General features: G+C 70.9%; 52 protein-coding genes and 1 pseudogene (1 of these 53 cut by a window edge). 17 read left to right on the plus strand and 36 right to left on the minus strand.

All coding sequences use genetic code 11. The features are described 5' to 3' along the window. The 3 genes from Q1K57_RS07365 to metG all read right to left on the minus strand — a co-directional run. Positions 1–696: carboxymuconolactone decarboxylase family protein (locus Q1K57_RS07365; protein ID WP_300080467.1), on the minus strand; the 696-nt coding region annotated here is incomplete at its 3' end. 36 nt (positions 697–732) lie between these two features. Continuing rightward, positions 733–1,395 carry an O-methyltransferase gene (locus tag Q1K57_RS07370; RefSeq protein WP_300080469.1) on the minus strand — a complete coding sequence of 221 codons (663 nt, stop codon included), beginning with the start codon at positions 1,393–1,395 and terminating at the stop codon, positions 733–735. 41 nt (positions 1,396–1,436) lie between these two features. Then, complete coding sequence (gene metG / locus Q1K57_RS07375; RefSeq protein WP_300080471.1) at positions 1,437–3,221, minus strand: methionine--tRNA ligase; 1,785 nt, start codon at positions 3,219–3,221, stop codon at positions 1,437–1,439. A gap of 179 nt (positions 3,222–3,400) precedes the next feature. Between metG and Q1K57_RS07380 the strand changes: the two genes are divergently transcribed. Together Q1K57_RS07380 and Q1K57_RS07385 are read left to right on the plus strand one after the other, a co-directional pair. Further along, positions 3,401–4,621, plus strand: coding sequence for an inorganic phosphate transporter (locus tag Q1K57_RS07380; RefSeq protein ID WP_300080473.1), 1,221 nt, complete (start codon positions 3,401–3,403; stop codon positions 4,619–4,621). After that, positions 4,618–4,836 (plus strand): hypothetical protein, encoded by a 219-nt coding sequence (locus Q1K57_RS07385; protein ID WP_300080475.1) that lies wholly within the window; start codon positions 4,618–4,620, stop codon positions 4,834–4,836. The genes Q1K57_RS07380 and Q1K57_RS07385 overlap by 4 nt, the downstream gene beginning before the upstream one ends. Here Q1K57_RS07385 and Q1K57_RS07390 read toward each other — a convergent pair. The 8 genes from Q1K57_RS07390 to Q1K57_RS07425 form a co-directional block, all read right to left on the minus strand. Next, the gene (locus Q1K57_RS07390; RefSeq protein WP_300080477.1) at positions 4,823–5,905 is read right to left on the minus strand and encodes an adenosine deaminase; all 1,083 of its coding nucleotides are present in this window, start codon (positions 5,903–5,905) and stop codon (positions 4,823–4,825) included. The two genes, Q1K57_RS07385 and Q1K57_RS07390, sit on opposite strands and share 14 nt — an antisense overlap. Positions 5,906–5,948: 43 nt before the next feature. Next, the gene (locus Q1K57_RS07395) at positions 5,949–6,344 is read right to left on the minus strand and encodes a cytidine deaminase (protein WP_300080479.1); all 396 of its coding nucleotides are present in this window, start codon (positions 6,342–6,344) and stop codon (positions 5,949–5,951) included. Continuing rightward, positions 6,341–7,642, minus strand: coding sequence for an ABC transporter permease (locus Q1K57_RS07400; protein ID WP_366525352.1), 1,302 nt, complete (start codon positions 7,640–7,642; stop codon positions 6,341–6,343). Before Q1K57_RS07400 ends, Q1K57_RS07395 begins: the two co-directional genes overlap by 4 nt. Further along, positions 7,639–8,802 carry an ABC transporter permease gene (locus Q1K57_RS07405; protein ID WP_300080481.1) on the minus strand — a complete coding sequence of 388 codons (1,164 nt, stop codon included), beginning with the start codon at positions 8,800–8,802 and terminating at the stop codon, positions 7,639–7,641. Before Q1K57_RS07405 ends, Q1K57_RS07400 begins: the two co-directional genes overlap by 4 nt. Beyond that, positions 8,795–10,354 carry an ABC transporter ATP-binding protein gene (locus Q1K57_RS07410; RefSeq protein ID WP_300080483.1) on the minus strand — a complete coding sequence of 520 codons (1,560 nt, stop codon included), beginning with the start codon at positions 10,352–10,354 and terminating at the stop codon, positions 8,795–8,797. Before Q1K57_RS07410 ends, Q1K57_RS07405 begins: the two co-directional genes overlap by 8 nt. A gap of 102 nt (positions 10,355–10,456) precedes the next feature. Next, positions 10,457–11,539: a BMP family ABC transporter substrate-binding protein gene (locus Q1K57_RS07415; protein ID WP_300080485.1), complete on the minus strand. Its 1,083-nt coding sequence runs from the start codon at positions 11,537–11,539 to the stop codon at positions 10,457–10,459. A gap of 167 nt (positions 11,540–11,706) precedes the next feature. Next, positions 11,707–12,915: a phosphotransferase gene (locus Q1K57_RS07420; RefSeq protein WP_300080487.1), complete on the minus strand. Its 1,209-nt coding sequence runs from the start codon at positions 12,913–12,915 to the stop codon at positions 11,707–11,709. A gap of 49 nt (positions 12,916–12,964) precedes the next feature. Next, entirely contained in the window at positions 12,965–14,302 is a 1,338-nt protein-coding gene (locus Q1K57_RS07425) for a hemolysin family protein (protein ID WP_300080489.1), read from the minus strand. 72 nt (positions 14,303–14,374) lie between these two features. Between Q1K57_RS07425 and Q1K57_RS07430 the strand changes: the two genes are divergently transcribed. After that, positions 14,375–15,322, plus strand: coding sequence for a glycosyltransferase (locus Q1K57_RS07430; protein WP_300080491.1), 948 nt, complete (start codon positions 14,375–14,377; stop codon positions 15,320–15,322). Continuing rightward, a complete protein-coding gene (locus Q1K57_RS07435; RefSeq protein ID WP_300080493.1) occupies positions 15,315–16,148 on the plus strand; it encodes a glycosyltransferase in 834 nt (277 codons plus the stop codon). The genes Q1K57_RS07430 and Q1K57_RS07435 overlap by 8 nt, the downstream gene beginning before the upstream one ends. A 213-nt stretch (positions 16,149–16,361) precedes the next feature. Here Q1K57_RS07435 and Q1K57_RS07440 read toward each other — a convergent pair whose 3' ends face one another. From Q1K57_RS07440 to glf, 4 genes are read right to left on the minus strand one after another with little or no spacing between them, the layout of a single operon-like run. Beyond that, positions 16,362–17,120 (minus strand): ABC transporter ATP-binding protein, encoded by a 759-nt coding sequence (locus Q1K57_RS07440; protein WP_300080495.1) that lies wholly within the window; start codon positions 17,118–17,120, stop codon positions 16,362–16,364. Then, positions 17,120–17,992, minus strand: coding sequence for an ABC transporter permease (locus Q1K57_RS07445; RefSeq protein WP_300080497.1), 873 nt, complete (start codon positions 17,990–17,992; stop codon positions 17,120–17,122). The genes Q1K57_RS07440 and Q1K57_RS07445 overlap by 1 nt, the downstream gene beginning before the upstream one ends. After that, positions 17,992–19,995 (minus strand): glycosyltransferase, encoded by a 2,004-nt coding sequence (locus Q1K57_RS07450; RefSeq protein WP_300080499.1) that lies wholly within the window; start codon positions 19,993–19,995, stop codon positions 17,992–17,994. The genes Q1K57_RS07445 and Q1K57_RS07450 overlap by 1 nt, the downstream gene beginning before the upstream one ends. After that, on the minus strand, positions 19,992–21,179 hold the full coding sequence (glf, locus tag Q1K57_RS07455) for a UDP-galactopyranose mutase (protein WP_300080501.1): 1,188 nt from the start codon (positions 21,177–21,179) through the stop codon (positions 19,992–19,994). Before glf ends, Q1K57_RS07450 begins: the two co-directional genes overlap by 4 nt. A 168-nt stretch (positions 21,180–21,347) precedes the next feature. Between glf and Q1K57_RS07460 the strand changes: the two genes are divergently transcribed. Together Q1K57_RS07460 and Q1K57_RS07465 are read left to right on the plus strand one after the other, a co-directional pair. Beyond that, on the plus strand, positions 21,348–23,564 hold the full coding sequence (locus tag Q1K57_RS07460) for a hypothetical protein (protein ID WP_300080503.1): 2,217 nt from the start codon (positions 21,348–21,350) through the stop codon (positions 23,562–23,564). Between the two features lie 5 nt (positions 23,565–23,569). Continuing rightward, positions 23,570–24,568, plus strand: coding sequence for a patatin-like phospholipase family protein (locus tag Q1K57_RS07465; RefSeq protein ID WP_300080505.1), 999 nt, complete (start codon positions 23,570–23,572; stop codon positions 24,566–24,568). Between the two features lie 12 nt (positions 24,569–24,580). Here the strand turns inward: Q1K57_RS07465 and Q1K57_RS07470 are convergent, their stop codons facing one another. Continuing rightward, the gene (locus tag Q1K57_RS07470; protein ID WP_300080507.1) at positions 24,581–25,387 is read right to left on the minus strand and encodes an SDR family oxidoreductase; all 807 of its coding nucleotides are present in this window, start codon (positions 25,385–25,387) and stop codon (positions 24,581–24,583) included. Beyond that, positions 25,380–26,582, minus strand: a complete 1,203-nt coding sequence (locus tag Q1K57_RS07475; protein WP_300080509.1) for an FAD-dependent monooxygenase — start codon at positions 26,580–26,582, stop codon at positions 25,380–25,382. Before Q1K57_RS07475 ends, Q1K57_RS07470 begins: the two co-directional genes overlap by 8 nt. Before the next feature lie 25 nt (positions 26,583–26,607). On the opposite strand from Q1K57_RS07475, the gene Q1K57_RS07480 reads away from it, so the two are divergent. After that, on the plus strand, positions 26,608–27,294 hold the full coding sequence (locus tag Q1K57_RS07480) for a TetR/AcrR family transcriptional regulator (RefSeq protein WP_300080511.1): 687 nt from the start codon (positions 26,608–26,610) through the stop codon (positions 27,292–27,294). Positions 27,295–27,337: 43 nt separating this feature from the next. On the opposite strand, the gene Q1K57_RS07485 is transcribed toward Q1K57_RS07480, so the two are convergent. Genes Q1K57_RS07485 through Q1K57_RS07495 form a run of 3 tightly spaced genes read right to left on the minus strand, consistent with a single transcriptional unit; the run spans position 27,338 to position 28,967 of the window. After that, a complete protein-coding gene (locus Q1K57_RS07485) occupies positions 27,338–28,105 on the minus strand; it encodes a CPBP family intramembrane glutamic endopeptidase (RefSeq protein WP_300080513.1) in 768 nt (255 codons plus the stop codon). Next, positions 28,102–28,395 (minus strand): transcriptional regulator, encoded by a 294-nt coding sequence (locus Q1K57_RS07490; protein ID WP_300080514.1) that lies wholly within the window; start codon positions 28,393–28,395, stop codon positions 28,102–28,104. The genes Q1K57_RS07485 and Q1K57_RS07490 overlap by 4 nt, the downstream gene beginning before the upstream one ends. Next, the gene (locus Q1K57_RS07495; protein WP_300080515.1) at positions 28,392–28,967 is read right to left on the minus strand and encodes a hypothetical protein; all 576 of its coding nucleotides are present in this window, start codon (positions 28,965–28,967) and stop codon (positions 28,392–28,394) included. Before Q1K57_RS07495 ends, Q1K57_RS07490 begins: the two co-directional genes overlap by 4 nt. Before the next feature lie 171 nt (positions 28,968–29,138). Here Q1K57_RS07495 and purU point away from each other — a divergent pair, with 171 nt between their 5' ends. Continuing rightward, positions 29,139–29,990 carry a formyltetrahydrofolate deformylase gene (gene purU / locus Q1K57_RS07500; protein ID WP_300080517.1) on the plus strand — a complete coding sequence of 284 codons (852 nt, stop codon included), beginning with the start codon at positions 29,139–29,141 and terminating at the stop codon, positions 29,988–29,990. Positions 29,991–30,006: 16 nt separating this feature from the next. Here purU and Q1K57_RS07505 read toward each other — a convergent pair whose 3' ends face one another. Further along, positions 30,007–30,648 carry a histidine phosphatase family protein gene (locus Q1K57_RS07505; RefSeq protein ID WP_300080519.1) on the minus strand — a complete coding sequence of 214 codons (642 nt, stop codon included), beginning with the start codon at positions 30,646–30,648 and terminating at the stop codon, positions 30,007–30,009. A gap of 98 nt (positions 30,649–30,746) precedes the next feature. Here Q1K57_RS07505 and Q1K57_RS07510 point away from each other — a divergent pair, with 98 nt between their 5' ends. Next, on the plus strand, positions 30,747–31,736 hold the full coding sequence (locus tag Q1K57_RS07510; RefSeq protein ID WP_300080521.1) for a malate dehydrogenase: 990 nt from the start codon (positions 30,747–30,749) through the stop codon (positions 31,734–31,736). A gap of 97 nt (positions 31,737–31,833) precedes the next feature. Here the strand turns inward: Q1K57_RS07510 and dhaM are convergent, their stop codons facing one another. From dhaM to dhaK, 3 genes are read right to left on the minus strand one after another with little or no spacing between them, the layout of a single operon-like run. After that, positions 31,834–32,562: a dihydroxyacetone kinase phosphoryl donor subunit DhaM gene (dhaM, locus tag Q1K57_RS07515; protein ID WP_300080523.1), complete on the minus strand. Its 729-nt coding sequence runs from the start codon at positions 32,560–32,562 to the stop codon at positions 31,834–31,836. Positions 32,563–32,572: 10 nt separating this feature from the next. Beyond that, positions 32,573–33,193 (minus strand): dihydroxyacetone kinase subunit DhaL, encoded by a 621-nt coding sequence (gene dhaL, locus Q1K57_RS07520; protein ID WP_300080525.1) that lies wholly within the window; start codon positions 33,191–33,193, stop codon positions 32,573–32,575. Continuing rightward, complete coding sequence (gene dhaK / locus Q1K57_RS07525) at positions 33,190–34,191, minus strand: dihydroxyacetone kinase subunit DhaK (RefSeq protein ID WP_300080527.1); 1,002 nt, start codon at positions 34,189–34,191, stop codon at positions 33,190–33,192. The genes dhaL and dhaK overlap by 4 nt, the downstream gene beginning before the upstream one ends. A 114-nt stretch (positions 34,192–34,305) precedes the next feature. Here dhaK and Q1K57_RS07530 point away from each other — a divergent pair, with 114 nt between their 5' ends. Beyond that, positions 34,306–36,027: an AMP-binding protein gene (locus tag Q1K57_RS07530; protein WP_300080529.1), complete on the plus strand. Its 1,722-nt coding sequence runs from the start codon at positions 34,306–34,308 to the stop codon at positions 36,025–36,027. Between the two features lie 92 nt (positions 36,028–36,119). Here the strand turns inward: Q1K57_RS07530 and Q1K57_RS07535 are convergent, their stop codons facing one another. Genes Q1K57_RS07535 through Q1K57_RS07555 form a run of 5 tightly spaced genes read right to left on the minus strand, consistent with a single transcriptional unit; the run spans position 36,120 to position 40,880 of the window. Then, positions 36,120–36,521: a DUF3017 domain-containing protein gene (locus Q1K57_RS07535; protein ID WP_300080531.1), complete on the minus strand. Its 402-nt coding sequence runs from the start codon at positions 36,519–36,521 to the stop codon at positions 36,120–36,122. Next, a complete protein-coding gene (locus tag Q1K57_RS07540; RefSeq protein WP_300080533.1) occupies positions 36,518–37,372 on the minus strand; it encodes a bifunctional methylenetetrahydrofolate dehydrogenase/methenyltetrahydrofolate cyclohydrolase in 855 nt (284 codons plus the stop codon). Before Q1K57_RS07540 ends, Q1K57_RS07535 begins: the two co-directional genes overlap by 4 nt. 21 nt (positions 37,373–37,393) lie before the next feature. After that, complete coding sequence (gene purH / locus Q1K57_RS07545) at positions 37,394–38,965, minus strand: bifunctional phosphoribosylaminoimidazolecarboxamide formyltransferase/IMP cyclohydrolase (protein WP_300080535.1); 1,572 nt, start codon at positions 38,963–38,965, stop codon at positions 37,394–37,396. A gap of 11 nt (positions 38,966–38,976) precedes the next feature. Then, entirely contained in the window at positions 38,977–39,552 is a 576-nt protein-coding gene (gene purN, locus Q1K57_RS07550) for a phosphoribosylglycinamide formyltransferase (protein WP_300080537.1), read from the minus strand. Between the two features lie 23 nt (positions 39,553–39,575). Next, entirely contained in the window at positions 39,576–40,880 is a 1,305-nt protein-coding gene (locus tag Q1K57_RS07555; protein ID WP_300080539.1) for a DUF6350 family protein, read from the minus strand. Between the two features lie 95 nt (positions 40,881–40,975). Here Q1K57_RS07555 and Q1K57_RS07560 point away from each other — a divergent pair, with 95 nt between their 5' ends. Further along, entirely contained in the window at positions 40,976–42,535 is a 1,560-nt protein-coding gene (locus Q1K57_RS07560; RefSeq protein ID WP_300080541.1) for a hypothetical protein, read from the plus strand. 155 nt (positions 42,536–42,690) lie between these two features. Here Q1K57_RS07560 and sucD read toward each other — a convergent pair whose 3' ends face one another. Together sucD and sucC are read right to left on the minus strand one after the other, a co-directional pair. Next, a complete protein-coding gene (sucD, locus tag Q1K57_RS07565; protein WP_300080543.1) occupies positions 42,691–43,572 on the minus strand; it encodes a succinate--CoA ligase subunit alpha in 882 nt (293 codons plus the stop codon). Positions 43,573–43,642: 70 nt separating this feature from the next. Further along, positions 43,643–44,809 (minus strand): annotated as a pseudogene (gene sucC / locus Q1K57_RS07570) (ADP-forming succinate--CoA ligase subunit beta); the annotation flags it as partial. A 236-nt stretch (positions 44,810–45,045) separates the two neighbouring features. On the opposite strand from sucC, the gene Q1K57_RS07575 reads away from it, so the two are divergent. Next, positions 45,046–45,936 (plus strand): M23 family metallopeptidase, encoded by an 891-nt coding sequence (locus Q1K57_RS07575; RefSeq protein ID WP_300080545.1) that lies wholly within the window; start codon positions 45,046–45,048, stop codon positions 45,934–45,936. 70 nt (positions 45,937–46,006) lie between these two features. Here Q1K57_RS07575 and Q1K57_RS07580 read toward each other — a convergent pair whose 3' ends face one another. Next, positions 46,007–48,475 carry a UvrD-helicase domain-containing protein gene (locus Q1K57_RS07580; protein ID WP_300080547.1) on the minus strand — a complete coding sequence of 823 codons (2,469 nt, stop codon included), beginning with the start codon at positions 48,473–48,475 and terminating at the stop codon, positions 46,007–46,009. Between the two features lie 67 nt (positions 48,476–48,542). Between Q1K57_RS07580 and Q1K57_RS07585 the strand changes: the two genes are divergently transcribed. Then, positions 48,543–49,775 carry a phospholipase D-like domain-containing protein gene (locus Q1K57_RS07585; protein ID WP_300080549.1) on the plus strand — a complete coding sequence of 411 codons (1,233 nt, stop codon included), beginning with the start codon at positions 48,543–48,545 and terminating at the stop codon, positions 49,773–49,775. An 88-nt stretch (positions 49,776–49,863) separates the two neighbouring features. After that, positions 49,864–50,127, plus strand: a complete 264-nt coding sequence (locus tag Q1K57_RS07590) for a GlsB/YeaQ/YmgE family stress response membrane protein (protein ID WP_300080551.1) — start codon at positions 49,864–49,866, stop codon at positions 50,125–50,127. 72 nt (positions 50,128–50,199) lie between these two features. On the opposite strand, the gene Q1K57_RS07595 is transcribed toward Q1K57_RS07590, so the two are convergent. Continuing rightward, complete coding sequence (locus tag Q1K57_RS07595) at positions 50,200–50,919, minus strand: response regulator transcription factor (RefSeq protein WP_300080552.1); 720 nt, start codon at positions 50,917–50,919, stop codon at positions 50,200–50,202. Further along, the gene (locus Q1K57_RS07600; RefSeq protein ID WP_300080554.1) at positions 50,916–52,175 is read right to left on the minus strand and encodes an ATP-binding protein; all 1,260 of its coding nucleotides are present in this window, start codon (positions 52,173–52,175) and stop codon (positions 50,916–50,918) included. The genes Q1K57_RS07595 and Q1K57_RS07600 overlap by 4 nt, the downstream gene beginning before the upstream one ends. A 93-nt stretch (positions 52,176–52,268) precedes the next feature. Here Q1K57_RS07600 and Q1K57_RS07605 point away from each other — a divergent pair, with 93 nt between their 5' ends. Genes Q1K57_RS07605 through Q1K57_RS07615 form a run of 3 tightly spaced genes read left to right on the plus strand, consistent with a single transcriptional unit; the run spans position 52,269 to position 53,939 of the window. After that, positions 52,269–53,483 (plus strand): PspC domain-containing protein, encoded by a 1,215-nt coding sequence (locus Q1K57_RS07605; protein ID WP_300080556.1) that lies wholly within the window; start codon positions 52,269–52,271, stop codon positions 53,481–53,483. Beyond that, the gene (locus tag Q1K57_RS07610) at positions 53,480–53,659 is read left to right on the plus strand and encodes a hypothetical protein (RefSeq protein ID WP_300080558.1); all 180 of its coding nucleotides are present in this window, start codon (positions 53,480–53,482) and stop codon (positions 53,657–53,659) included. Before Q1K57_RS07605 ends, Q1K57_RS07610 begins: the two co-directional genes overlap by 4 nt. Before the next feature lie 34 nt (positions 53,660–53,693). Next, positions 53,694–53,939 carry a PspC domain-containing protein gene (locus tag Q1K57_RS07615; protein ID WP_300080560.1) on the plus strand — a complete coding sequence of 82 codons (246 nt, stop codon included), beginning with the start codon at positions 53,694–53,696 and terminating at the stop codon, positions 53,937–53,939. Between the two features lie 70 nt (positions 53,940–54,009). Here the strand turns inward: Q1K57_RS07615 and Q1K57_RS07620 are convergent, their stop codons facing one another. Further along, positions 54,010–54,882 carry an oxygenase MpaB family protein gene (locus Q1K57_RS07620; RefSeq protein WP_300080561.1) on the minus strand — a complete coding sequence of 291 codons (873 nt, stop codon included), beginning with the start codon at positions 54,880–54,882 and terminating at the stop codon, positions 54,010–54,012. Next, a protein-coding gene (gene guaA, locus Q1K57_RS07625) for a glutamine-hydrolyzing GMP synthase (RefSeq protein ID WP_300080563.1) crosses the window boundary here: on the minus strand, positions 54,879–56,425 show its 3' portion. Its footprint extends 10 nt past the window's final position; 1,547 of the gene's 1,557 nt are visible here — the last part of the coding sequence; the start codon falls outside the window, past its right edge; the stop codon is at positions 54,879–54,881. The genes Q1K57_RS07620 and guaA overlap by 4 nt, the downstream gene beginning before the upstream one ends.

Here is a 56,425-nt window from a genome sequence, read left to right on the forward strand (position 1 = left end):
GTGCACGAGCGCGGCGAGGCACGTCTCGAGGCTGGTGCCGGCCTTGAGGTTGCCGAGGGTGTGCGAGCGGATCTGCGCCGGCGTGTCCCCGATGGCCGCGAGCACGACGAGGACGACCAGCTCGCGGGTGCGCAGGTCGAGGCCGGGGCGGCTGGCGATGTCGCCGAACCCCCACTCGGTGAGCAGACGCGGCACGGCGTCCCCGAACTCGCCCGGCAGCGTCGCCATGGCGGTGCGCATCGCGGTGCCGTAAAGGGGCTCCTGCACATCCAGCCCGCGGGCGAAGCGTTCCTCGTCGGGGGTGGTGCCCTCGCCGGGCAGCGGCAGCTCGACGTCGTTGGCGCGCAGCACCTCGTTGAGGGCGGCGACCGCATTGAGCGTGCGCGGGAACCCGATGAAGGGGGCGCACTGGTAGAGCGTCTCGCGCAGCTCGACCGGCGTGACGCCCACGTTCAGGGCCGCCTGCGCGTGGCCACGTAGCTGGGCGATGCACTGCAGTGTCGCGAGCACCGAGACGGTGAGGATCTCGCGGGTGCGCAGGTCGAGGTCGCCGATGCGGAACACGTCGCCGAAGATCACCTTGCGCAGGATGTCGCCCAGCTCGGGATCGTCGGCGTTCAGGGCCGGTTCGCCCGGGCCGAAGAGGGAGTGGTAGGTCTCGTCCGCGAGTTCCTTGCGGCTGCGCTTGTCGGTCATCGTCGTCCTCCTGTCCGACAGGCTACCCGAGCGGCCTCACGTGCGGAGCGCAAGGGCGAGGCCGTCCCAGCCCTTCACGCCGACCGTCTGCACAGCCGTCGCGTCGTAGCGCGGGTCGGACGCCAGCACGTCCAGTGCCTGCCGTACCCCCGCGATGTGCGGGTCGGACGCCGCCGCCTCCACCTCGATGATGCGGCCGCCGCGCACGACGTTGTCGATGACCACGAGGGCACCCGCCCTCGTCAGTGCGGCGGCCCGATCGAGGTAGGTGGGTAGGGACGCCTTGTCGGCGTCCACGAAGACGAGGTCGAACGGCTCGACGCCGCGCTCGGCGAGCTTCGCCGAGGTGTCGGCCGCCGAACCGCAGAGGATGTCGACCCACGCCGACACCCCAGCGGCCTCCAGGTTGCGCCGGGCGGCGAGGGCGTTGGCACGGTCGATCTCGAGGGAGACGACGCGCCCCGCCGGGCCCACCGCCCGCGCGAGCCAGATCGTGCTGTAGCCGGCGAGCGTGCCGAACTCCAGCACGCGGCGCGCCCCCATCGCCCGGGCCAGCAGGAACAGCAGCTTGCCCGCCAGCGGGCTCACCTCGATGCCGGGTCGGCTCACATCCTCGGCCGTTCGCGCCGCGACGAGCGCGGCGTCCTCGTCGACCAGCCGGCCCAGATGGGCGTCCACCGCCGCGAAACGCTCCTGCATGCCGCAGATCCTCGCACGGGGCCGGCGGGTGGGGGGCGTCTTCAGGCCACCGGCGCCCAGGCCGGGCCCGTTGCCCCGAGCGCCTCGTCGAGCTTGGCGAAGATGGGCGTCGGCTTGGCCAGGGGCGTCCCGACGGCGATGGGCGTCGACGCCCACCGCGCCTGCTCGGAGGCGTAGTCGCCCATGAGCACCGGGTAGTCCGGGGCCCCCTCCTCCGACACGGTGACGATCCGCGGCTGCGCCGCCCACACGCCCTCACCGCCCAGCGCCTCGAACACCTTCTGGGCCGCATGCGGCATGAACGGGGTGAGCAGCGCGTTGCAGTCGCTGACCGCCTGCAGCGCCACGTGCAGGATCGTGTCCCGCCGCGCCGGGTCGTCCTTCTTCTTCCACGGCTCCTCGTCGGACAGGTACTTGTTCGCGAGCGACACGACGCGCATGGCCTCGGTGATCGCCTGCTTGAAGCGGGCCCGCTCGAGCAGGCCGCCGACGGTCTCGAACGCCCCCGCCGAGGCCGCCAGCAGCGCCCGGTCGGCCTCGGTCAACGCGGACGCCGCCGGGATCGCCCCGACGTTCTTGTGCGCCATCGACACCGAGCGGTTCACCAGGTTGCCCCACTCGTTGGCGAGCTCGAAGTTAACCCGGCGGACGAACTCGTCCCAGGTGAAGTCGGTGTCCTGGTTCTCGGGGCCGGCGACCGCGATGTAGTAGCGCAGCGCGTCCGGGCCGAACTCGCGCAGGAAGTCGCCGACGTAGATCACGTGCCCGCGCGAACTGGCGAGCTTGGAGCCCGACATCGTGAGGAACTCCGAGCTCACGATCTCGGTCGGCAGGTCGAGGACGCCGAACGCGCTCGGCTCGCCGCCGCGGCTGCCCGCCCCGTTGGCGCCGATGAGCATCCCGGGCCAGATGACGGTGTGGAAGGTGATGTTGTCCTTGCCCATGAAGTAGTAGCTGCGGGCGGCATCGTCCTGCCACCACAGGCGCCAGTCCTCCGGACGCCCCACCCGGCGCGCCCATTCGATGGACGCCGACAGGTAGCCGGTCACGGCGTCGAACCACACGTAGATGCGCTTCATGTCGGCGTCCGCCCAGCCCGCCACGGGAATCGGGACGCCCCAGTCGAGGTCGCGGGTCACGGCGCGCGGCTTGAGCTCCTTGGCGAACTCCCGACTGAAGCGGATGACGTTCGGACGCCAGTCGTCGCGCGTCTGCAGCCACTCCTGCAACGCCTCGGCCAGCGCGGGCAGGTCGAGGAAGAAGTGCTCGGTCTCGACGAAGTCGGGCACCTCGCCGTTGATCCGGCTGCGCGGATTGATGAGATCGATCGCGTCGAGCTGCCGGCCGCAGTTGTCGCACTGGTCGCCCCGCGCACCGTCGAACCCGCAGTGCGGGCAGGTGCCCTCGATATAGCGGTCGGCCAGCGTGCGGCCCGTCGACGGCGACAGCGCCCCCATCTGCTTCTCGGCGACCACGTAGCCGTTGCGGTGCAGCGCGCTGAACAGCTCCTGCACGACCGCTCGGTGGTTGAGCGTCGTGGTGCGCGTGTAGAGGTCGTAGGAGAGTCCGAGGCCCTGGAGGTCCTCGACGATCACCTGGTGATACTTGTCGGCGGTCTCGCGGGCGGTCAACCCCTCGGCGTCGGCCTTCACCTGGATCGCGGTGCCGTGCTCATCGGTCCCCGACACCATGAGGACGTCGTTGCCCGCCATGCGCTGGTAGCGGGAGAAGACGTCCGCGGGCACGGCGAAGCCGGACACGTGCCCGATGTGGCGCGGGCCGTTGGCGTAGGGCCACGCCGCGCAGGTGAGGATCCGAGAAGTCATGCTCGCGATTCTATGGCAGGGGCGCCACGCCCCCGACCGAACGCCATCCTCGCCGCCGGGCGCCGCCCAGGGCTCTCGACGCGAACCGCCGGGGCTGTCGGCCGGGGCGTCCGGCAACAAACAGCCCAAGATGCCGCGAAGATGAACGGGCGGCGACCACAGGTTTACGCTGGTTTATCGTGACCGCCGAATTGGTCCTCCTGATCCTGGTCGTTGGAACCGCCCTCGCGTTCGACTTCACGAACGGCTTCCACGACACCGCGAACGCGATGGCCACGTCCATCGCCACCAAGGCACTCTCGCCGCGCACCGCCGTCCTCCTGTGCGCGGTGCTCAACCTCGTCGGTGCCTTCCTGAGCGTCGAGGTGGCCCTCACGGTCACCAACGCCATCATCACCATCCAGAACGCCGACGGCACGCCGCGTGCCGACCTGCTCACGAATGGCGGGCACGACCTGCTGCTCGTGGTCCTCGCCGGCCTCGCGGGCGCCATCTCGTGGAACCTGTTCACCTGGATGCGCGGGCTGCCGTCCAGTTCGTCGCACGCCATGTTCGGCGGCCTCATCGGCTCGACGATCGCCGGCCTCGGCTGGCAGTCGGTCAAGTGGATCGGCAGCGGCGCGAAGCTCGACGGCGTCGTCGGCAAGGTGATCCTGCCCGCCCTCGCCTCCCCCGCCATCGCGGCGTTGGTCGCCATGGCCGGCACGTGGCTGGTCTTCCGCATCGCCCGAGGCGTCGCGCGCACGACCATGGACACCGGCTTCCGCTGGGGCCAGATCGGAACCGCGTCACTCGTGTCGCTCGCCCACGGCGCCAACGACGCGCAGAAGACGATGGGTGTGATCACGCTCGCCCTCATCGCCGGTGGCCACTGGACCAACACCGCCGAGATCCCGCTCTGGGTCAAGGTCGCGTGCGCCCTCGCCATCGCGCTGGGCACGTGGATCGGCGGGTGGCGCATCATCCGGACCATGGGCAAGGGTCTGGTCGAGATCTCGCCGCCGCAGGGTATGGCCGCGGAGGCGGCGTCCGCGGCCGTGATCCTGTCGAGTAGCCAACTCGGCTTCGCCCTCTCCACCACGCACGTCGCCACCGGGTCCATCCTCGGTTCGGGTCTCGGACGCCGCGGCGCCGAGGTCCGCTGGGGCGTGGCCGGCCGCATGGCGATCGCCTGGGTCATCACGCTCCCCTGCGCCGCCGCGAGCGGCGCCCTGCTGTGGGGCCTGGCCACATGGGCCGGCCCGGTCTTCGGCCCGATCGCGATCGTGCTCGTCATGGCCGGCCTCGCCTTCTGGATGTGGCTGGACGCCCAGCGGCACCCCGTGGGCCACCACAACGTCAACGACGAATGGGACGAAACGGTGCACCTTCCCGCCGAAGACCACGCGGTGGCGTCATGAGCCAGGTCCTCGCCGCGCTCGACGCGATCTGGAAAGTTCTGCTCGTCGGCCTCGTGCTCGGCGCGGGGCTGCCCGCCCTGTTCAGCCTCGGGGTGCGCCAGCACGCACACGGACGCCGCGGGGCCGCCTACGTCGCGTACGCCGTCGTGGGGGCCGCGGTCGTGCTCGGCATCGCCGGCATCGTGGCCCACGGGCTCGGCGTCAAGCTGTTCTGAGGCCCGCCGCCGCGAAACCGGGATCGATGACTTCGGTCACGAGCCGTTCCCGCCCGTCGTGGGGCAGGAAGGCCGCGCGGGCGGCGTCCACCGTGAACCGGTGCAGGTCGGCCAGCCCGTAGCCGAAGGCGTCGACCAGCAGGCCGAGTTCGCGACTCAGCGACGTGCGGCTCATGAGCCGGTTGTCGCAGTTGACGGTCACCACGAACCCCAGGCGCGCGAGAAGCCCGAAGGGGTGTTCGCCGATGGTCGCGCACACGCCCGTCTGCAGGTTCGACGAGGGACTCAGCTCGAGCGGGATGCGCCGGTCGCGCACCCACGTCGCCACGGGTCCCAGCCGGAAGCCGTCGCCCTCGGCGGCGATGTCGTCGACGAGCCGCGCCCCGTGCCCCAAGCGCAGCGCCCCTTGATGGAGGGCACCCGCGATGGATGCCACCCCCGCCGCCTCACCGGCGTGGATGGTGACCGGCACCCAGTGGTCAGCCAGGTGGGCGAACGTGACGTGGTGATCGGTCGCGGGGTAGCCGTCCTCCGGACCCGCCAGGTCGAAGCCCGCCACGAGCTGGTCGGCCCCGCTGATCGCCAGTTCGGCGACCGCCGACGAGGCGGGCCGGTGGCGCAGCGACGACACCAGCTGCCGGGCGATCATCGGCCTCCCGGACGCCGCCGCCTCCGCCATGCCCTCCCGCAGTCCCTCCGCGACCGCCGCGACGGCCGCAGCCGGCGTGAGCCCCGCCGCCCGATGCTGCTCGGGCGCCCAGCGGGCCTCGCCGTACACGACTCCGTCGGCGGCAAGATCGAGCACCCACTCGCGGGCGACCCGCCGCAAGTGGTCGGGCGTCTGCATGCACGCGACCGTGTGCACGAATGTGGCGAGATAGCGCTCGAGCGAACCGGAGCTCGCGGCCCGGTGGAACCAGTCGGCGAGACCGGCGGCGTCCGTGGCGGGCAACCGATGCCCCACCTCGTCCGCCAACTCCAGCATCGTGGCGGGCCGCAGGCCGCCGTCGAGGTGGTCGTGCAGGGCGACCTTTGGCAGGGTGGCGATCAGGGCGGCGTCGGCGGTCATGACGTCCGATCCTGCCACGCCCGGCGGGAGGCACAAGCGAGCCTCAGCGGCGGACGAGGTCTTCGGGGCCGAACGCTTGCGGCAGCACGTCGGCCATGCCCCTGATTCCCTCGGGCGTCTCGACCAGCAGGCCGTCGCCGCCGTGTTCCCAGAGCAGTTGGCGGCAGCGACCGCACGGCATGATGACCGCCCCGTCACCGTTGCAGCAGGTGAAGGCGATGAGGCGTCCGCCACCGCCGAGCACGAGGTCGGAGACGAGGCCGCACTCGGCGCACAGCGTCACACCGTACCCGGCGTTCTCGACATTGCAGCCCGCCACGACGCGGCCGTCGGAGACCAACGCCGCCGCGCCCACGCGATAGTGGGAGTACGGCGCGTAGGCCCGCTCGGACGCCGCCCGCGCGGCTGACTGCAGGGCAGCCCAGTCGACCGCGTTCATCGCTCGTAGGGCTGACCGTCGGCCTTCGGCGCGCGCGAGCGGCCGATGAGGCCGGCGACCGCGATGATCGTGGCCACGTAGGGCAGCATGAGCAGGAACTGACTGGGCATGGGCGTCTGCAACACCTGCAGCTGCGAGCCGAGCTGAGAGACGAAGCCGAAGAACAGCGCCATGAGCGCCGCCCGGACCGGATGCCAGCGCCCCATGATCAGCGCGGCGAGCGCAATGAACCCATTGCCGACCGTGATGTCCTTGATGAAGCTGACGCTCGACCCGATCGTGAAGAACGCGCCGCCCAGCCCGGCGAAGAGACCGCCGAGCAGGACCGCCTGCCACCGGACCAGGCGCACGTTGATGCCCACCGTGTCGGCTGCCTCCGGGTGTTCGCCGACCGAACGGACGCGCAGGCCCCACCGGGTGCGGTAGAGCAGGAACCACACGACGGCCACACTCACGATCGCCAGGTACACGAGGATGGTCTGGTTGAACAGGACCGGCCCGAGCAGCGGAATGTCGGAGAGCAGCGGGATGGGGAGCCGCGAGATGGGCGGGACCCGGTTGAGTTCGCCCGAGTTCGGCTGCACGAGTTGGTCGAACATGAAGCCCGTGATGCCCGACGCGAACAGGTTGATCACGACGCCGAGCACCACCTGGTCGACCAGGTACTTGATCGAGAAGACCGCCAACATGGCGCCCATGAGCACGCCGGCGATCACGGCGGCCACCAGAGCGGCCGGCACCGAGCGCGTCACCGAACCCACGAGCGCGGCGGTGAACGCGGCGGTGAGGAACTGGCCCTCGATCGCCACATTGACCACGCCCGCGTTCTCGCCCAGCGCGCCGCACAGAGCACCGAACACGAGCGGAGTGGCGAGCGCGATGGTGCCCGACAGCTGGTTGCTCACCGGGAACGCCTGGCTGCTGCCAGCGACGGCCCACGTCACGAAGCCGAGGCCCACGGCGATGCCGGCCACCGCCGCGGCGGCGGCACGGGACCGGCCCCAGAGGCGTCCGGAGAGGAAGCCGGCACCGGCGAGCAGCGTGAGCACGGTGCAGAGCAGCACCGTCGGCATGCCGGGCGCGCTCAGGGTGGGCAGCTGAACCGCGGCGAAGGCGTCCGAGAGGGCGTAGCGGGCATCCCCCGACGTGGCGGTGACGCCCAGCCAGCCCATGAGGACGCCGAGGACGACGAGCAGGACGCCGGTCGACAACCGGGCGCGGCGTCCGGCGGCGGATTCGGTGTGGGCGAGCTCGATAGGGGCGTCGAGCGAGTCGGGGTGCTGGACGGTGGCGCTCATGCCGCCTCACCTCCCACGAGGGCGGGCTGCTTGGGAGCCTTCACCTTCGGCATCAGAGCGCTCACGATGGCGGGTGCTGCCACGAACAGCACGATGAGCGCCTGGAGCACGGTGGACAGGGTCAGTGGGGTGCCCGCAGCGCTCTGCATCGCCAGCCCGCCGGCGTGCAGGCCGCCGAACAGCAGGCCGGCCAGGATGGTGCCCACCGGGCGGCTGCGGCCGAGCAGGGCCACCGTGAGGGCGTCGAAGCCCACCGTGCCCACGAGGCCCGCCGACAGCGGCGTCGCAGAGCCGCCGGCCGCCGGCCCGAGCGCGAACAGGACGCCGGCAAGCCCGGCGAGGAGCCCGGAGATGGCCATGGCGACGATGGTCGTGTTGTCCACGCTCATGCCGGCCGTGCCCGCGGCGTGCGGGTTGGCGCCCACCGCGCGCATGGTGAAGCCGATGGTGGAGCGGTCCATCAACCACCACACGAGGGCGGCCGCGGCCAGCGCCACGAAGAAGCCCACGTGGAAGTTGCGGAAGAGCGCCGGGAACTGGGCGGTGGCGTCCACGATGGGTGCGATCGGGTCGGTGCGACCCGGCCGCTGGAAAGCGGGCGTGATGAGCAGCCAGGCCAGGATCGACGTGGCGATGAAGTTCATCATGATGGTCAAGATGACCTCGTGGGCGCCCGTCTTCGCCTTGAGGAAGCCCGCAAGGGCGCCCCAGACGGCGCCGAGCACGAGCCCGACGGCGACGGCGACGAGCAGGTGGACGACGGGCGGCAGGTGCCAGGTGAAACCCACGTACGCCGCGCCGATCGCCCCCCACACCGCTTGGCCCTGGGCGCCGATGTTGAACAGGCCCGCCCGGAAGGTGACGCCGACGCCGAGGCCGGCCACGATGAGCGGCCCCGCCTGCCACGCCGTGGACGCCAACGCGTTCGGCGACCCGACGGCGCCGACGAACAGGGCCGCGTAGGCGTTCGCGACCTTCGCCCAGGCGGCGCCGAGCGGCAGCTGCGGGGCGGTGAACAGGTAGGCGAACTGGCTGGCGACGGCCTCGTCGGAGACGATCATCAACACGGCTCCCGCGAGGAGCGCGAGCACCATGGAGCCTGCGGTCACCGCCCACCGCCGCCGGCGCTCGCGCCAGGCGGCGCGGCTGTCCTCACTCATGCGTGTTCTCCTGACCGTGTCGCGCCGTCGCGCCCGCGAGGGCCTCGTCGAAGGGAACGCCCGCCATCATGAGGCCCATCACTTCGCGGGACGTGTCCGGGCTCACGATGCCGACCACCTTGCCCCGGTACATGACCAGGACGCGGTCGGCGAGCGCCTCCACCTCGTCGAGCTCGGTCGAGACCAGCAGAACGGCCGTGCCCTTGTCGCGCTCGGCCACGATCCGCTGGTGGAGGAACTCGATGGCGCCCACGTCGACGCCGCGGGTCGGCTGGCTCGCCACGAGCACCGACAAGGGCCTGCTCAGCTCGCGGGCCAGCACCACCTTCTGTTTGTTGCCGCCCGACAGGGCGCTGATCGGGTCGTCCACCGACTGGGCCCGGATGTCGAACTCCTCGCGCAGCGCCTCCGCATTGCGTTCGATGGCGCCGAGGTCGAGGGCGAGCCCCTTCGCGAACGGCGCCTGCGAGGCGCGGTTGAGCACCAGGTTCTCGGCGATCGTGAACGGGGCGACGAAGCCGTCGTACTCCCGGTCCTCCGGCACGAACCCCATACCGGCGTCGATGGTCCGGCGCGGCGTCGTGTGGCTGATGTCGACCCCGTCGAGCGTGATCCGGCCGCCGATCGGCGGGATGTTGCCCATGAGAGCGTCCACCAGTTCCGATTGGCCGTTGCCCTGCACGCCGGCGATGCACAGGATTTCGCCACCGTGCACGTCGAAGTCGACCCCGTCGACGACGATGCCTCCCGCCGAGTTCGCGACCCGCAGCCCCTCGACGGTGAGCCGCGCCTCGCCGGGGGCGGCGGCGTCCTTGTCGATCTGGAGCGCGATGGCGCGACCCACCATGAGCTCGGCCAGTTCGCCCTCGGACGCCGTCGGCTCGGCCCGGCCGACGATCTTTCCGCGCCGCATCACCGTGATGCGGTCGGCCACGGCGCGGACCTCGCGCAACTTGTGGGTGATGAAGACGATGCCGCGGCCCTCGTCGCGCAGGCGGCTCATGACGGCCATGAGCTCGTCGATCTCCTGCGGGGTCAGCACGGCGGTGGGCTCATCGAAGACGAGATAGCGCGCGTCGTTGGCGAGCGCCTTGATGATTTCGACACGCTGCTGGACGCCGACCGGCAGGTCCTCGATGACGGCGTCCGGATCGAGCGGCATGTTGTAGCGCTCGGACAGGTCGCGCACCCGCTTCCGGGCGGCGTCCTTGGCGAGGACGAAGCCGCCCTCACGGCCGAGCATGAGGTTCTCGGCGACCGTGAACACTTCGACGAGCATGAAGTGCTGGTGCACCATCCCGATGCCGGCGTTCATGGCCTGGCGCGGGTTGCTGAACGAGCGCGGCTCGCCGTCGATCACGATGCGCCCCTCGTCGGGCGTGAGCAGCCCGTACAGGACGTTCATCAGGGTGGACTTGCCGGCGCCGTTCTCACCGAGCAGGCAGTGGATCTCGCCGGGGGCGACATCGAGGTCGACCGAGTCGACGGCGGTGAATGATCCGAAGCGCTTGGTGATGCCCTCCAGCCGCAAGCCGGTCGAGGTGTCGTTCACAGGGCGGATCCTTCCACGGAACGCTGCTTCGTGCGAGCACGCACGCGGGGAGGCGACCAAGTGGTCGCCTCCCCACGCTGGGTGACGCGCGTCAGGGATCGATCAGGCGTCGATCTTGATGGTGCCGCTGGCGATGTCCTTGGCGAGCTGCTCCACCTCGGACTTGGTCTCCGCCGAGACCTTGCTGTCGAAGTCGTGGAACGGAGCCAGGTAGACGCCCTCGTTCTCGAGCGTGCCGGAGAAGACCTCGTTGCTGAACGTGCCCTCGAGGGAGTCCTGGATGGCGTTGAACACCGCGACGTCCATGCCCTTGCCGACCGAGGTGGGGATGACCGCCGCGTACTGCGGCATGGACAGGTAGCCGTCGGAGTCGACCCACATCGACGAGATCTTGCCGCCGGACTCCTGCGCGACCTGCAGGCCGCCCTCACCGGCGGGGCCGGCGACGGGCAGCAGCACGTCGGCGCCCTGGGAGGTCAGCGTGAGGGCCACCTGCTTGGCACCCGCCACGTCGGAGAAGCCGCCCACGAAGGCGCCGTCCTTGGCATTGGTGTCCCAACCGACGACCTTGACGTCGGTGCCCTTGACCTCGTTGTAGTGCTGGACGCCGAGGGCGAAGCCCTGCATGAAGATCGTCACGGTCGGGATGTTCATGCCGCCGAACGTGCCGACCGTTCCCGTCTGGGACAGCGACGCCGCCACGTAGCCGGCCAGGTAAGCGGGCTGGGCGGTGTCGAAGGTGAGGCCCTTGACGTTCTCAGGCGGGTTGTCGTAGGCGTAGTCGACGATCGCGAAGTCGATGTCGGGGTTGGCCTGGGCGGCGGCGAGGGTGTCGTCACCGAGCATGAAGCCGACGGTCACGATGATGTTGCAGTTGGAATCCACCATCTGCTGGATGTTCGTGGCGAAGTCGGAGACGGTGTTGGACTGGAGGTCCTTCTCCTTGATGCCGAGCTGGTCGACGGCATCCTTGAGGCCCTTGTACGAGGTCTCGTTGAACGACTTGTCGTCGAAGCCGCCCTCGTCGGAGACCATGCAGGCCAAGAAGTCGGAGGCGCCCGCGGCGGGGGACGAGGTGCCGGCCGCCGAGGAAGTCGGCTCGGCGGTCGTGGCGGGCGGAGGGGTCGCACAGCCGGCGAGAATCAGGGAGGCGGCGAGTCCGCCGCCGATCAGGAACTTCTTCACGGGTTTGCCTCCTAGGCAACGCAACTTTGCGGCGACACGCGCCGGTTCGTCCGGCATCCTAACGCGGCGTCCCGGCGGAGACGCCATGCCGGGAACGGTGCCGAGGGCGTTGTGACAGCTTTGTGATCTGGCAGGCGGTTGGGTCTCGGAACGGTTACGCCGCACGGTCACAGAACTTGCCGGACGAGGGCCTCGGCCGAGTCCACCATGAGCAGCGTCTCGCGCTCCCAGTTGGGTTCCTGGCCGCGGTAGGGGCCGGTTGCGAGCGAGATGATGACGGCGGCGGCGCGCAGCCGCAACTCGACCGGATCGACCCGGGTGTCGAACACGGGCACCCACGCTTGGAGCAGTCCGTGCACGCGGGCCGCCTGGGCGGCATTCATGCGCTGAATGGTCGACAGGTGGGCGATCAGGCAGGCGAGGTCGTCGGCGCGGCGTCCGGGACCGATGGTGTCGACGTCGAGGATGCCGACCACCCTGCCCCCACCCACATGCACCTGGCCCTCGTGGAAGTCGCCGTGCGTCGCCTCATTGCCGAGGGGAAGCTGGTCGAGCCCGGCGTGGATGTGGGCGGCGATCTGCTCCAGTCGCGTTCGTTGGTCGGGCAGGGCCGCCGCGACCATGCGCGTGTAGTGGTCGACGGCGTCCGACCACGGGGGGCGTCGTTCCAGCTGCGCGACGGTGGCGGGCATGGCGTCGAGGACGCCGATGAGTTGCTCCGCGGTGCACGGGGCCGGCTCCGCGAAGATGGCCCGCGCCAGCGGCGTCCCTCTGAGCTCGTGGAGGACGAGCAGGAAGTCCGGCGTCGAGGCCGCGATGGGCGGGGCGGGGACGCCGGCGTCCAGCAGGAGACGGTGCCGGTTGCGGACGTCCTGGAACATCTTCTCGCGCAGCACCTTCACATAGAACGTCTCGCCGCCGCGGACGGAGGCGCGGAGCACGGCACGACGGCGCGGACGGTACGCGATCATCTCGAGGTCGAGGTCGGCGCCCGTGACCGCCCCGGGGACCGCCCGGTAGGCGTGCAGGACGGCCGCCAGCGACTCGGGATAGGCGGCACGAACCAGGCCGGGCAGGTCAGGATCGTTCGGGTACAGCCACACGGCCACCTCGCGCTCGCCATCGGCGAAGATCTCGGCACGGCTGTCCGTGGCCGACAGCCCGTGGGCGCGGGCGCTCACCCCCAACAGTTCGTCGCGGCGGCCGTAGGGCCAGTCGACCACCGCCGAATACGTGGCGGTCGTCGAGGACTGCGGGTTGGCGTCGATGTGATCGAGCAGCCACGACCGGAGGGTGCCGCCGGCGTGGTCCACGGCGGCCGCGAGGAGGTCGCCCACCGCGGCGGAACTCAACAACCCCGCGCCGTCGTCGCTCATCGCACCCCCTTGTCCGGCTGCGCAACACCGCGCCCTCGCGGGCGAAACGTTACTGGACGACGGCCGCCTCGCCTGCCGTTCCCACACGAGTGACGTGCAGACGTGACGCGCGGCGTCCGTCGAGACCCGTGACGGAGAACTCCACATCCTCGCAGAGCCCCTCGTCGGAGCCCACCAGGACGAGCCGGGCACGGAGGGTGTCGCCGAGCCCCGGGAGGTGGCCCAGACCGGCCATGACATAGCCGGCCACCGTGTCGTAGGGACCCTCGGGCAGGACGAGCTCGAAACGCTCGGCGAATTGCTCCAGCGTCGTGAGACCGTCGAGGTCACCGTCGGTGGCCGCCTGGTCGGCGTCCGGGCCGGCGAGGTCGAACTCGTCGGTGATGTCGCCGATGAGCTCCTCCACGAGGTCCTCGATCGTGACGATGCCTGCCGTGCCGCCGTACTCGTCCCGGACGATGACGACATGGTCGTTGGCGGCCTGCATGACCGACAGCGCGTGCAGGATGCGCACCGTCTGCGGCAGCGCCGCGATCGGTCGCACCAGCTGGCTGATCGGCGCGTTGCGGGCCACCGGGTCGAGATCGAACAGGTCGCGGACGTGGAGGAAGCCGAGCACGTCGTCCACGTCGTTGCCGACGACCGGGTAGCGGCTGTGAGAACCATCCGCCACGACGCGCATGGCCTTGTGAGCGGGCATGTCGCCGTCGAGGAAGTCGACCTCCGTGCGGGGCACCATCGCCTCGCGCAGCGTGACCTGACCGGCGGAGAAGACCTCGTCGACGATCTGACGTCCCTCGTCGCCCAGCGCAGCGGACGTGGACACCATGGCGCGGAGCTCCTCGTCGGTGACCTCCTCGCGGGACGCGCGTGGGTCGCCGCCCAGCAGCTTCACGACGACGTTCGTCGAGACCCCGAGGAACCAGATGACGGGCCGCGTGAGGGTCGCGATCACGTTCACGAGCGGCGCGAGCGCCATGGCGAACGCCTCGGCGCGCTGCATGGCAAGGCGCTTGGCAGCGAGCTCGCCGAGCACGATCGAGACGTAGGAGATGGCCAAGGTGATCAGGACGAGGGCCAGCGTCGGCGCCACCGCCTCCGGGACGCCCCAGCCGACCAGGACGGGAGCCAGGTCGCCCGCAAGCGTGGCGCCGCCGACCGCAGCCGACAGGAAGCCCGACAGCGTGACGCCGATCTGAACGGCCGAGAGGAACCGGTTCGGGTCGGACGCCAGCGCACTCACCGTCGCGCCGCGCTTGCCGCGGGTCGCGAGGGCGCGCGCCTGGCTCTCGCGCAGCGAGACCAGCGCCATCTCGGCGGCGGCGAACACGCCGCCGATCACGATGAACAGCAGGATCAGCAAGACATTGGCCACGATGGGATCCACGCCCGTCAGAGTATCGGGGCACCCGGACGACGTTCACGCTCGGGGCCGCCGCGTCCCGCTAGGCTCGCGGCCATGAGTGCCCGCGTCGTCGCCGTGGTCGTCGCGTGGAACCGCCGCGACCTGCTGGCCCGCACCCTCGACGGGCTCGACTCCCAGGAGCGCCCGGTCGACGCCGTGGTCGTCATCGACAATGCCTCCACCGACGACTCCGCGGCGCTGGCGTCCGGGCACGGGGTCACGACCGAGGTCGTGTCGCTGCCCGTCAACACGGGCGGCGCCGGGGGTTTCGCGGCCGGGATCGCGGTGGCCCTGCGCCGGCACGCCGCCGATCTCGTCTGGATCATGGACGACGACACGGTTCCCACTCCGGGGGCGCTGGCGGCCTTGCTCGAGGCACGCGACCGCTACCCGGGTCGGGTGAGCGTCGCCGCGTCGCGGGCCGACTGGCAGGACGGCCGGGAACACCCCATGAACACGCCTCGGGAGCGGTTCGGCCTGTCGCCGGACGAGCGGGACGCCGCCGCGTCCGTCGGCGCCAAGGCCATCAGGTCGGCGTCCTTCGTGAGCATCCTGATCGACGCGGACGCGGTCCGGAGGCACGGTCTGCCCGAAGCCGCGTACTTCCTGTGGAACGACGACTTCGAGTACACGGCGAGATTGCTGCGCGACGGCGTCGGACTGTACGTGCCGGCCAGCCGGGTGCTGCACCTGACCAGGGTCTTCGGGGCATCGGACGCCGATCCAGGACCCCGTTTCGTCAACGAGGTGCGCAACAAGGTGTGGCTCTTCACGCGATCGGACGCCCTCGGCGTGCGGGACCGCTGCTTGTACGCCGGATCCACGCTCCTGCGATGGACGCGGATGATGGCCCGTTCGCGGCAACGACGGTCACTGGCGGCCTACGGCTGGCGGGGACTTCGCGAAGGCGTGGGTCGCAAGCCGACGACGACCGCCGTCCTGGCGGGCACGCCGGTGGCCGGCGACGTGTCCGCGATCGAGGCGGGTGCCGGGCGTGGCTGACTTCAGCGTGCTGCTGCCCGTGTACGCCGGGGACCGGGCCGGGTGGGTGGAGCGGGCGATCCGCTCGGTGACGGTCGATCAGTCGCGGCGCCCCGCCGAGCTCGTCATCGTGCAGGACGGGCCGGTCGGGGCCGACCTGGCCGCCGTGGTGGCCCGCGCCGGTCTGGGCGAGCTGACCGACGGCGTCGGCGTCCGCGTGGTGGCCCTGCCGGCCAACGTGGGGCTTGCTCGGGCACTCAGCGCGGGTCTGGCGGCGTGCGCCCACGAGATCATCGCCCGCGCGGACGCCGATGACGTGTCGCTCCCCCACCGGTTCGCCGTGCAGGTGCCCCTCGTCGAGGACGGGCTCGACCTGGTGTCGAGCGCGATCGCCGAGTTCACCGACGACGAGACCGACCGCGGTCTCGTGCGCGCCTGGCCGACGGATGCGGCGTCCATCGCTGCCCTGGCGCGTTTCCAGGACCCGTTCAACCACCCCGCCGTCGTGTACCGGCGCTCGGCCGTGGCCGCCGCCGGGGGTTACGAGCACCTGGACAAGATGGAGGACTACTGGCTGTTCGCCCGCATGATCCACGCGGGCGCCCGCGTGGGGAACGTGGCCGAGCCGCTGGTCCTCTACCGGGTCGGCGCCGGCGCCTATGCGCGCCGCGGCGGCTGGACGCTGCTGCGTTCGGAGCTGGCGTTGCAGGCGGGCATGCTGCGGACAGGGTTTACGACGCCGGTCCAGTTCGTGCGCAACGTGGCCGTGCGAGGGGTGTGGCGGTTCATCCCGACGGCGGTGCGCAAGCCGATCTACGCCGCCTTCACCCGCCTGCGCTCCCGCTGACGCCCGGTCCGGATGCCCAGCCGCCGTGCGAACCACGCCGCTTCGGCGCATCCACGCCGCTTCGAAGCCTTCCGACGCCGGTTAGGTGCAGAAACGCCGCGCAGACCCGGCGTTTCTGCGCCCAAGCGGCGTCGCAGTGTGCGAGAGCGGGTCGAACGAGCGATCGGCGACGAAGTGTCGGCGGAGAAACCAGCGACGGTGGCGGATTGCCGCTCAGCGGTTGCGGTCGCGGAGGAAGGTGACGGCGTCGCGGCAGGGGCCGTCGAACACGACGCGGCCCTTCTCCATGACGATGCCGCGCTCGCAGATGTCCTGGACCAGATCGAGGTCGTGCGACACCACCACCAAGGTCTTGCCACGCGCGACGAGTTCCTGGATGCGGGCGATGCACTTGCGCTGGAAGGGCTCGTCCCCCACCGCGAGGATCTCGTCCACGAGGAACACGTCCGGATCCGTGTGCACCGCCACGGCGAACGCGAGCCGCAGGTACATGCCCGAGCTGTAGAACTTCACCTCGCTGTCGATGAAGTCGCCGATCTCGCTGAACGCCAGGATGTCGTCGAACTTCGCGTCGATCTCCTCCTGGGTCATGCCGAGGATGGCGCCGTTGAGGTAGACGTTGTCGCGACCGGGCAGGTCCACGTGGAAACCCGCGCCCACCTCGATCAGGCCGGCGACCCGGCCCCGGACCCGGACGGTGCCGCGGTCGGGACGCATGACCCCTGAGATCAGCTTCAACGTCGTCGACTTGCCCGACCCGTTCAGGCCCATCAGCGCGACCGTCTCACCGTTACGGATCTCCAGGTTCACGTCGTCGAGGGCTTTGAACTTGGCCGACAGGTCGCCTCGGCGGCCTTTCACCAGCCAGACCAGCGCCTCCTTGAGGCTGCGCGTGTGCCGCAGAACGAAGTCCTTGCCGACCCCGACCACCTCGACGACGACCTCCCGGCCGCCCACCCCGCTGTCCGTCATCAGAGCTCCTGCGCGAAGCTGCCCTCGTAGCGGCGGAAGACGGCGTCCCCGAGCCAGAGGAAGAAGATTGAGACGACCAGCGCCACCGGCGTCCACACCAGGAAGAGGTGGGGCGGGATCTCCCACGTGCCCCCGTTGGACACCGTGGGGTGCCAGAACCCGTAGTGGAACAGTTCGACGGCCACGCTGAGCGGATTGAGGAAGTAGACGTCGACGAGCCATGGGACGCCGCCCTCGGTCGCCGCGGCCCGCACCATCGTCCACACGTAGAGCACCGGGGACGCCCACGTCGCGACCATGGTGATCAGGTCCACGATGTTCTCCGCATCCCGGAAGAACACGTTCGCGGTGGCGAAGACCACCCCCAGACCCAGCGCAAACACCCCGATGATGACGAACCCGGCCACCACAGCCGCGAGCTCCCAGAGGTTCGGCAGCCATCCGGTGAACAGACAGGCGATCAGCAACACGACCATCTGGGGAACGAAGTGGATGAACGCCACCCACAGCGAGGACGCGGGGAACAGTTCGCGGGGCAAGTAGATCTTCTTGATCAGGTTGCCGTTGCCCACGACGGAACGAGCGGCGTTCCCGAACGCTTCGTTGAAGAAGTTCATGGCGATGATGCCGCTGAACAGGTAGACCGCGTAGTTCTCCATCCCCTTGTTGAGCCCCAGGAAGATGCCGAGGGCGACGTAGAACACCGCGAACTGGACAGCCGGCTTGATGTAGCTCCACAGAATGCCCAGCACCGATCCGCGGTAGCGGACCTGCACCTCCTTGCGGACGATGAGCTTCAGCAGGTAGCGGTTGGCGAAGACGTCGAGCAGCCCTCGACCCTTGCCCGGCGCCACCAAGTCGGCGGTCGACACTAGCGCGTGAGCTCCGAGTCGGTGTGCCGCGCGAACGTCTCGCCCCACGCCTCGAGGGACGTGATGCGCGGCGCCGCCGCACGGTAGGCGGCCCGCAGGCGCTTCCAGTCCGCGAGGATCTGGCCGTGTAGGCGGGTGGCCTCGACGAGTTTGGCCCGCAACTGCCGCGGGTCGCGCTTGTACCAGGACGCCGCCGTGCCCTCCGCGTTGCTGACAACCGCCGAGTCGTACTGGCTCATCCGCCACCACTTGTTGTCGAGGTGCGCGATGACGGCCTGCGGCCGCTCCTTGGACTCCTCCTTGACGGGTCGGGCGAGCTGGCGCAGCACCGTCTTGGCCGCCCACGGCACGAGGCCGGCGACGGACGGCTGTTGGAACCCTTGGCCGCGGCGCGGGGGCTTGGTGACCAGAGGGGCCGGGAAGTCGTCGACCCGGGGTGAGAACTGCGCATCGGAGAAGTCGCTCGTCATCGCCCGGATCTCCTTGATCCGCTGGGGCTGGATGGCGTGCAACTGATCGGGCCCGGCGAGCACATCGTGAAGCGCCATGATGCGCCCGGCCTCGGTGTAGTACTGCATGGAGATGAGGTGCTTCACATCCATGTAGTTGGACTCGCGCACCAGGCGTCCGCCCCGCTCGTACGGCGAGTGGATGAGGGCCGTGATGAGGCGGTTGCGCTCGTGGAAGTAGGCCTGCCAGCCGACCAGGTCGTCCTTGTCGCCCCACGAGATGTGCCACACGGCGGCACCCGGGAACGAAACGGTCGGATAACCGGCAGCCTTGGCGCGAAGGCCGTACTCGACGTCGTCCCACTTGATGAAGATGGGCAGCGCGAGCCCGATCTCGCGAATCACCTGGGTCGGGATCAGCTCCATCCACCAGCCGTTGTAGTCGACGTCGACGCGGCGATGCATCCAGGCCGTGTTCCGTAGGGTCGAGGCGGCGAGGTCATGACCGGTGACCTGTTCCTCGATCGGTTTGCCGGGCTGCCACCGCCACGGGTTCACGTTCTCGCCGAGGGTGTGGAGGGAGGTGCGGTTGTACAGGTCGAACATGTGCCCACCGACGAGCGTCGGCTTGGTGCAGTGCGTGGCGAAGGTGAGCAGGCGGACGACCGACTCGGGCTCGATCACGATGTCGTCGTCGCAGAGCAGCACGTAGTCGGAGCCGTTGTGCACGGCCTCGAACATCCCGCGGCTGAAACCGCCGGACCCGCCGAGGTTCGACTGGTTGATGATGCGCAGCTTGCCGGCCAGGGCGTCCGCCACCTCCTCGAAGTCATCCTCGTCCTGGACCTTCTTCGTGCCCTGGTCGACGATGAGGATCTCCTGCAGGTGCTCCAGCAGCTCCGGGTTGCTGCCCAGCATCCGCAGGTTGGTGAGGCAGAAGTCCGGCTTGTTCATCGTGGTGATCTGGAGGGTGGCGCTGCCGAGCTCACGGCCGTTGTGTTCGCCGAGCCAGTTGGCCCCGAGGAGTTTGAGCTTGGAGCCGCCGGCGACGAGATCGAACCAGTACCAGCCGCCGTCGCCGAACGGCGCCAGCGGGAGGTCCACGGTGAAGGTGTTCTCACCGGTCACCGATTCGCTGGTGACGCGCTGCAGGGCCCCGCGGGCGTTCGACTTCGACACGATGATGGTGCCGGGCCCGGTGGTCCGCACCTCGAGCCGCACCGAGGTCAGAGAAGTCCAGCGCCGCCAGTAGCTGGCCGGGAAGGCGTTGAAGTAGGTGCCGAAGCTGAGCCGGTCACCCGATCGGACGACGAGCGATGTCCGCGAGAGGAAGTCCTGCGCGTTCGCCTCCTCGGACGCCGCCATCACGACCTGCTGCTGCGCGGCGCGCCCGTTCATCGTGTCGTAGCGCGCCCCCATGGCGGCGCCCGCGTCCACGTACAGCGGCGTCGTGTCGAGTTGCGAGGCAACGGGCAGGATCACCCGTTGGAGCACCCGGAACTGCTTGTCGGCCGCCTCTTCGGCTGTGCCCTGACCGGTCAGCGTCTCGGTCACGCGTCCACCCCTCCGCTCTCCAGCTTGGCACCCTCGGCGAAGTGCGGCTTCAACTTGTTGTCGAACATGCTGAGCGCGGCGCCGATCGCCATGTGCATGTCGAAGTACTTGTAGGTGCCCAGCCGGCCACCGAACAGGACGTTCGGCTCGTCCTTGGCGAGGTCACGGTAGGCGAGCAGGCCGGCGCGGTCGGCGTCCGTGTTGATCGGGTAGTACGGTTCGTCGCCCACCTCGGCGAAGCGGCTGTACTCGCGCATGATGACCGTCGCGTCCTTGGTGTAGTCGCGCTCGGGGTGGAAGTGGCGGAACTCGTGGATGCGCGTGAACGGCACGTCGGGGTCGGGGTAGTTCATGACCGAGGTGCCCTGGAAGTCCTCGATGGGCAGCACTTCCTCCTCGAGGTCGATCGTGCGCCAGCCCAGTTCCCCGGCGGAGTAGTCGAAGTATCGGTCCACCGGGCCGGTGTAGACGATGGGCAGTTGGCCGGACGCCGCCGCCTTCCCGAACTCGTGGCCCGCATCGAAGAAGTCGGTGCCGAGCCGGACCTCGATCTTCGGATGGTCGACCATCCGCTCGAACCACTTCGTGTAGCCGTCGACCGGCAGGCCCTCGTGGGTGTCGTTGAAGTAGCGGTTGTCGTAGGTGTAGCGCACGGGCAGACGGCTGATGATGTCGGCCGACAGCTGCTCGGGGTCGGTCTGCCACTGCTTCGCCGTGTAGTGCATGATGAACGCCTCGTAGAGCGGGCGGCCGATGAGGGAGATGCCCTTCTCGACGAAGTTCGCCGGCACCTTGCCGCCCAACTCGGCGGCCTGCTCGGCGATGAGGGCGCGCGCCTCGCCGGGCGAATACGCGGCGTTGAAGAACTGGTTGATCGTGCCCAGGTTGACGGGCATCGGGTACACGATGCCGTTGTGACGCGTGTACACCTTGTGCACGTAGTTGGTGAACGCGGTGAACCGGTTGACGTACTCCCACACGCGCTCGTTGCTGGTGTGGAACAGGTGCGCGCCGTAGCGGTGCACCTCGATGCCGGTCGACGCCTCGGGCTCGGAGTAGGCGTTGCCGCCGATGTGGTTGCGGCGGTCGATCACAACCACGTTGAGCCCCAGGTCATTGGCGGCGCGTTCGGCGATCGTCAGGCCGAAGAGGCCCGATCCCACGACCAGCAGGTCTGCGTTCACGTGCGAAATCTCCCGTCTCGATTCGTGACCGGCCACTACCGGAGCAACGGCGCAACGGCGCGCCACCTAGGGTATCGGACGCCCGCCCTCCGGCAGGCAGGGCGCGCGATTGCCCCCGGACCGTGGCGTCGACCGACCCGGCCCCGCCCGCCTCGCTACCCTGTCGCCATGCCCGCCGCGAGGCCAGACGCCGACTCCGCCCCCCGTCCGCCCGATCGTGCGGGCCACCGCCTGGCCGGGGTCGCCTGGCCGCTCGGACTCGCCATCTCGGTGGCGCTCTGCGCGCTCATCCCCCTGCTCGGCAACCCCAACTTCTATTTCTATGCCGACACCCCCGAGGGGGCGTTCGGGCAGTGGTACGAGCTCGGCCAGCACGTGCGGGCCGGCAATCTCCCCCTCATGAACCCGGCGGTCTGGATGGCCGGCAACTACGTGGCCGAGGGGCAATGGGGGCTCTTCAATCCGTTCGTCCTCGCGGTCGCCCTGGCGGTGTCCGCCGCCCCGGACGCCGTCGCCATCAGCAGCGCGGTCAAGATCGTGACGCTGGTGATCGGTGCCCTCGGGGCGTACACGTTGGCACGCGAGGTGGGCGCCAGCAGGGCGTGGGCGTTCGTCGCCGGTGTCGGCGCCCCCTTCGCCGGCTTCACCTTGTTCATGGACGCCTCGAGTTGGGTGACCAACCAGTTCGTCTGGGCCTTCTGGCTGTGGTCCGCCGCGGCCATCCTGGCTCATGCACGCCGTGGGGTGGGGTTCTGGGCGCCCGCCGTGGCCACCTACCTGCTGGTCACCGTGGGGTACCTGCAGGGCACCGTCATGCTGATCCTCTTCTATGTCGTCTCCCTGGGCGAAGCCGGGGTACGCCGCCAGTGGGACCGTTTCGGACGCATCTTCCTGACCGGTGTGGCAGCCGGGCTCGTGGCCTTCGCCGTCTACCTGCCGGGCTTGCTCACATCCTCGGTGACCACGCGCACCTCGAGCGTGAAGAACGACGGGTTCATGGTGCTCACCATGACCGGCCTGGCCACAGCAGGGACGCCATCGTCCGCCGGGCCGTTGAGCGGATGGTGGGGCGAGTTCAGCGACATCCCCCTCCTCTACATCGCCTGGTTCCTGCCCCTCCTCGCCCTCACGGTCCCCTCGGACTGGCGGGGCCGCACGGGGGCGTCCACGGTGGCGATCTTCACGGCCGTCGCGACCCTGTGGGCCATGGGTCCCTCCGAGATGGGTCCGCTGCGTTTCCCCGTCCGCACCATGCCGTGGGTGGCGACGGGCGTGCTCGTCCTGGGGGCGGTGGCATGGACGGCCCGTAGCCAGCGCCGCGCACGCTCGATCCAGGGCTTGGTCGCCGCGTGGACCCTCGCCGGGATCGGCATGTGGCTCACCTATGCGACCACACCGGACCAGGGGCGCAGGATCGGCCTGTTCGGACTCGTCACGCTCGGCGGACTCGCCGTCGGCTGGTGGCTGCTGGGCGCGCCCGCCCGACGCGCCCGTGTGCTGGCGGCTCCCCTCGCGCTCGCGGTCGTGTCCGTGATCGTGCTGGGCATGCAGACGCGCGTCTACGCCCCCCAACTGCAATCGCGCGCCGACTACCCGGCCGCCACCCTCGCCTACCAACAGGCGATGCCGGACGCGCACGGGGACGGGATCGTCGTCGGCAACCCCCTCGAGCTCGGCGATGCCCTGTTCGACTCGACCGTCTTCGGGAACTCCTGGTATCTCGAGGACCAGGTCTCGGTGCAGAACGTCTACACCCCGGTCGGCTTCGCCACCTACTCGCAGGATCTCTGCCTACTCTACGACGGCCGCACCTGCCCGGAACTGGCGACCCGGCTGTTCGAGACCGATCCCACGACGGGCCTTCCCCTCGCGGACCTCCTCTCCCTCGACACCGTCCAGGTCCTGGCCACCGACGGCGTGACCCCCGCCCAGCTCCGGGCACTCCCCACCCCTGCCGGCTGGTCGGTCTCGTCCGCGACAGACGCGTCACTCACGTGGACGCGGGAACAACCCACCGCGCCTGCCGGCGCAGTGACCTGGTCGTCGCCAGGCGTCACGGTGGTCGAGGAGGATCACGGCGATCTGGACGTCGACCTGAGCGTGACCGCGCCGCAGGGGGGCACCGTCGTGCTGAGCCGCCTCGCGTGGCCGGGCTACGGCGTCCGCGGCGCGAGTCTGGGTGCACCGCTCCGGGGGTACCTGGTGACGCTCGAGGTGCCCGCCTCTCCGGACCCGCAATCCGTCACCCTGTCGTGGCGTCCGCCCGGCTGGAGCGCTGTGCTCGCGGCCTTCGCCGGATTCGCGCTCCTGACAGTGGGGGCGTCGCTCTGGCCGCTCCTGCCCCGTCACAAGATGGGGCCTCGTCGCGCCGCCCCCGTATCCTGACATCCATGCAGATCGCGCTGGCCCTGGGCTCCGGAGGCGCTCGCGGGTACGCGCACATCGGGGTCATCGACGAATTGACTGCGCGCGGACACGAAATCGTGGCCGTGTCCGGTTCGTCGATGGGCTCCATCGTGGGCGGACTCCATGCGGCCGGGAAGCTCGAACCCTACTGCACCTGGGTTGAGACCCTCACCCAGCGCGACGTGTGGATGCTCCTCGACCCCGCGTTCTCCGGTCCGGGTGTCTTCTGGGGGCGGCGCGTCATGGACCGGGTCGCCGAGCTCCTCGAGGGCGTCACGATCGAGGAGTTGCCCATCCCCTTCACGGCGGTCGCAACCGACCTGACCGCGTCCCGCGAGGTGTGGTTCCAGCGCGGATCGGTGGCCATGGCCATGCGCGCGTCCATCGGCATCCCGAGCGTGTTCACGCCCGTCATGCTGCACGGGCGCCTCCTGGCCGACGGCGGCATCCTCAATCCCGTGCCGGTCGACCCCCTCCTCGGAACACCGGCCGACCTGACCCTCGCCGTCAGCCTGTCGGGGCCGCACAACAGCCGGACGAGCCAGCAGCCGGTGAGCGAGACGGCGGACTCGGGCGTTCTGGGTGAGATCACCGGCCGTCTGCGCGGAGTCATGGAGTCCGAACAGGTGCGGGGCGTCCTCGACTGGTGGCAGTCGCGGTTCGCGTCCGAGCAGCCGGGTGAACCCCGGCTCGAGGCGTCCGACCCCGCCGGTCCGGGCGACCCGGACGCCACCGCCTCCCCCAGGAGCCTCGAGGAGTTCGACGCGCTCCCCCGCGGGCTGCGGACCTCCGACGTCGTCAGCAAGACGCTCGACACCACCCAAGCGCTCATCACGCGGTTCCGGATGGCCGCCAGCCCGCCCGACATCCTCGTCGAGGTGGCCCAGAACGCGGCCAGCACCTTCGACTTCCACCGCGCCTCGGAACTCATCGCGCTGGGGCGCGAGAAGGCCGCGGCGGCCCTCGACGAGGCGGGTCTCTGACGCCCGTCCGGCTCAGTGGGTGGCGAAACCCCCGGCGACGTCGAGCGTGATGCCCGTGATCCATGCCGCGGCGTCCGAGGCCAGGAACAACACGGCCGAGACCACGTCGTCCGGTTGCCCGATCCGGCCCAGCGGAATGACCGACGCCGCGCCGCGCCGTTGCTCCTCGGACGCCGTGGCCCACCGCTCGTTCTCCACGGTCGACGGGGCGACGCAGTTGACCCGGACGCCCCGGGGTGCCAACTCCACGCCCAGGTGCCGGGTCAACGAGACCACGCCCGCCTTGGCCGCCGCGTAGGCGGCGTTGGAGCGGCCTGCCTGCCGGCCGGCCGACGACGCCATGGTGACGACGACACCCCGGGTGGTGAGGAGATCCGGCAGGAAGGCCCGGATCGTGAGGAAGGTCGAGGTGAGATCTGACTCCAGCACCTGACGCCAGTGCGCCGGGGTCTCCTCCACGCTGGGCACCGGGAATCCGCTGCCACCGGCGAAGGCGCACAGCAGGGACACCGGCCCCATCTCCTCGCGCACGCGTGCGGCGGCGGCAGCCAGGGCGTCGGCGTCCGTGCAGTCGGTCGGGACGGCGAGCGACCTCTCCACCCCCGCGGCGACGTCGGCGAGCCGCTGGCCGTCGCGGGCCACGAGGGCGACCGACACTCCTTGGGCGGCCAGCGCCCGGGCCGTGGCCGCGCCGATGCCCCGCGAGGCACCGGTCACGACCGCGACCCGGCCGGCCAGGTCGGCGAACGAAGCGACCACCGTCTCCCCCGGCCCCGCGCCGCCGGTCCCGACTCCCCCACCGACGACGTGCTCAGACATGGCGCACCTCCGGCAGTTCGTAGGCGGACGCCTTCGCGAGCGCCCGTGCGACGAAGCCCAGCATGAGGTCGGTGAACGGCAGCGCGTTCAGCACTCGAAGCGCCGTCAGGGTCGACGTCACGGCCTTCTCCGAGCCCATGACCATGCGCTTGAGGTTGCTGGGCCCCAGCTTCTGGTTGCCGTCGACGAAGCCCCGCAGCGCGGCCTCGGCGCGGTGCAGCGCGTCCGGCACCGCGTCCGGCGTGGCGCGCAACTTTGCGACCGTCACGTAGGCCGTGACGAGCGCGAGCGTCGTCCCCTGCCCGGAGGCCGGCGAGGCGCACGCCGCGGCGTCCCCGATGAGCCCGACGCGGCCGGACGACCACCGATCCAGCTTCACCTGGGCGACGGCGTCCAAGTAGACGTCGTCGGCCGTCTCGAGGGCGGCGAGGATCTCGGGCAGGCGCCACCCGGCGTCGGCGTACCGCTCGCGCAGGAAGGCGACCTGCGCCGGGCGGTCGCGCGGCAGCGGCCCGTCGTGGGTGAACAGGAGCATCGCGCGCGCCCGAGGCTGGGTGGCCGTGGCGTACAGCAGCGCGGTGCGGCCGGCGGTGACGAACGTGGTCTCCTCGTTGGTCAGGCCCATCGAGGTCGGCATCGTCACCACCCCGATCGCGTGGCCCAGCGGGTGCACCGCGTCGGCGGAACCGATGCCCGCCAGGCCCCGGGTGGCCGAGTGCAGCCCGTCGGCGCCGAGCACGACCGCGTAGGTGTCCTCGGTGCCGTCCGAGAACCTCACCCGGACGCCGTCGGCTCCCTCGGTGAACCCGGTCGCCTGGGTGCCGAACCGGACGGGGCCGGCCGCCTCGGCGAGGAGACGGACGAGGTCACCGCGCTCGAGTTCCACGTCCTCGCCCAGGCGGCCGCCGAAGGTGTCCCCGCCCATGGCGGCGACGGTGCGTCCCTCCGCGGTGACGACCGAGCCCGCCCGCACATGGCAGGCCCGTTCGCGGGCGGCGTCCAAGAGACCGAGGCGCCTCAGCACCTCGACACCGGCGCCGCGGGCGTCCACCTTGTAGCCGCCGGTGCGCAGCTCGGGGGCGCGTTCGATGGCCTCGACCTGCCACCCGTGGCGGCGCAGCAGGGCGGCGGCGGTCAGGCCGGCGACGCCGGCGCCGACGACCAGGGCCGTCCGATTACTGTGAATCTCGTTCATGGAAAGAGAAGATATAGTGAATTCCATGCAGAGTAAAGAGGGTGCCGCTCCACCGCGCGGGCTCGGCGAGCTGTGGGGGATCTCCGGGCGCGGTGCACGTGGCCCCAAGGCGCGCCACAGCACCCGCGACGTGGGGGCGGCCGCCGTTCGGCTGGCCGACCGGTCCGGACTGGAATCGGTCACCCTAGGCGCCGTGGCCGCCGAACTCGGCCTCACGACGACCGCCCTGTACCGCTACGTCGACGCCAAGGAAGACCTCCTCGAGCTCATGCTCGATGCCGCCTTCGGGGCGCCCCCGACGCTCGGCGGCCCGACGTGGCAGGAGCGCGCCCGCGCCTGGGCGCTGGCGCTGGCCGACTGCTACCGGCGCCACCCGTGGCTAGGGCTCGTCCGCGTGACCGGCGTGCCGCGGCGGCCGAGCCTGTACGCCTGGACCGACGCCCTGGTCGGCTCCCTCGACGACGCGCCCGCCGGGCTCGACCGCATGCGCCTGGCCCTCCTCCTGGACGCCGTGGTGCGCGGCCTCGCCGTGGTCGGCGGAGGCGACGAACCGCCGCCCTTGTGGCTCGCCGAGGCGATCGGACGCCGCCACCCACGGCTGGCCGCCGAGCTCGCGCGCGACTGGTCCGACACCGAGGACGAACTCAGAGCCGCCGTCGACGTCGTGCTGCGCGGCGTGGCCGCACAGGAGCCGGCCCAGGCAGCGCCATGAGCCGCGACCTCGCGGCGCCACCGGATGCGGCGGGCGCAGTCGGTCAGGCCGCTTGACCCGTCACCAGCAGGACCATGGGCACCACCGAGAAGGACAGGTTCGTCACGACGTGGGCGATCACCAGCGGCCACAGCGTGCGGGGGTGCCGGCGCCGGATCAGCGCGGCCGTGAGGCCCCAGAGAAAGAAGGCGGCGAGGTAGGCGGGGATGCCCGCGAGGCTCTGGGCCACGAACAGGTGCTGGATCGCGAACCCGACGCTGGGCACCCAGACCGCCCACGCGCGGCGTCCGGACGCCTCGAACGCGCCTTGGGCGTAGCCGCGGTAGTACAACTCCTCGATCGGTGCGTTGACGAAGGGGAACACGAGCCCGACCGCGGCGACGGCCCACATCCAGGGCCCTCCCGGAAGCACGACGGGCGGGGTGAACACCTCGCCGATGCGCCCGAAGCCGCCCGCCGTCGCGGTCGCGACGAGGGTGAGCCCCACTGAGAACGGCACGAAGAGCACGACGGCCCAGAGCAGGCCCCAGGCGAGGTCGGCCGGACGCCAGCGCCCGAGCAGGTCGCCGAAACCTCGGCCCTCGGCACGCAACCGCCGGGCGAGGATCCACCAGCAGAGCAGGTTCACCGCGGTGAAGGTGGCCACGGAGACCTGCCCGACCGCCTGCCAGTTCCAGCCGGCGAGGGTGAGGATCGCTGCGGCGACGGCGGTCCCGGCGAGCAGGAGCGGCGTCCGGAGGAAGGAGGAGACGATGCCGTCGCGGACGCCGGAGGTGCGGAGGGCAGGGACGGTGGGAACGGTGAGTGTCATGAAAGGTCTCCTTCGAGGAGCCGCAGCAGTTCCGCGCGGTAGGCGGCGAACGCGCTGCGGCCGCTGGGGGTGAGGGCGATCGTGGTCGAGGAGGCCCGACCGCGACCGGAGGTGCGGACGACGACGTAGCCGGCGTCCTCGAGCTTGCGGACGTGGGTGGTGAGGTTGCCGGCCGTGAGTTCGGTGATGGACTGGAGGGCGGGGAAGCGCAGAGCGTCCCCCTTTGCGAGCGTCGCCAGCGTGGTGACGATGGCCAGGCGCGCGGGGGCGTGGATGACGGGGTCGATCATGGCTGCCGCCCCACCAGGAACCCGCCCACGAGCAGGGCGACCGCGAGCAGGAACGCGCCGACCGACGGGCCCGGCACGAGGAACCACGCGAGGGCCACGCCGGCGGCGACGGCGGCGACGACCCGGACGCCCGGCCAGGGCTGGGCGATGGTGACGGCGGCCGAGGCGGCCGCGCCCACGGCCAGGCCGAGGCGTACGGCGTCCGATGGGCCGACGCCGTGCGCGGCGGCCCAGACCCCGGCGGCGCCTCCGAGGAGCATGGTCAGGCCGATCGCGCCGCCGGCCCGGGCACCGGCGCGCGCCGAGACGCCCTCGACCGCCAGGCCGGTGCGCCGGGCGGTGTGCAGGCCGGTCACCGCCCCCGCCCCGCCGAACGCGAGGACGGCGCCGAGCGCGGCGACCCACCCGGGCGAGCCGGCGGTCCATGCCTGGAGCACGGCACCGACCACGAGCCACGCCGCCGCCCAGACCCAGCAGAGCAGGCGGAGGTTCGGCATGAGCGCGGCGGCCGCCGCCACCTCGGTGCGGCGCAGCTGGGCCGCGGCTTCCGCCGGGTCGAACGTGTCGGGCATGGGGTCCTCACAAACTTTGCGATGCAAATTTCGCTGAGCTTTAGTTTGCGTTGCAAAGTTCGTCCCGTCAAGCGCCACCGCTGCCCGCGTGCGGCGGTCCAGCGCTCGGTGCCGCCACCGGTCGACCGACCCCCGCAGGGAGCGGCGGCGTCCGGGCTAGAATCGTCGGTCGTGACCGATCCCTCGCACTGGGTGCTGACGCTCGCCTGTCCCGACCGACCCGGCATCGTCCACGCCGTCACCGGCGCCATCGCATCCAGTCAGGGCAACATCACCGAGCTCCAGCAGTTCTCCTCGGCCGACACCGGCCGCTTCTTCATGCGCGTCCAGGTGCAGTCGGGATTCGAGCGGGCGAAGTTCGAGGAGTCCGTGCGCCCCCTGGCCGCCTACCTCAACGCCTCCTGGAACCTCGACGAGGTCGGACGCCCCCGGCGCACCCTGATCCTCGCCTCCAAGGCGGCCCACTGCCTCAACGACCTGCTGTTCCGCCAGCGCGCGGGACAGCTACCCATCGAGATCACCGGGGTGATGGCGAACCATCCCGACCTCGGCGATCTCGCCCGCTTCTACGGGGTGCCGTTCGCCGAGCACGTCGTCCTGCCCGACACGAAGGCGGACTTCGAGCGCCGCGTCCTCGAGGCGGTGGACGCCGAGGAAGTCGAACTGGTCGTGCTCGCCCGCTACATGCAGATCCTCTCCCCCGAGCTGTGCGCCGCTCTGGCGGGCCGCGCCATCAACATCCACCACTCGTTCCTGCCCGGCTTCAAGGGCGCCAACCCCTACCGCCAGGCGCATGCCCGCGGCGTCAAGCTCATCGGGGCGACCGCGCACTTCGTGACGGCCGACCTCGACGAGGGCCCGATCATCGAGCAGAACGTGACGCGGGTCGACCACACGAAGACCGTCGCCGAACTGCAGGCCATCGGCCAGGACCAGGAGTCCCGCACCCTCGCCGCCGCGGTCAAGCTGTTCGCCGAGCACCGCGTCTTCCTCGACGACAACCGCACGGTCGTCCTGAACTGACGCCGCCGCCCGCGTCTCAGCCGACGCGCTTGGGGCCAGGGGCCGCCACGTCGGCGTCCGCTGGGGCGATCGGGGCGGGCTCGTCCCACGCGACGAAGGTCCAGCCGGCGTCCGGGTCGCCGTCGAGGGTCACGATGGTCGTGTTGTCGAGCCGGCGGTCGACGACATCGTGCAGGTCGAGCGACGCGACGCGCGCCATGATCCACATGCGCAGCGCCGCACCGTGGCTGACGAGCAGGGCGGCGCCGTGGCCGGCGCCCGCGATCTCGGCAACGGCCGCGTCGAAGCGGCTGTAGAACGCGGGTGCGTCCTCACCGTTGGGGACACGGTTGGTCGGTGTCTCGCGCCACGACTGGAGCACCTCGACGTAGCGCTGCCAGTCGGGGCTCATCTCGTCGTCGCCCGCTTGGATCTCACGCAGCCCACCCAGGACGACCACGTCGAGCTCGCGGTCGGACGCGAGCGGGGCCGCCGTCTGCTGGGTGCGGACGAGGTCGGATGCGTAGATCGCCCCGATCGGACGCCCGTCGAGGCGTCCCACCAAGGCGTCGGCCTGCCGCCGGCCGACCTCGTCGAGACCCGCGCCGGGAAAGGCGGTGTCCAGGAGCCGGGCGACATTGGAGGCGGTCTGGCCGTGGCGGACGAGGTAGAGGCGCATGGCCCCACCCTAGGCGGCGCGGCGCCCAGCCCACGGTGCTAGGTTCGAACCTACGAAGCCAACGCTCCGACACCGTCGTTCACCTGTGGAGGGAAACCATGAGCACCGCACCCGTCAAGGTCGCCGTCACCGGCGCCGCCGGCCAGATCTGCTACAGCCTGCTGTTCCGCATCGCCAGCGGCGAACTGCTGGGCAAGGACACCCCCGTCGAGCTGCGCCTGCTCGAGATCACGCCCGCGCTCAAGGCCCTCGAAGGCGTCGTCATGGAGTTGGACGACTGCGCCTTCCCGCTGCTGAGCAAGGTCGAGATCGGCGACGATGCCACCAAGGTCTTCGACGGCGTCAATCTCGCGATGCTCGTGGGCGCCCGCCCGCGCACCGCCGGCATGGAGCGCGGCGACCTGCTCAGCGCCAACGGCGCCATCTTCACCGCGCAGGGCAAGGCCTTGGGCGAGGTGGCCGCGGACGACGTGAAAGTGCTCGTCACGGGCAACCCGGCCAACACGAACGCCCTCATCGCGATGAGCAACGCGCCCGACATCCCCCGCGAGCGGTTCAACGCGCTGACCCGCCTCGACCACAACCGCGCCATCAGCCAACTGGCCGCCAAGGTGGGTGTCCCGGTCACCGCGATCACGAAGATGACGATCTGGGGCAACCACTCCGCCACCCAGTACCCCGACCTGTTCCACGCCGAGGTCAACGGCAAGAACGCCGCGGAGCTGGTGAACGACCAGGCCTGGATCGAGAGCGACTTCATCCCGACCGTCGCCAAGCGCGGCGCGGCCATCATCGCGGCCCGCGGGTCGAGCTCGGCGGCGTCCGCGGCGAACGCGACCATCGAGCACATGCGCGACTGGGTCCTCGGCACGCCCGAGGGCGACTGGGTGTCGATGGCTGTGCCGTCCGACGGCAGCTACGGCGTCCCCGAGGGCCTGATCAGCTCGTTCCCGTGCACGGTCACGGACGGCCAGTACTCCATCGTCCAGGGCCTCGAGATCGACGACTTCAGCCGCGCCAAGATCGATGCCTCGGTCGCAGAGCTCGCCGACGAGAAGAGCGCTGTCACCGAGCTCGGCCTGATCTGACGCTGGGTCCGGCCACGACGCCGACCTCCTGATTCGGACCTCCCGACTGCGTGCACCTGCGCGTAGTTGGGAGGTCCGAGTCGGGAGGTCGTTCGGTTCAGCGCCGTTCGCCGAAGTTGCGCGCGGTCAGGTCGGCCACCGCGTCCCGGGCAGCGGCGGCGTCCGGCCCCGTCATCCGGAACTCCAGTTCGTGTCCCCGCTCGACGCCGAGCGCGAGCAGCCCCATCGGGCTGCGGGCGTCCACGGCGACCTCCGGATCATCCGTGAGGTTGACGACCTCGACGGCGGCGTCGAAGCCTGTGAGTGCCGCGACGAGCGCCGCCGCCGGTCGCGCGTGCAACCCCTGGGTCAGTTCCACGACCGTGCGGAACACGACGGCCTCACCCGCTGCCTTCGCCACGGGAGCGGCCGCCACCCCGTCGCCGAGATGCGCCACCTTCGGGTCCAGCCCGCGCAGGGCCTCGGCTTCGCAGGCGTCCAGGTCGGCCCCGGACGCCGCCGTCACGACCGCCGCCACGAGCCCCTCCACGAGCGGGGCCGCCGTGATGCGGACGCGCGCGGCGGCGTCCGGGTCGAGGAACTCGACCGCCATCTCGGCCGACATGACGGCACTGCCCAGGTCGAGCAGCACGAGGACGCCGTCACCCGAATCCGCCTCCGCCAGTGCCGCCGCGATCGCGGTGGCATCCGTGCCGAAATGTCCCGCTTCCAGACCCGCCGCCGGCAACACCGGCGGGCGCGCGTCGGCGGGCACCATGTCGAGAGCCAGTTGGATCGCCGCCCGCGCCAAGGCATAGCTGTGCGACACCACCACCAAGCCGATCATGGGGACCCGATCAGCCCAGGGTGCGCGCGGCGGCCTCGACGAGCATCGTCACGCTGGTGGCACCCGGATCCTGGTGCCCAGCGCTCCGGTCCCCGAGATAGGAGGCCCGGCCCTTGCGGGCGACGAGCGGGATCGTGGCGTCCCTGCCCTCCGCCGCCGCCCGGGCAGCAGCCTCCAACGCCTCCGCCGCCTCGTCCGACACGGTCGCCTCGTAGGCGTCCACGGCCGGCGACAAGGCGTCCACCATCGTCTTGTCCCCCACCGACGCCTTGCCGCGCGCCAGGACGCCGTCCAGCCCGGCCCTCAGGGCCAGCCCGAACGCGACCGGATCGGCGCCCTCGGCGGGCAGCGCCGCCGCGAGGCGCAGGAAGAAGGTGCCGTACAGCGGCCCGGACGCACCGCCGACCGTGCTGACCAGCGTCATGCCGGCCTTCTTCAGCAACGCCGGGGCATCGGCGAAGTCGTCGGCGGACAGGGCCGCCACGGCCTGCATGCCGCGGTCCATGTTGGCGCCGTGATCGGCGTCGCCGATCTGACGGTCGAGATCGGTCAGCAGGTCGGCATTCTCGTGCACGACCGCGGCGAAATCCGCGAGCCACGCGTGCACCTGCGCAAGGTCGATGACGGTCACAGCCCCCACCGTAGGCCAACCGTGTTCACCGGGGCGTCCCAGAGCTTCAGCATGTCGTCATCTGCGGCGAGCAGGGTGAGCGACGAACCGGCCATCTCGAGGCTCGTGATGTAGTTGCCGACCAGACTGCGCGCCACTTGCACTCCGTACTTCTGGAGCAGCTTGGCCACCTCGCCGTACATCACGTACAACTCGATGAGCGGCGTGCCGCCCATACCGTTGAGCATCGCGATGGTGGGGCCGTTGCTGAAGCACAGGTCTTCCAGGATCGGCTCGACGAGCATCGCCGCCACCTCGCGGGCCGGCGCGAGCTTGCGGCGCTCGCGCCCCGGCTCGCCGTGGATGCCGATGCCGACCTCCATCTCGTCCTCGGCCAGGTCGAACGTCGGCTTGCCGGCGTGGGGGACGGTGCAGGAGGTGAGCGCCATGCCCATCGAGCGCCCGTTGCCGTTGACCTTCTTGGCGAGCTCGACGAGGGCATCGAGGTCGCGGCCCTCCTCGGCGGCGGCCCCAACGATCTTCTCGAGCAGCACCGTGACACCCACGCCACGGCGCCCCGCGGTGTAGAGCGAGTCCTGGACGGCCACGTCGTCGTCGGTGACGACGGCTTCCACCCGGACGCCGCCCTCCGCGGCCGCCATCTCCGCGGCCATCTCGAAGTTCATGACGTCGCCGGTGTAGTTCTTGACGATGTGCAGGACGCCGGCGCCGGCGTCCACCGCGGTCGTGGCGGCCATCATCTGGTCGGGGACGGGCGAGGTGAAGACCTCGCCGCAGCACGCGGCGTCCAGCATGCCGAGCCCGACGTAGCCGCCGTGCATCGGCTCGTGGCCGGAGCCGCCGCCGGAGACGAGTCCCACCTTGCCGGGACGGGGGGCGTCCTTGCGCAGGATCACCTTGTTCGCGTGGTCGATGCGGAGGCGGTCGGAGTAGGCGGCCTCGATGCCGACGAGGGCCTCAGCGACGACGTCATTGGCGCCATTGATCAGCTTCTTCATCCTCTCAGTCAACCACCCGGCGCGGCGGCGAGGAACCCCCTGCGGGGAGACAACCGTTGGCAAGTCTCCCATCGACGGCTAACAACCTACGGTTGCGTAACTAAGATGCTGTCCATGACCTACACCGGACGGCCGGCCACCGCCGCCACCGACGCCGTGCGCCGCGCCCGCGACTTCCTTCTCGACCACCCCCACGACTACGAGGCAGTCCGCGCGGGCTTCGCCTGGCCGCAGCTCGAGACCTTCAACTTCGCCCTCGAGTGGTTCGATGTGGTCGCCGGCGAACACCCCGATCGCGCCGCCGTCACCATCGTCGAGGAGGACCTGACGGCCCATACCCACACCTATGGCGAGCTCGCGGCGCGCTCGGACCAGGTCGCCAACTGGCTGATCGACCTCGGCCTGCACCGCGGCGACACGATGATCGTCATGCTCGACAACACGATCGAGCTGTGGGAGGTGCTGTTCGGCCTCCTCAAGGCAGGCGGCGTCGCCATCCCGACGTCGACGCTGCTCAGCGACGTCGACCTCGCCTGGCGCGTCGAGACCGCGGACGCCCGGTTCGCGATCGCCCCGACGCGGCTCACCGGGCGCTTCCACCTGGTGCGGCCCGGCACGACGCTCATCGGTCTCGGGGACGCCCTCGGCGAGGGCTGGGTCGACTACGCCACCAGCGCGGACGCGGCAGAGGACTTCACCCCGGACGGGCCCACGCCGGCCACCGACACGTCGCTGCTGTACTTCACCTCCGGCACCACGGCCCACCCGAAACTGGTGGAGCACACGCAGGTGAGCTACCCGGTGGGCCATCTGTCGACGATGTACTGGCTCGGCGTCCGGCCGGGCGACGTGCACCTCAACATCAGCTCGCCCGGTTGGGGCAAGCACGCGTGGAGCAACTTCTTCTCGCCGTTCCTCGCCCAGGCGACCGTGTTCATCTTCAACTACGCGCGTTTCCATGCCGAGACGCTGCTCAAGATCATGGACACCTACCAGGTGTCGACCTTCTGCGCGCCGCCGACCGTGTGGCGCATGCTCATCCAGGCTGATCTGTCGCACCTCACCAAGCCCCCGCGCGAACTCGTGGGCGCAGGCGAGGCGCTGAACGCCGAGGTCATCAACCGGGTGCGCGACGCGTGGAACAACACGATCCGCGACGGTTACGGCCAGACCGAGACGACCTGCTCCATCGGCAACTCGCCGGGCCAGCCGATCCGGCCGGGCGCGATGGGACGCCCCATGCCCGGCTACGCGGTGGCGCTGCTCGACCCGGCGACCGAGACGGTCGTGGAGGGCGTCGGCGAGGGTGAGATCTGCCTCGACCTGTCGGTGCACCATCTGGGCCTCATGGGGGGCTATTACGCCGCGGACGACCTGACGGCGGAGGCCACCCGCGGTGGCTACTACCACACCGGCGACATCGCGGCGCGTGACGAGGAGGGCTACCTCACCTACGTCGGCCGCGCCGACGACGTCTTCAAGGCGTCCGACTACAAGATCAGCCCCTTCGAGCTGGAGAGCGCGCTGATGCTCCACGCGGCGGTAGCCGAGTGTGCGGTCGTCCCGAGCCCCGATGCGCTGCGCGGCGCGGTGCCGAAGGCGTACGTGCACCTGGCAGCGGGCCATGCGGCCGGCCCCGACGTGGCGCGGTCGATCTTCGCCCACTGCCGGTCCCACCTCAACGGGTACCAGCTGGTGCGCATCGTCGAGTTCGTCGACACCCTGCCGAAGACGGTGAGCAGCAAGATCCGCCGTGTCGAACTGCGCTCCGCCGAAGCCGAGCGGGTGGCGTCCGGTGACCGTGAGGGGCAGTTCTTCGATCGCGACTTCCGCTGAGGGCGGCCGCACGTTTCTGACCGAGGTTTTCTGACCGAGGGAATCGTGGCACGTGTCACGATTTCGTCGGTCAGAAACGTGGGCGGGGCCGCCTACGGAAGCGGCGGGACCACCAGCGTGAGCGCCCAGATCCCCACGCCGAGCAGCCCCAGGCAGGCCACGTCGACCAGACGCCGCCGGACGCCGAGCAGCCCGACCCACCGATCCGGCAGGAAGGCACGCAGCAGGGTCGCAACGACGAACGAGGCCCCGATGAGGAACGACCCGCGCTTCCAGTGACCGATGCCGGCCCAGCCGACGCCGGCCGCCACCCCGAGCAACGTCACCGCCAGCGGCCACTGCCCCACGACCAGCGCCCACCACGGACGCGGTGCGCGCGGCCCGGCCGGCCGCTCGGCGCGCGCGTCGGCCGGCACGTCGGCGGTGTCGGACGGATGCGGCGGGCGGAAGTGGTGCGGATACTGCTTCGCCTCGTCCGGGAGGCGGCCGGTCACGGCGCCGCCAGCGCCTCGGCGCGGTCGACGACGTTGCTGAGCAACATCGCCCGCGTCATGGGGCCCACGCCGCCCGGGTTGGGCGTCACCCAGGACGCCTTGTCCCACACGTCGGGCGCGAGGTCACCCGTCGTCTTCCCGTCCACGCGGCTGACGCCGACGTCGACGCACACCGCCCCCTCGCGGATCATCTCCGCCGTCACCATGTGCGGCACCCCGGCAGCGGCGACGACGATGTCGGCCCGGCGCGTGTGCGCCGCCACGTCGCGCGTGCCAGTGTGGCAGAGCGTCACGCTGGCGTTCTCCGACCGCCGCGTCAGGATCAGCCCGAGGGGCCGCCCGACGGTGATCCCGCGGCCGATCACGACGACCTCCGCTCCGCGCCACGACAATCCGTGCCGGACCAGCAGTTCCACGATCCCCCGCGGCGTGCAGGGCAGGGGCGCCGGCTCGTTCAGCACGAGGCGGCCGAGGTTGATCGGGTGGAGACCGTCGGCGTCCTTGCCCGGGTCCACGCGTTCGAGCAGCGCGTTCTCCGGCAGGGCCTTCGGCAAGGGCAGTTGCACGATGTAGCCCGTGCAGGCCGGGTCGGCGTTCAACGCGTCGATCGCCGCCGTCACCTGGTCGAGGGACGCCGCCGCCGGCAGTTCCACCCGGATCGACGCGATGCCCACGTCGTCGCAGTCGCGGTGCTTCATGCGCACGTAGCTGTGGCTCGCCGGGTCGTCGCCCACGAGCACGGTCGCGAGCCCCGGCACGATGCCACGCTCGCGCAGCCTTGCCACGCGCGCGGTCAGTTCGGCCTTGATGGCGGCCGCGGTGGCTTTGCCGTCCAGCACCTGGGCTGTCATGAGTTCTCCGTTCCCCGCGGGTCAGTGGAAGAAGTGCCGAGTGCCGGTGAGATACAGGCTGACACCGGCGGCCCGGCATGCCTCGATCGTCTGGTCGTCGCGCACCGAGCCGCCCGGCTGCACGATGGCCCTCACGCCCGCGTCGATGAGGATCTGCGGCCCATCGGCGAACGGGAAGAAGGCATCGGACGCCGCCACGCTGCCGGCGGCCCGGTCACCCGCGCGCTCCACCGCGAGGCGACAGGAGTCGACGCGGTTGACCTGGCCCATGCCGACGCCCACGGACGCTCCACCCGTTGCGAGCAGGATCGCATTGCTCTTCACGGCCCGGCAGGCGCGCCAGGCGAACGCCAGGTCGGCCAGGGTGGGCGCGTCAACCACCTCGCCGGCAGCCAACTCCCAGTTCGCCGGATCGTCGCCGGGGGCGTCCAACCGGTCGGGTGCCTGCAACAGCGCGCCGCCACTGATGGGGTGCAACTGGCGCTCTCGATGCGTGTACGGACCGACCTCGAGCAACCGAAGGTTCTTCTTCCGGCTGAGGATCTCGAGCGCACCCTCCTCGTAGCCGGGGGCGATCACGACCTCGGTGAAGATGTCGGCAACCGCTTCGGCCATGGCGCCGGACACGGGCCGGTTGGTGGCGATGACCCCACCGAAAGCACTGAGCGGGTCGCAGGCATGCGCCAGCGCATGCGCCTCCGCGATCGTGTCGGCGACGGCGATGCCGCACGGGTTCGCGTGCTTGATGATCGCCACGCACGGCTCGGAGAAGTCGTGGGCGGCCCGGTAGGCGGCGTCGCCGTCGGTGTAGTTGTTGTAGCTCATCTCCTTGCCGTGGAGTTGCTTCGCCTGCGCGATGCCGGCCGGCCCGGCCGGGTAGCGGTAGAGCGCCGCCGGCTGGTGGCTGTTCTCGCCGTACCGCAGCGCGGCCGCCTTGACCCAGACGCCGCCGAGCCACAGGGGGAACGCATCCCCGCCCTCCAGGTCGTCGGGCGTCTCGACGAGCTGGCTGCCCATCCAGTTCGCGACCGCCACGTCGTAGGCGGCCGTGTGCTCGAACGCCGCCGCGGCCAGGTTCTTGCGCTCGCCGAGGGTGAAGCCGCCGCGTTCGAGGGCGGCGTACACCTGCGGGTACTGGGCGGGCGAGGTGACGATCGCGACGCTCGGGTGGTTCTTGGCGGCGGCCCGCACCATGGAGGGCCCGCCGATGTCGATCTGCTCCACGCACTCGTCGACGCTCGCCCCCGAGGCCACCGTCTGGGTGAACGGGTAGAGGTTGCTCACGACGAGGTCGAACGGCTCGACCCCCAGCTCGACCAGCTGCTCGCGATGCGTGGTCAGGCGCCGGTCGGCGAGGATGCCCGCGTGAACCCGCGGGTGCAGCGTCTTCACGCGGCCGTCGAGGCACTCGGGGAAGCCGGTGAGCTCGGCCACCTCGGTGACGGGGATGCCCGACTCGGTGAGCGTCCGGTAGGAGCCCCCGGTCGAGACGAGTGCGACGCCGGCGTCCGCCAACGCCCGGCCGAGGTCGACGAGGCCGGTCTTGTCGTAGACCGACAGCAGCGCGCGCCTGATCGGCAGACGGTGGGACATGGGTTCCTCCTTCACCGCGCGCGGGCGGCGTACTCGGTGACGGTGCCGACGAGCAGGGCGCGTTCGGCCACCTTGATGCGTTCGTGCAGGGTCTCCTCGGTGTCGCCGGGCTCCACCCGGACCGGCACCTGGTCGATGATGCGCCCCGTGTCGACCCCCTCGTCGATCTCGAAGATCGTGCAGCCGGTGACCTTCACGCCATGCGCGAGCGCGTCCCGCACCCCGTGGGCGCCGGGGAAGCTCGGCAGCAGCGCCGGGTGGGTGTTGATGATGCGACCGGCGAACCGGGCGAGGAAGCGGCGCCCGAGGAGCTTCATGAAGCCCGCACTGACCACCAGGTCGGGCTCGTGGGCGGCGACGGCGTCGGTGAGAGCGGCGTCCCAGTGGGCCCGCTCGTCGTAATCCTTGAGCGAGACGACGAACGCCGGCACTCCGGCACGCTCGGCCCGGGCGAGGCCTTCGATGCCCGAGCGGTCCGCGCCGACGGCGACGACCTGCCACGGCGCGTCGGCGGGGGGCTCGGCGTCCAGCAGCGCCTGCAACAGGGTCCCGGATCCTGACACGAGGACCACGAGGCGCAGCGTCATGGCTTCACCCTAGCGGGCGCGTCTCAAGGCTGGGCGTGGGTCCCACCGGCCGTGACGAGCTCGGGCTCCTCAGGCGTGGACGCCGCCGGCTCGGCCAGGTGCCGCGTTGCCCGCAGGTGGCGCACCAACCCCACGGTTCCGGCGGCGAGGCTCATCGGGAAGAGCGCGAGCCAGACGATTTCGGGGAAGGCGGGGCCCATCCCCACGAGGCGGCCGGTGCCGAGGTCGCCGCGGGCCAACCACGCTCCGCCGACCCAGACGAGCGCGGCGAGCGCGCCGGCCGTGGCCGCCTGCCAGGGCCAGTTGCCGACGGACCCGGCGTCCTCTTCGTCGAGACCGCCGACGAGACGCCAGCCCGCCACCGCCCCGGCGGCGACGCCGACCGCGAGCCAGGCCCACTGGCCGGGGGAACCGTCGGGAGGGATGAGACCGAAGACCGGGATGCCCGGCAGGGCGCCCACGGAGGTGACGCCGGGGGTGACGACGGTGTCGGGGCCGAGGGTGACGCCGGCCCCGAGCACCCACGCGCCGGCCCAGAGGACGAGGTTGGGCAGGAACAGTACCTGGGCGAGGACGAGCAGGACGGCGCCGACGGCGTCCGGGGCGAGGGCGGCGTGCAACTCGGCGACCCGGCCGCCGTGGGCCACGAGGGAGACCACAAGGGCGAGCAGCGATCCGGCTGCGAGAACGGCGATCCCCCAGCCGGACGCCGCGGGCAGCCGCCGGACCCAGGCGGGGGCGCGATCGAGGGGATCGACACCCAAGCCGCGCAGGGCACCGTAGCCCGACCCCGCCAACGCGACGGCCGCTGTTCCGGGCAGGCCGGCGACCGCTTGGGTGCCCGTGGCGACGATGAGGGTGAGGATGAAGCTGGTCACGACGTAGACGAGCGTGCAGGTGCCCACCACCAGTCCCCAGGCTTGCCAGCGGCCCCGGGGGGTGGCGTCGTCGGGGGCTGCCTGGACACCGGCGTGGTGCCCCACCACCGCGCAGGCGGCGGCCAGGGTGAGCGTGAACAGCAGCGGCAGCAGGTGCAGGTGGAGGGCGCCGAGATCGACGGCGACGCCGTGGGCGGCCAGCCAGCCCTGACCGGCGGTCCGCAGGGCTTCGGAGGCGGGAATGCGCAGGGCGGTCAGCCAGCCGGCGACGACGAGCACGGCAACCGCCGCGAAGCCCAGCACCGCGACCCCGGCGGACCACGCGATCGCAGCCACCAGCCAGGGGAGGTAAGGGACGCGCCCTGACGCCACGGCGTCCCGCTCCGGCTCCCCCGGGGAGGAGACCGTGAGCCGGAACCGGCTGGGGAGGGGCACACGAGGCATCGGCATGGTGGATCCATGGTCCTGCAAGACCGTGGTGGCTCCCCGCCGGACACGCCTTGCCTTGCTAAAGTCATCGCGTTCAACCACGAGACGGGAGAGCGATGACCGACCAGGGTGAGCACCGCCCCCGCCGGGCAATACCCCCTCAGGAGGACGAACCGGTCGCCGAGGACCAGCCCCGCACCTGGGAACCCGCCTCCGAGGGTTCCGGTGCCGCTGTCGGCACGCCCATACCGCCCCCCGCGGTCCTGCCCGGCAGCATGTCGGTTCCGGCGTCGGCCGGCCGACGCTTCTCCGCGGTCGAACTGCCCGACGACCAGGAGCGCCCGCTCCCCCGCCGCTCGGCCCTGACGCCGTCACGGCCGGAGACGCCGGCGTCGGCGGCGGCGTCCCCGACCGGTGAGGCGGCGGACGGACCGACCACGGCCGACGCCGAGGGCACGCGGCGCGTGTGGCCGTGGGCCGCGGTCGGAGCGGTGGTCGTGGTCGGCGGAATCATCGCCGCGACCGTCCTGGGCGGCGGCGGACCGGCGGCGACGCCCACGCCGACGGTCGATCCCGTGTCCACCTACCTCCTGCAGGACGCGGACCTGACCGGCCTCACCGACGGCGTGACGTGGGTGTCGGCCAGCACCGACACGGCCGTAACGCAGGGGACGCCGCTGGCAAAGTGCTTCGTGAGCAGCCTGGACACGACGCCGGCGCCTTCCTCGACGCTCGTGCGGACGTTCGCGCCGTCGGCCGGCCAGGCGGGCGGGCTCCTGCACCAGGTGGACGCCTACGCCACGGTCGAGGACGCCACGGCCGCCTACGAGGGCCGCGTGGCCGAACTGGCCGCCTGCAGCCGCAACACGGCGCTGCTCGTCGACACGTTCACCGTGACGGGACTCGGCGACGAATCGGCAGCGACGCGGATCGTCCTGCAGGACACCGCGAACGAGTTCCACTCGCTGCTGCTGAGCCGAACGGGCACGCGCGTCAACATCCTGGACCAGACGAGCCCCGAACAGGCCACCGAGGTCGCTCCCCTGGCCGCCGTGCTGGCCACGGCTGCGCAGCGGCAGTGCACCGACGAAGGTACGTGCCCCGGCACGGTGGCGGCTGAGGCCGGTGCGCCGTTGCCGGTCGAACCGCCGGGTTGGCTGGCCGCCGTGGACCTACCGCGCATCACGCAGGGCGCGGGCACGTGGCGTGGCACGGACATGAGCGAGATGCGACTCGCCGGCTCCCGGTGCGAGGCGGTCGACCTGGTGAACATGTCTGGGGCGACGAAGGCGGCCCAGCGGACCTACCTGTTGGGCGACGACTCCTCAGTGCCCCGGGCGTTCGGCGTCGACGAGGCGATTTACACCTACGCGACCCCCGAGGAGGCCTCGGCCACGAAGGACACCCTCGTCGGCAACATGGACAACTGTCCCGGCCGGACGCCGACGGCGACGGTCTCGCGGGTCGGCGACCTGGGCGCGGCGGGCGCGGCGTGGAATGTGTCGCAACAGACCGACCAGACGGCCACGACGGCCCGCTTCCGGGTGAGTATCCAAGCGGTCGGGACGACGGTGGTCTACCTGATGGCCAACCCGTCGGACACCGCCGACTTCACCGACGAGGAGTGGATCGCCCTCTCCCAGCGGTCCGCCGCCCGGGCTGCGGAGCTGGCCTGACCCTTCGGGTCTCGCCTGACTTCCGCCATTCCTGCGCGCGACACTGCCCACGGCGAGACCGCGCGCACGGCGTGCGCCGGCACCCCGCACCGCGTCACCCACGCCGCACACAGCGGCGCCGCGCACCGGATCGGGGTGCGCGGCGCCGGTGTGAATCAGAGGCTCTCGATGGCCTCGCGAGCCAACTGGGCCGTCTCGCTCGGCGTTTTGCCGACGAACACGCCCACGCCGGCGAGGGCTTCGGCCTTCGCCGCCGCCGTGCCGGACGAGCCGGAAACGATCGCGCCTGCGTGCCCCATCGTCTTGCCCTCGGGGGCCGTGAAGCCGGCCACGTAACCGACCACCGGCTTCGTCACGTGGTTGCGGATGTACTCCGCCGCACGCTCCTCGGCGTCGCCCCCGATCTCGCCGATCATCACGATCACGTCGGTGTCGGGGTCGTTCTGGAACGCCTCGAGGCAGTCGATGTGCGTCGTTCCGATGATCGGATCCCCACCGATGCCGACGCACGTGGTGAACCCGATGTCGCCCAGTTCGAACATCATCTGGTAGGTCAGCGTGCCCGACTTCGACACCAGGCCGATGCGGCCCTGCCCGGCGATGTTCGGCGGAATGATGCCCACGTTGCTCTTGCCGGGAGAGATGATGCCGGGGCAGTTCGGGCCGATGATCCGGACGCCGGCCTCCTCGGCCGCGGCGCGGAACTCAGCCGTGTCGGCCACCGGGATGCCCTCGGTGATCACGACCACGAGGTCGAGGCGGGCGGCGACGGCGTCCAACACCGCAGCCTTGGCGAACTTCGGGGGCACGAACACGACCGACACGTTGGCGCCGGTGGCCTCCTTCGCCTCGGCGACCGAGTCGAACACCGGAATCGGATCCTCCTCGAACGAGACCGATTGGCCGCCCTTGCCGGGTGTCACGCCGGCGACGACGCGCGTCCCGAACGCAACCATGCGTGCGGTGTGCTTGCGCCCCTCGGTGCCGGTCATGCCCTGCACCATCACCTTGCTCTGCTGGTTCAACCAGATGGCCATGTCAGTTCTCCCCCTCGCCGTCGGTCGAGCCCCTGGCGCCCGCGCCGCTCGACCCTGATGCGACCAACGCCTCGCTCGCCCGTTCCGCGGCCGTGCGGGCCGCCTCGTCCATCGTCGCCACCACCGTGACGAGCGGGTGGTCGTACTCGGCGAGGATCTCGCGCCCGATGTCGACCGCGTTGCCGTCTAGGCGGACGACGATCGGCTTGGTGGCCTTGTCGCCGATCTGCTCCAGCGCCCCCCGGATGCCCTTGGCCACCTCGGAACAGGCGGTGATGCCGCCGAACACGTTCACGAACACCACTTCGACCTTCGGGTCGGACAAGATGATGTCGAGCCCTTCCGCCATCACCTGCGCGGAAGCGCCCCCGCCGATGTCGAGGAAGTTCGCCGGCGACGGGGAGCCCGGCAGGTCCTCGCCGGCGTAGGCGACGACGTCGAGCGTGCTCATGACGAGGCCGGCCCCGTTGCCGATGATGCCGACCTCGCCGTCGAGCTTCACATAGTTGAGGTGCTTCTCGCGGGCGCGCAGTTCGAGCGGGTCCATCGCGGCCTCGTCGACCAGCCCTGCCCGTTCGGGGTGCCGGAAGGTGGCGTTGTCGTCGAGGGTTACCTTCCCGTCGAGCGCGACGATCCGGTCGTCGCCGGTGCGCACGAGCGGGTTGACCTCGACGAGCGTCGCATCCGCCTCGCGGTACACGTCGCCCAGCAGCACCAGGACGCGCACCAACTCGTCCCGCAGCTGTTCCGGGAAGTCCGCCTCCTCGGCGATGGCCCGGGCGGTCGCCTCGTCCAGGCCCACGCGCGGGTCGACCGGACGCCGCACCAGCGCCTCGGGCCGCTCCTCGGCCAGGGTCTCGATGTCGACGCCGCCCTCCACGCTGAACATGGCGAGGTAGGTGCGGTGAGCCCGATCGAGCAGCAGGGAGAAGTAGTACTCGTCGGCGATGTCGGCGCCTTCGGCGATCATCACCGCGTTGACCGTGTGGCCCTTGATGTCCATGCCCAGGATGGCCCGGGCACGCTCCTCGGCCTCCTCGGGGCTGCGGGCCAGTTTGACGCCGCCCGCCTTCCCCCGGCCCCCCACCTTCACCTGGGCCTTGACCACGACCACGTCCGTGCCCAGCTCCTCGGCGGCCGCGCGGGCCTCCTCCGGTGTGGTGGCCACGATGCCACGCAGGACCGGTACCCCGTGCTGTTCGAACAGGTCGCGCGCCTGGTACTCGAAAAGATCCATGCTCTCCGTCCTCGGTACGCATGCGCCGCGTCGGCGCGGTGCTCTGCGGAAACCCTACTGGTAGGTGGTTGCGGACACGAAACCGGCCGACCCTGAGAGGAGTTGGCAAGTCGTGGCAACAACCACCCGCTCAATTCTGAGAAACCTTCAAGAATCGCTAAGGTTGTACCAGTTGCCGTTGGCGACGAACCCGCGGCCAGATCGGCCGCAACCCACAGACCTCGAAAGGTGCCATCGTGCCTGCTCGCTTCCTCGGCTCGCAGAACCCCCGCCGCGTGATCGATGCCAGCGATGCGCTCCTCGACACCGACACCGCACCGCGCCGCACCGCCGCCGGACGCTTCGTCCGCATCGGCATCGCGCTCGGAACGGCGGGCACGGTCGGCATGCTGGCACTGGTCGCCCCCGGCATTGCGCTGAGCGCGCAGGCGTCCAACGCCCCGGGTGCCGCCGCCCAGACCACCCCCGCACCGCGCCTCGGCACCACGGACGCCTTCACCATCCGCGAGACCTCGACCGATCGCAACGCCGAGCGCGATGCCGCCGCCGAGGCCACCGTCGCCGATGCCGCCTCCGACCGGGCCGCGAACCTCGACGAGACGGATGCCGCCGTCACCGACGTCCAGACCTCCGCTGTCGCTGACCTGCGTTCGGCGGCTCTGGCGCAGACGGGCGCACAGATCGACGCCGAGGCTGTCCGCCTCGCGACCCAGGCGACCTTCTTCTGGCCCACCGAGGGCGGCATCAGCTCGCCGTGGGGCATGCGGATGCACCCGATCCTGCATTACACCCGTCTCCATGGTGGCGCCGACATCGGCGGCGCGGTGGGCGCCCCGATCTACGCGGCCGCCGACGGTGTGGTGACGAAGGCCGCCACCGGCTACAACGGCGGCTCGGGCAACAACGTCCGCATCGACCACGGTGACGTCAACGGCGAAGCCCTCGAAACCGGCTACCTGCACATGGACAGCTTCGTGGTCTCGGTCGGCCAGACCGTCAAGCGCGGCGAGCTCATCGGCTACGTCGGCAACACGGGCCTCTCCACCGCCTCGCACCTGCACTTCTCGGTCTACGTGAACGGCGTCAACTCCGACCCGGCGCCGTACCTCGCCGAGGGCGGCAACTGACCTCACAGAACCCCGACGGTTCTGCATCCCGAGCCGGTCACGCGCGTGCGCGTGACCGGCTCGGTGCCGTTCAGAGCTTCTCCATCGGGGCGTGCTTGACCGAGAGCTTCTTCACCCCCGCAGAGCCGAAGTCCACCACGGCTTTCAGCGTGTCGCCCGCACCGGCGGTCTCGGTGACGGTGCCCAGCCCGAACGTCGTGTGCAGCACCCGGTCCCCCACCGCGACCGCGGCGGGACCCTTCGCCTTCGGCGTCCCGGCTCCGTAGCCGACCGTGGAGCGCCACGACTGCTCGGTGCGCCGGGCGGCACTGGACGCCCACGTGGTCGCCGCCGTCCCGAGCCGGCGCCAATCGAGCAGCCGGTCGGGGATCTCCTCGATGAACCGGCTCGGCGGGTTGTACTGCGGCTGTCCCCACTGGACGCGCACGGCCGCCCGCGACAGGTAGAGCCGTTCGCGGGCCCGCGTGATCCCCACGTAGGCCAGCCGGCGCTCCTCCTCCAACTCCTGCGGATCGGTCATCGCCCGCAGGTGCGGGAAGATCCCGTCCTCGAACCCGGTCAGGAACACGACGGGGAACTCCAGCCCCTTCGCCGTGTGCAGGGTCATGAGCGTCACGACGCCGCCGGCGTCGTCGGCGTCCGGGATCTGGTCGGAATCGGCGACCAGGGCGATCCGCTCCAGGAAGGCGGGCAACGAGTCGTCGGGCTCGGGCGCACCGGCGGCGAGCTCGGCCCCATCGGCCTCGTCGGCGCCCTCGGGGGCCGAGGTGCCGTCCAGCAGCCCCGACGACCCGGGCGTCACGTCGATGGTGTGCGCCGCGGCGACGAACTCGCCCGCGACCGACACCAGCTCGATGAGGTTCTCCAGGCGCGTGGCGTCCTGCGGGTCGGTGGACGCCTCGAGTTCGGCCAGGTACCCCGAATCCCCGAGGATGCTCGCCAGGATGCGGTCGGCGCTGATGCCTTCGGCCACCATCGCCCGGTGCTTGGCCATCATGTCGGCGAACCCGCGCAACTGCTTGGCCGAGCGCGGGGCGAGCCCGGCGACCTCGTCGAGGCGCTCCAGCGCCCGCCCGAACGACAACCGCTCACCGGCGGCGAAGGCGTCCACCATCGCCTCGGCCCGGTCGCCGATGCCGCGTTTGGGCACGTTGAGGATGCGCCGGACGCTCACGTCGTCGTCGATGTTCGCGATCGCCCGCAGGTAGGCGACGGCGTCGCGGATCTCGCGCCGCTCGTAGAACCGGACGCCGCCCACCACCTTGTACGGCATCCCGACGCGGATGAACACCTCCTCGAAGGCACGCGACTGGGCGTTGGTGCGGTAGAACACCGCCACGTCAGCGGGCCGGACGCCGGCGTCCGTCAGCCGGTCGACCTCCGTCGCGACGAACTGCGCCTCCTCGTGCTCGGTGTCGGCCACGTAGCCGGTGATGCGCTCGCCGTCGCCCGCCTCGGACCACAGGTTCTTCGCCGGGCGGTTCGGGTTGCGGGTGATCACGGCATTCGCCGCTGTCAAGATCGTCTGGGTCGAGCGGTAGTTCTGCTCCAGCAGGATCGTGCGCGCCCCCGGGAAGTCGGCCTCGAAGTCGAGGATGTTCCGGATCGTCGCCCCCCGGAACGCGTAGATCGACTGGTCCGAATCGCCCACCACGAGCAGTTCGGGCGCCTCGATGGCACCCTCGGCGTCCCCGCCGACCGCACCGCACAACTCCCGCACGAGCGCGTACTGCGCATGATTGGTGTCTTGGTACTCATCGACCAGCACGTGCCGGAACCGGCGCCGGTAGGTCTCGCGCACCTCCGGGAAAGCCTGTAGGAGGTGGACGGTGGTCATGATGAGGTCGTCGAAGTCGAGCGCGTTGGCGGCATTCAGCCGGCGCTGGTAGTCGGCGTAAGCCTCGGCGTACACCTCCTCGGCCCCCGTCTTGGCCGCCGAGCGCGCCGCCTCGTGGTCGACCAACTCGTTCTTCCAGTTCGACACGGCGTTCATGACGACCCGCACCGGGTACCGCTTCGGGTCGAGCCCCAACTCCTTCGTGACCAGCGTCATCAGGCGCTTGGAGTCGGTGTCGTCGTAGATGGAGAAGTTCTTTGCCAGCCCGAACCGGTCGATGTCCGCGCGCAGGATGCGCACGCACGCCGAGTGGAACGTCGACACCCATATGAGCCGCGCCCGATTCCCCACCAGTTCCTCGACGCGGTGCCGCATCTCGGCCGCCGCCTTGTTCGTGAACGTGATCGCCAGGATCGACCCGGGGTGGACGCCGCGCTGCCCGATCAGCCACGCGATCCGCCGCGTCAGCACCCGCGTCTTGCCCGAGCCCGCCCCCGCGACCACCAGCACCGGGGACCCCTCGTGCAGCACCGCCTCGCGTTGGGGCGGGTTCAGACCCTCGAGCAGTTCCTCAGCGGTCGGACGCCGCCGGCGCGGCCGGCTCTCCCCGGCGGATCCCCCGCGCGCGGCGCCCAGCCGATCGGCGGCCGGCGGGGCCCCCGTGGGAGCGAAGGTGAAGAAGTCGGGTGCGTGCTCTGTCATGACCGTGCCAGCCTAGTGGCCGCCACCGACAACCTCGGCGGAAGCCCGCGCGGGTACAGTGACCGCCATGCTCATCGGCCGGGTCAAGCAGGTCGCCCGCGTGGCGCTCGGTTTGGGTGCCGCCGCCCAGGTCGCGACGATCGCCGGCCTCGCCGTGGTCGACCGGCGGCGCAAGCGGCACCGGCGGCACGTCGACTTCCCCAGCGCTCCTCCGACCGACGCCGATCTGGACGCCGCCGGCCACGCCACCATCTACACGAAGGGCAGCGACCTCTACGACGCGATGATCGCCGCCATCGACGGCGCGACCCGCACCATCCACTTCGAGACCTACATCTGGAAGGGCGACCGAGTCGGGCGCCGCTTCAAGCACGCCCTCACGCGGGCGGCGGCCCGCGGGGTCGACGTCTACGTGGTGTACGACACGTTCGCGAACCTGGTCGTCCCCCGCTCGTTCTTCCGCTTCGACCCGCGCATTCATGTCCTGCCCCACCAGCCCTGGACGGGGCTGCGCGGCGTCGTCCTGCGCGGCCCCGGCCTGAACCATCGCAAGATCCTCGTCGTCGACTCCGAGACCGCGTTCGTGGGCGGCTACAACATCGGTTCCCTCTATGCGACGCACTGGCGCGACACCCACCTCCGCCTGACGGGAGCCGCGGCGTCCGACCTGGAGAACGCCTTCGTCGACTATTGGAACCAGTCCCGCTCGCGGCGGCATCCGCAACTCGCGCAGCCCATCGGGCGCCCCTGGCATGCCGATGTCCGCGTGATCCGGAACGTGCCGAGTCTCGGCGTCTACCCGATCCGCTACATGTACCTCGAGGCCATCGACCGCGCCACCGATCACATCTGGCTCACGCACGCCTATCTGATCCCCGACGACGACCTCACCTACGCGCTCACCGACGCCGCCGACCGGGGCGTCGACGTGCGCATCATCGTGCCCGCCGAGTCGAACCACATCGTCGCCGACTGGCTCTCGCGCGGCTTCTACCAAACGCTCTTGCGCCGCGGCGTGCGGCTGTACCTCTACCAGGACACGATGGTCCACGCGAAGACGGCCACCATCGACGGTGCGTGGTCGACGGTGGGGACGGCGAATCTTGACGGCCTCAGCCTGCTCGGGAACTACGAGGTCAACGTCGAGATCTACGATGCCGATCTCGCGATCGAGATGGAGCGCATTTTCCTCATGGACGCGGCCAACTGCCGCGAGTTGACGCTGGAGGACTGGCGACGGCGTCCCCTCGCGGCCAAGGTGAGTGAAACGATTCTGGCGCCCCTGCGGCCGCTCGTGTGACCCGAAATACCGGGCGAGTCCTGATTGAACCCTGAACAGTCCGCGTGTCACTAGCGTGAACGCCGAAATGCCAACTAGGTTGGCGCCCATGGGAATCATTGGTTGGATTGTTCTGGGCCTCCTCGCTGGGGCCATCGCCAAGGCAATCATGCCGGGCACCCAGGGTGGCGGCTGGTTGGCCACTCTGCTCCTGGGTGTCGTGGGCGCGCTGCTCGGTGGGTTCATCGGGAGCGCCATCTTCGGCATCGGCCTGGACACGTTCTGGAGCTTCCAGACCTGGATCGTCGCCATCCTCGGCTCGCTGCTCGTGCTCGCGATCTGGGGCTTCGTCACCAAGAACCATCGCGCCTGAGGCACGACCGACAGACTGCAACGCCGAACCGGCGCGACCCGCAGGGGTCGCGCCGGTTCTGTCCGTGCAGCCTCAGACGAGCTTGCGGTCGGTCGCCCAGCGGGTCAGCTGGTGGCGGTTGGAGAGCTGGAGCTTGCGCAACACGCTGCTCACGTGCGTCTCCACCGTCTTGATCGAGATGAACAACTCCTTCGCCACCTCCTTGTACGCGTACCCGCGCGCGATGAGGCGCAGCACCTCGCGCTCGCGCTGGCTCAGCCGGTCGAGATCCTCGTCGATGGAGGCCACGTCGATCGCGCCGGAGAAGGCGTCCAGCACGAAGCCGGCCAGGCGCGGGCTGAACACGGCGTCCCCGTCGGCCACCCGGCCGATGGCCTCCACCAGTTCGGACGCCGAAATCGACTTCGTGACGTATCCCCTGGCCCCGGCGCGGATGACGCCGATGACGTCCTCGGCGGCGTCCGAGACGCTCACGGCGAGGAACTTCACGTCGGGCGACTTCTCGTGCACCTGTTTGATCACCTCGACGCCGCCGCCCCCGGGCAGGTGCACGTCGAGCAGGACGACCTCGGGTTGCGTGCGCAGCACCGCGGCGACCGCTGTGGGCACATCCTCCCCCTCGCCCACGATCGTCACGAACGGCCCGATGTCGTGCTTGACGCCGCTGCGGAACATCGCGTGGTCGTCCACGATCACGACACGTCGCTGGCTCGTCCGGCCTCCGGAGGCCTCGGGTGCGCCGTCACCGGTCACCGCCGGCTCGCTCGCTGCAGCCTGCTGGTCCTTGCTCATCGCCTCATCTCCAAACTCACCTCAGTGCCTCGTTCGGCGTCCGAACGGATGCGCGCCACCCCGTGGTGGCGGGTCATCCGCTCGAGGATGCTGCCACGGACGCCCATCCGGTCGTCGGCGACGGCGTCCGGGTCGAAGCCGCGCCCACGGTCGCGGATGAACACCTCGACCGTATCGTCTGCGACCTCAGCGTAGACGTCCACGTCCGGCGCGCCAGAGTGCTTGGCGGCATTGACCATGGCCTCGCGGGCAGCCTTGACGAGCTCGGCCAAGCCAGGGGTGAGCGGGGCGTCGCCGACGAGCACACACTCCACGGAGACGGGGAAGTCGTCCTCGACCGCCTGCGCAGCCTCGCGGAGGGCGTCCCCGAGCGTCTCGGCGTCGGCGGGGGCGCCGTAGAGCCACTGCCTCAGCTGCCGCTCCTGGCGGCGGGCGAGCCGGACCACGGCCCTCGGGTCGGAGGCTTGCCGTTGGATGAGCGCCAGCGTCTGCAGGACCGAGTCGTGCAGGTGGGCGGCCATGTCGGCGCGGGCGTCCGACAGCAGCTTGGCCTCACGCGCCCGCCCGAGGGCGCGCCGCACGCGCAATGCCCAGGGCGCGGCGACCAGGCCGAGCAGCACCACCACGCAGCCCACGATCGCCGTGAGTGCCCCCACGGTGCCGAGCTGCGGCATCGCGAAGGCGGCCGCCGCGACGGACAGACCGAGGAGAACCAGCCCGGAGGCGAGGGCCATCACCGACGACCAGTGGGCTGCGACGGGCGCCACCCAGCGGCCCCACCCATCGCTCTCGCCGCGCGTGGGGACGATCCGGTCGGCCTGGTACCAGATGAGCCCCAGCCCCGAAGCCGCCGCCAGCCCCGCGATCAGCCACCAGGCGGGCAACCCCCAGCCGATCTGCTGCACGAGCCACAGTAGACCGGCCGCGAGCAGGGCGAGCGCGATGCCTTGGCCGAGGTCGACGCCTCGCGGCACCGCAAGGGAGTCCACCGTGCGCATGCCACGGCGCGAGTGGGCGTCCAGGCCAGGGGCGTCGTGCGCCTCCTCGATCGGGGGCAGGGCGAGCCAGAAGAGAAGGTAGAGGCCGACCCCGACCAGCTTCCAGGCGGCGACCGTCACGAACAGTGCGCGCACGAGCACGGGGGCGAGCCCGAGATGCTCGGCCAGTCCGGCGCACACGCCGCCGAGCCACGCACGGTCGACCCGGCGCGCGAGCCGCCTCGGCTCGCCCGGTGCGGCGAGTTCGGCCTGGGTCATGGCTCCAGCCTAAGGCCCGGGCCGGACGGTTCAGGGACAGGCTTCGGGGTAACCCTGATGGGCAGGAGGGTCCCCGCCACCAGACTGGAGGACGTGTCAGACCTCCCTGCACTGCGACGCGATCCCGCCGAGGCCCAACTGGCCGGCGTCTGCGCCGCGTTGGCACGGGAGTGGCACGTCGAACCGTTCCTGGTCCGCGCCGGCATGGTGGTCGCGGCGATCGTCACGAACGGTGTCGCCCTTGCGGCCTACCTCATCGCCTGGGCCCTGATCCCACCCCGCGGCGAGCACGTCGAACCCATCCGCCGTCTGCTCCCCTTCACCCGCGACTGGTCGCGCGCGGCCCTCTACGCAGCTGTCATCACAACCATCGTCGTCGGCATTCTCGCCACGGGCGCGGGCCCGGCTGCTCTGTTCATCGCGGGCGTCGTGTGGCTCGTCCTGCGCTTCGGTGGCGGACGCCGTGGGCGTCCGGCCACCCCGGTGGCACCGCCGGCCGTGCCCGAGCCGCGCAGCGAGTTCGATCGACTGGCCGGCACCTGGCAGCAGCGCCTCGACAACGTGGACGCCGGCCGTCCCGCCGAATGGGACCCGCAAACGTTCTTCGCCCAGGCCGACCCGGTCGGCCTGTACGGGCCGGCTGCCCCGTACGGCCCGGCCCCGGCCGCTGCCGCTGCGCGACCGCCGGCGGCCCGCCGGCGTGGACGCCGCACCTGGTTCGGCGTCCTCACCGGCCTGGGCTTCGCGTGGGGCACCCTCGCCCTCGTCGCTCTGTTCGGGACGCCCGTGCCGTTGCTCGGTTGGGTCGCGGCGACGCTCGCTGTCTTGGGCACCGCCCTCGTTCTGGTGGCCCGCCCTGGTCGGGCCATCCACGGGCGGCCCCGCGGGCTCGTGCCGCTCACGATCCTCGCGGTAGCCACCACCGCGGCCCTCCTCGTGCCGCGCACCCTGGGCATTCCGGCGACGTTCGCGTTCGACGTGGACGCCGACCAGACCCCGGTGACCACTGTCACGGACCACACGAATCTGGGTGTCGGCGACCGGACGGTCGACCTGAGCGCCTACGCCGTCACCGAGGACCGGCAGGCTTCCTACACGCTCAGCGCGGGGACGCTCACGTTGGCCGTGCCCACCACCGGAAACGTCGTCGTGCGCTCGAGCGTCGACGTGGGCACCATCACCACACCGGAGCGGGAGGTCGACGGTCTCGACTCGACCGACGAGTGGAGGCGCGTCCTCGACCCCTCGGCGCCCACGCTGACGATTGTGCTGGACGTGAACGTCGGAGAGGTGGTGATCCGTTCGTGAAACCCGCAGCGGACGTGACCGCTCTCATCGTCGGCCTCATCGGTCTGACCACCGCCGCGCTCGGCCTGTGGGCCGCGTTCGGCACCGTCAACTGGGCGCTGGTCGCGACCGGTACCCCCTTCCTGCTCGTCGCCTGCGGCCTGCTCGGTCTCTTCGCGTCGCGCACCAAACCCTGAAACCCCGCAAGACCCACTCGAAAGGAAACCCACCATGGCCACTCTCACTCGAAGCCGCTCCGACAAGTTCCTCGCCGGCGTGTGCGGCGGGCTCGCGAAGCAGTTCGGCATCGACGCGAACCTCGTCCGCATCCTGTTCGTCCTCGCCGCAATCTTTCTTCAGTTCGGCTGGGTCATCTACCTGATCCTCTGGCTGGTCCTCCCCTACGAGGACGGCGGCGAGACCGGCTTCGATACGGTCAAGCGTCAGTTCGGATCCAACGGGCCCTCCGCCGGCTGATCCGGTGCCCCAACGGCCCCCGCTTCCGGGCGGGGGCCGTTGGCGTGTCTACGGCGCGCATCGCCGGGGGTCAGGCGGTGGGCGGGGCTGAGCGCCGTCCCGATTGGACGCCCGCCAATCCCCAGCGGACCGTCGCCGTGCCCACCCTGCCGAGCCCACGCCCCAGCCACAGCGGCAGGCTTGCACCGAGCAGATCGCGTGCCCACGGGGGCAGGAGGGCGACACCGCCTGCGGCCAGCATCCAGTAGCCGGGCTTCGCGAGGCCGGGCAGCGGCGGCGTCCGGAGAAGAAAGTCGACGGTTTCGGACGCCGCCGGCGTCAGCTCCAACTCGGGCCGGTAGGCGGCCAGCACGGCGTCCAACGCCACCACTGAGGTCGGCGGGTCGAGCACTCCGAGCAGGCGGGCGGGCACGGCCGTCTGGGCGACGTAGATGTCGGCGTCGGTCTCCGACAGGGGCGCCGGGCCGAACGCCTTGTAGGCCGCGAGGAAACTCGAGATCTCGGCGGCGTGGATCCAGGCGAGCAGATGCGGGTCGCTGGCGCGGTAGGGGCGCCCGCGGTCGTCCTTGCCGCGGACGCGCTCGTGCACGGCGCGCACGTGCGCGATGACCGCCGTCGCGTCGGGGATGGTGGCGTAGGTGGTCATGGCGATGTAGTTGCTCGTGCGCTGGAGCCGGCCCCACGGGTCGCCCTTGTAGCCCGAGTGCCCGGCCACCCCCGCCATCGCGAGCGGGTGCAGCGACTGCAGCAGCAGGGCCGCGACCCCACCGGGGAACATGGCCGCGTCCTCGTGCACGCGCCAGATGGGGTCGCCCGGCGCGAACCAGCGCTCCCCCGGCTTGCCCCAGATCTGCGGGCCGCGTTCGCCGGCGTCCGAGCCCGCGACGCGGTCGCGCAGGGTCTCGCCCAGCTTGCGCTGGACGGGCCGGAGCACGCCGCTCACTCCCACTCGATCGTTCCCGGCGGCTTGGAGGTGACGTCGACGACGACCCGGTTGATCTCGCGGACCTCGTTCGTGATGCGCGTGCTGATCTTCTCCATCAGCTCGTACGGCAGGCGGGCCCAGTCGGCGGTCATGGCGTCCTCGCTGGTCACGGGGCGCAGCACGACCGGATGCCCGTAGGTGCGGCCGTCACCCTGGACGCCGACGCTGCGGACATCGGCGAGCAGCACGACCGGGAACTGCCAGACCTCCCGGTCGAGGCCGGCCTTGGTGAGCTCTTCGCGGGCGATGGCGTCGGCGTCCCGGAGGATGTCGAGACGTTCACGGGTGACCTCGCCGATGATGCGGATGCCGAGCCCGGGCCCGGGGAACGGCTGGCGCCACACCATCTCGTCGGGCAGGCCGAGCTCGGTGCCGACCGCGCGCACCTCGTCCTTGAACAGGGTGCGCAGGGGCTCGATGAGGGTGAACTGGAGGTCGTCGGGCAGCCCGCCGACGTTGTGGTGGGACTTGATGTTGGCCGCACCCTCGCCGCCGCCGGATTCGACGACGTCGGGGTACAGCGTGCCCTGGACGAGGAACTCGATGTCGTTGGCGGCGTCGATCTGGCGCACCGTGTTCTCGAAGACGCGGATGAACTCGCGGCCGATGATCTTGCGCTTCGTCTCGGGCTCGCTGACGCCGGCCAGTGCGGTCAGGAACTGCTCTTCGGCCTCGGCGACGACGAGGTTGATGCCGGTGATACGGACGAAGTCCTCACGGACCTGCTCGCGTTCCCCCTTGCGCAGCAGCCCGTGGTCGACGAACGCGCAGGTGAGCTGGTCGCCGATGGCCTTGTGGACGAGCGCGGCGGCGACCGCCGAGTCCACGCCCCCCGACAGCGCGCAGAGCACCTGGGCCTCGCCCACCTGCTCGCGGATGAGGGCCACCTGCTCGTCGACGATGCTCGCGGGCGTCCAGTCGGGCGCGAGGCCCGCGATGTCGTAGAGGAACTGGGCGAGCACCTGCTGGCCGTGCTCGGAGTGCATCACCTCCGGGTGCCACTGGACGCCGGCGAGGCGGCGCTCGGCGTCCTCGAAGGCGGCGACCGGGGCGCCCGCGGTGTGGGCGAGTTGGGTGAAGCCCTCGGGGGCGGTCTGGACGGAGTCGCCGTGGCTCATCCACGTGGAGAAGCCGTCGGGCAGGTTGTCGAGCAGGACGCCGCGGGCATCGAGCAGCGTCGGCGTCCGGCCGAACTCGGACAGTCCCGTGCGGGCGACCTCGCCGCCGAGGGCCGCGGCCATCGCCTGGAAGCCGTAGCAGATGCCGAACGCGGGCACGCCCTGGGCGAACAGCGCCGGGTCGACCTGCGGGGCGCCCGGTTCGTAGACCGACTTGGGGCCGCCGGAGAGGATGATGGCCGCCGGGTCCTTGTCCATGATCGCCTCGACCGACGCCGTGTGCGGCATGATCTCGCTGAACACCTTCGCCTCGCGCACCCGGCGCGCGATGAGCTGGGCGTATTGCGCGCCGAAGTCGATGACGATGACGGGGCGATGGGTCT

Source organism: Propioniciclava sp. (assembly GCF_029977985.1).
Classification (GTDB): domain Bacteria; phylum Actinomycetota; class Actinomycetes; order Propionibacteriales; family Propionibacteriaceae; genus Propioniciclava.

Excerpts from the sequence above, each read along its gene's own strand:
- Q1K57_RS07405 (WP_300080481.1), bottom strand. The coding sequence starts at position 8,802 with ATGAGTGAGGACAGCCGCGCCGCCTGGCGCGAGCGCCGGCGGCGGTGG.
- Q1K57_RS07475 (WP_300080509.1), bottom strand. The coding sequence starts at position 26,582 with ATGAACGAGATTCACAGTAATCGGACGGCCCTGGTCGTCGGCGCCGGC.
- Q1K57_RS07460 (WP_300080503.1), top strand. The coding sequence starts at position 21,348 with ATGCCCGCCGCGAGGCCAGACGCCGACTCCGCCCCCCGTCCGCCCGAT.
- Q1K57_RS07555 (WP_300080539.1), bottom strand. The coding sequence starts at position 40,880 with ATGCCGATGCCTCGTGTGCCCCTCCCCAGCCGGTTCCGGCTCACGGTC.
- sucD (WP_300080543.1), bottom strand. The coding sequence starts at position 43,572 with ATGGCCATCTGGTTGAACCAGCAGAGCAAGGTGATGGTGCAGGGCATG.
- Q1K57_RS07490 (WP_300080514.1), bottom strand. The coding sequence starts at position 28,395 with ATGATCGACCCCGTCATCCACGCCCCCGCGCGCCTGGCCATCGTCACC.
- Q1K57_RS07370 (WP_300080469.1), bottom strand. The coding sequence starts at position 1,395 with ATGCAGGAGCGTTTCGCGGCGGTGGACGCCCATCTGGGCCGGCTGGTC.
- Q1K57_RS07510 (WP_300080521.1), top strand. The coding sequence starts at position 30,747 with ATGAGCACCGCACCCGTCAAGGTCGCCGTCACCGGCGCCGCCGGCCAG.
- purN (WP_300080537.1), bottom strand. The coding sequence starts at position 39,552 with ATGACGCTGCGCCTCGTGGTCCTCGTGTCAGGATCCGGGACCCTGTTG.
- Q1K57_RS07390 (WP_300080477.1), bottom strand. The coding sequence starts at position 5,905 with ATGACCGCCGACGCCGCCCTGATCGCCACCCTGCCAAAGGTCGCCCTG.
- Q1K57_RS07595 (WP_300080552.1), bottom strand. The coding sequence starts at position 50,919 with ATGAGCAAGGACCAGCAGGCTGCAGCGAGCGAGCCGGCGGTGACCGGT.
- Q1K57_RS07495 (WP_300080515.1), bottom strand. The coding sequence starts at position 28,967 with ATGCCCGACACGTTCGACCCGGCGGAAGCCGCGGCCCAGCTGCGCCGC.
- dhaM (WP_300080523.1), bottom strand. The coding sequence starts at position 32,562 with ATGATCGGCTTGGTGGTGGTGTCGCACAGCTATGCCTTGGCGCGGGCG.
- Q1K57_RS07465 (WP_300080505.1), top strand. The coding sequence starts at position 23,570 with ATGCAGATCGCGCTGGCCCTGGGCTCCGGAGGCGCTCGCGGGTACGCG.
- Q1K57_RS07420 (WP_300080487.1), bottom strand. The coding sequence starts at position 12,915 with ATGAGCGACGACGGCGCGGGGTTGTTGAGTTCCGCCGCGGTGGGCGAC.
- Q1K57_RS07580 (WP_300080547.1), bottom strand. The coding sequence starts at position 48,475 with ATGACAGAGCACGCACCCGACTTCTTCACCTTCGCTCCCACGGGGGCC.
- Q1K57_RS07400 (WP_366525352.1), bottom strand. The coding sequence starts at position 7,642 with ATGAGCGCCACCGTCCAGCACCCCGACTCGCTCGACGCCCCTATCGAG.
- Q1K57_RS07585 (WP_300080549.1), top strand. The coding sequence starts at position 48,543 with ATGCTCATCGGCCGGGTCAAGCAGGTCGCCCGCGTGGCGCTCGGTTTG.
- Q1K57_RS07485 (WP_300080513.1), bottom strand. The coding sequence starts at position 28,105 with ATGACACTCACCGTTCCCACCGTCCCTGCCCTCCGCACCTCCGGCGTC.
- Q1K57_RS07505 (WP_300080519.1), bottom strand. The coding sequence starts at position 30,648 with ATGCGCCTCTACCTCGTCCGCCACGGCCAGACCGCCTCCAATGTCGCC.
- Q1K57_RS07590 (WP_300080551.1), top strand. The coding sequence starts at position 49,864 with ATGGGAATCATTGGTTGGATTGTTCTGGGCCTCCTCGCTGGGGCCATC.
- Q1K57_RS07395 (WP_300080479.1), bottom strand. The coding sequence starts at position 6,344 with ATGAACGCGGTCGACTGGGCTGCCCTGCAGTCAGCCGCGCGGGCGGCG.
- dhaK (WP_300080527.1), bottom strand. The coding sequence starts at position 34,191 with ATGAAGAAGCTGATCAATGGCGCCAATGACGTCGTCGCTGAGGCCCTC.
- purH (WP_300080535.1), bottom strand. The coding sequence starts at position 38,965 with ATGTCCCACCGTCTGCCGATCAGGCGCGCGCTGCTGTCGGTCTACGAC.
- Q1K57_RS07530 (WP_300080529.1), top strand. The coding sequence starts at position 34,306 with ATGACCTACACCGGACGGCCGGCCACCGCCGCCACCGACGCCGTGCGC.
- Q1K57_RS07540 (WP_300080533.1), bottom strand. The coding sequence starts at position 37,372 with ATGACAGCCCAGGTGCTGGACGGCAAAGCCACCGCGGCCGCCATCAAG.
- metG (WP_300080471.1), bottom strand. The coding sequence starts at position 3,221 with ATGACTTCTCGGATCCTCACCTGCGCGGCGTGGCCCTACGCCAACGGC.
- Q1K57_RS07480 (WP_300080511.1), top strand. The coding sequence starts at position 26,608 with ATGCAGAGTAAAGAGGGTGCCGCTCCACCGCGCGGGCTCGGCGAGCTG.
- Q1K57_RS07430 (WP_300080491.1), top strand. The coding sequence starts at position 14,375 with ATGAGTGCCCGCGTCGTCGCCGTGGTCGTCGCGTGGAACCGCCGCGAC.
- Q1K57_RS07600 (WP_300080554.1), bottom strand. The coding sequence starts at position 52,175 with ATGACCCAGGCCGAACTCGCCGCACCGGGCGAGCCGAGGCGGCTCGCG.
- Q1K57_RS07470 (WP_300080507.1), bottom strand. The coding sequence starts at position 25,387 with ATGTCTGAGCACGTCGTCGGTGGGGGAGTCGGGACCGGCGGCGCGGGG.
- Q1K57_RS07615 (WP_300080560.1), top strand. The coding sequence starts at position 53,694 with ATGGCCACTCTCACTCGAAGCCGCTCCGACAAGTTCCTCGCCGGCGTG.
- Q1K57_RS07560 (WP_300080541.1), top strand. The coding sequence starts at position 40,976 with ATGACCGACCAGGGTGAGCACCGCCCCCGCCGGGCAATACCCCCTCAG.
- Q1K57_RS07385 (WP_300080475.1), top strand. The coding sequence starts at position 4,618 with ATGAGCCAGGTCCTCGCCGCGCTCGACGCGATCTGGAAAGTTCTGCTC.
- Q1K57_RS07440 (WP_300080495.1), bottom strand. The coding sequence starts at position 17,120 with ATGACGGACAGCGGGGTGGGCGGCCGGGAGGTCGTCGTCGAGGTGGTC.